The organism is Dysgonomonas sp. PH5-45 (assembly GCF_029893235.1).
Taxonomy (GTDB): domain Bacteria; phylum Bacteroidota; class Bacteroidia; order Bacteroidales; family Dysgonomonadaceae; genus UBA1309.
The window spans coordinates 1-47,392 of sequence record NZ_JARXWE010000024.1; the positions used below are offsets into that span (position 1 = coordinate 1).

The 47,392-nt window shown below is 40.7% G+C and carries 36 protein-coding genes, 2 pseudogenes and 1 riboswitch; of the genes and pseudogenes, 5 read left to right on the top strand and 33 right to left on the bottom strand.

Translation table 11 applies throughout. The features are described 5' to 3' along the window. The 3 genes and pseudogenes from M2132_RS12125 to M2132_RS09090 form a co-directional block, all read right to left on the bottom strand. Positions 1 to 94: pseudogene (locus M2132_RS12125) on the bottom strand (transposase); the annotation flags it as partial. A 272-nt stretch (positions 95 to 366) separates the two neighbouring features. Then, positions 367 to 1,656, bottom strand: coding sequence for a phosphopyruvate hydratase (gene eno, locus M2132_RS09085; RefSeq protein WP_280673047.1), 1,290 nt, complete (start codon positions 1,654 to 1,656; stop codon positions 367 to 369). 325 nt (positions 1,657 to 1,981) lie between these two features. After that, on the bottom strand, positions 1,982 to 3,355 hold the full coding sequence (locus M2132_RS09090; protein ID WP_280673048.1) for an MFS transporter: 1,374 nt from the start codon (positions 3,353 to 3,355) through the stop codon (positions 1,982 to 1,984). Positions 3,356 to 3,621: 266 nt separating this feature from the next. Between M2132_RS09090 and M2132_RS09095 the strand changes: the two genes are divergently transcribed. After that, the gene (locus M2132_RS09095; protein WP_280673049.1) at positions 3,622 to 4,620 is read left to right on the top strand and encodes a class II fructose-bisphosphate aldolase; all 999 of its coding nucleotides are present in this window, start codon (positions 3,622 to 3,624) and stop codon (positions 4,618 to 4,620) included. 97 nt (positions 4,621 to 4,717) lie between these two features. On the opposite strand, the gene carB is transcribed toward M2132_RS09095, so the two are convergent. The 5 genes from carB to M2132_RS09120 all read right to left on the bottom strand — a co-directional run bounded on the left by carB (position 4,718) and on the right by M2132_RS09120 (position 12,745). Then, positions 4,718 to 7,939 (bottom strand): carbamoyl-phosphate synthase (glutamine-hydrolyzing) large subunit, encoded by a 3,222-nt coding sequence (carB, locus tag M2132_RS09100; protein ID WP_280673050.1) that lies wholly within the window; start codon positions 7,937 to 7,939, stop codon positions 4,718 to 4,720. Between the two features lie 12 nt (positions 7,940 to 7,951). Then, positions 7,952 to 9,022, bottom strand: a complete 1,071-nt coding sequence (gene carA / locus M2132_RS09105; RefSeq protein WP_280673051.1) for a glutamine-hydrolyzing carbamoyl-phosphate synthase small subunit — start codon at positions 9,020 to 9,022, stop codon at positions 7,952 to 7,954. A gap of 288 nt (positions 9,023 to 9,310) precedes the next feature. Beyond that, positions 9,311 to 10,648 (bottom strand): NADP-specific glutamate dehydrogenase, encoded by a 1,338-nt coding sequence (gene gdhA / locus M2132_RS09110; RefSeq protein WP_280673052.1) that lies wholly within the window; start codon positions 10,646 to 10,648, stop codon positions 9,311 to 9,313. A gap of 436 nt (positions 10,649 to 11,084) precedes the next feature. Continuing rightward, a complete protein-coding gene (locus tag M2132_RS09115; RefSeq protein WP_280673053.1) occupies positions 11,085 to 11,675 on the bottom strand; it encodes an LEA type 2 family protein in 591 nt (196 codons plus the stop codon). 26 nt (positions 11,676 to 11,701) lie between these two features. After that, positions 11,702 to 12,745 (bottom strand): DUF2027 domain-containing protein, encoded by a 1,044-nt coding sequence (locus M2132_RS09120; RefSeq protein WP_280673054.1) that lies wholly within the window; start codon positions 12,743 to 12,745, stop codon positions 11,702 to 11,704. A gap of 71 nt (positions 12,746 to 12,816) precedes the next feature. On the opposite strand from M2132_RS09120, the gene M2132_RS09125 reads away from it, so the two are divergent. Next, entirely contained in the window at positions 12,817 to 14,043 is a 1,227-nt protein-coding gene (locus M2132_RS09125) for an S-adenosylmethionine:tRNA ribosyltransferase-isomerase (RefSeq protein WP_280673055.1), read from the top strand. Between the two features lie 104 nt (positions 14,044 to 14,147). On the opposite strand, the gene M2132_RS09130 is transcribed toward M2132_RS09125, so the two are convergent. The 12 genes from M2132_RS09130 to M2132_RS09185 all read right to left on the bottom strand — a co-directional run bounded on the left by M2132_RS09130 (position 14,148) and on the right by M2132_RS09185 (position 27,097). Then, a complete protein-coding gene (locus M2132_RS09130) occupies positions 14,148 to 16,232 on the bottom strand; it encodes a dipeptidyl-peptidase 3 family protein (protein WP_280673056.1) in 2,085 nt (694 codons plus the stop codon). A gap of 140 nt (positions 16,233 to 16,372) precedes the next feature. Further along, positions 16,373 to 17,491, bottom strand: a complete 1,119-nt coding sequence (locus M2132_RS09135; RefSeq protein WP_280673057.1) for a universal stress protein — start codon at positions 17,489 to 17,491, stop codon at positions 16,373 to 16,375. 7 nt (positions 17,492 to 17,498) lie between these two features. Beyond that, positions 17,499 to 17,756 (bottom strand): DNA-binding protein, encoded by a 258-nt coding sequence (locus tag M2132_RS09140; RefSeq protein WP_280673058.1) that lies wholly within the window; start codon positions 17,754 to 17,756, stop codon positions 17,499 to 17,501. Between the two features lie 80 nt (positions 17,757 to 17,836). Then, on the bottom strand, positions 17,837 to 18,532 hold the full coding sequence (locus M2132_RS09145; protein WP_280673059.1) for a phosphatase PAP2 family protein: 696 nt from the start codon (positions 18,530 to 18,532) through the stop codon (positions 17,837 to 17,839). Positions 18,533 to 18,544: 12 nt separating this feature from the next. Beyond that, positions 18,545 to 19,306, bottom strand: coding sequence for an SH3 domain-containing protein (locus M2132_RS09150; protein WP_280673060.1), 762 nt, complete (start codon positions 19,304 to 19,306; stop codon positions 18,545 to 18,547). A gap of 25 nt (positions 19,307 to 19,331) precedes the next feature. Continuing rightward, positions 19,332 to 21,191: a BatD family protein gene (locus M2132_RS09155; protein ID WP_280673061.1), complete on the bottom strand. Its 1,860-nt coding sequence runs from the start codon at positions 21,189 to 21,191 to the stop codon at positions 19,332 to 19,334. A gap of 44 nt (positions 21,192 to 21,235) precedes the next feature. Beyond that, positions 21,236 to 21,973 carry a tetratricopeptide repeat protein gene (locus M2132_RS09160; protein WP_280673062.1) on the bottom strand — a complete coding sequence of 246 codons (738 nt, stop codon included), beginning with the start codon at positions 21,971 to 21,973 and terminating at the stop codon, positions 21,236 to 21,238. 11 nt (positions 21,974 to 21,984) lie between these two features. Continuing rightward, positions 21,985 to 23,007, bottom strand: a complete 1,023-nt coding sequence (locus M2132_RS09165) for a VWA domain-containing protein (RefSeq protein WP_280673063.1) — start codon at positions 23,005 to 23,007, stop codon at positions 21,985 to 21,987. 22 nt (positions 23,008 to 23,029) lie between these two features. After that, positions 23,030 to 24,010, bottom strand: coding sequence for a VWA domain-containing protein (locus tag M2132_RS09170; RefSeq protein ID WP_280673064.1), 981 nt, complete (start codon positions 24,008 to 24,010; stop codon positions 23,030 to 23,032). Between the two features lie 13 nt (positions 24,011 to 24,023). Then, on the bottom strand, positions 24,024 to 25,115 hold the full coding sequence (locus M2132_RS09175) for a hypothetical protein (protein ID WP_280673065.1): 1,092 nt from the start codon (positions 25,113 to 25,115) through the stop codon (positions 24,024 to 24,026). Between the two features lie 55 nt (positions 25,116 to 25,170). After that, a complete protein-coding gene (locus tag M2132_RS09180) occupies positions 25,171 to 26,040 on the bottom strand; it encodes a DUF58 domain-containing protein (RefSeq protein WP_280673066.1) in 870 nt (289 codons plus the stop codon). A 64-nt stretch (positions 26,041 to 26,104) separates the two neighbouring features. Further along, on the bottom strand, positions 26,105 to 27,097 hold the full coding sequence (locus M2132_RS09185; RefSeq protein ID WP_280673067.1) for a MoxR family ATPase: 993 nt from the start codon (positions 27,095 to 27,097) through the stop codon (positions 26,105 to 26,107). A gap of 343 nt (positions 27,098 to 27,440) precedes the next feature. Between M2132_RS09185 and M2132_RS09190 the strand changes: the two genes are divergently transcribed. Beyond that, positions 27,441 to 28,703 carry a phosphoglycerate kinase gene (locus tag M2132_RS09190; protein WP_280673068.1) on the top strand — a complete coding sequence of 421 codons (1,263 nt, stop codon included), beginning with the start codon at positions 27,441 to 27,443 and terminating at the stop codon, positions 28,701 to 28,703. Positions 28,704 to 28,966: 263 nt separating this feature from the next. Here M2132_RS09190 and M2132_RS09195 read toward each other — a convergent pair whose 3' ends face one another. Beyond that, positions 28,967 to 31,516, bottom strand: coding sequence for an adenosylcobalamin-dependent ribonucleoside-diphosphate reductase (locus tag M2132_RS09195; RefSeq protein WP_280673069.1), 2,550 nt, complete (start codon positions 31,514 to 31,516; stop codon positions 28,967 to 28,969). A 381-nt stretch (positions 31,517 to 31,897) separates the two neighbouring features. On the opposite strand from M2132_RS09195, the gene M2132_RS09200 reads away from it, so the two are divergent. Continuing rightward, a complete protein-coding gene (locus M2132_RS09200) occupies positions 31,898 to 33,379 on the top strand; it encodes a hypothetical protein (protein WP_280673070.1) in 1,482 nt (493 codons plus the stop codon). A gap of 114 nt (positions 33,380 to 33,493) precedes the next feature. After that, positions 33,494 to 34,225, top strand: coding sequence for a hypothetical protein (locus M2132_RS09205; protein WP_280673071.1), 732 nt, complete (start codon positions 33,494 to 33,496; stop codon positions 34,223 to 34,225). A gap of 95 nt (positions 34,226 to 34,320) precedes the next feature. Here M2132_RS09205 and M2132_RS09210 read toward each other — a convergent pair whose 3' ends face one another. From M2132_RS09210 to M2132_RS09265, 12 genes and pseudogenes are all read right to left on the bottom strand, one after another. Beyond that, a complete protein-coding gene (locus M2132_RS09210) occupies positions 34,321 to 35,457 on the bottom strand; it encodes an ABC transporter substrate-binding protein (RefSeq protein WP_280673072.1) in 1,137 nt (378 codons plus the stop codon). Between the two features lie 48 nt (positions 35,458 to 35,505). Beyond that, positions 35,506 to 36,606 (bottom strand): YncE family protein, encoded by a 1,101-nt coding sequence (locus tag M2132_RS09215; RefSeq protein WP_280673073.1) that lies wholly within the window; start codon positions 36,604 to 36,606, stop codon positions 35,506 to 35,508. A 6-nt stretch (positions 36,607 to 36,612) separates the two neighbouring features. Further along, entirely contained in the window at positions 36,613 to 38,610 is a 1,998-nt protein-coding gene (locus tag M2132_RS09220; RefSeq protein ID WP_280673074.1) for a TonB-dependent siderophore receptor, read from the bottom strand. A gap of 143 nt (positions 38,611 to 38,753) precedes the next feature. Continuing rightward, positions 38,754 to 38,966: riboswitch (cobalamin riboswitch) on the bottom strand. A 78-nt stretch (positions 38,967 to 39,044) separates the two neighbouring features. Beyond that, positions 39,045 to 40,514, bottom strand: a complete 1,470-nt coding sequence (gene rodA, locus M2132_RS09225; protein ID WP_280673075.1) for a rod shape-determining protein RodA — start codon at positions 40,512 to 40,514, stop codon at positions 39,045 to 39,047. Continuing rightward, positions 40,507 to 42,384 (bottom strand): penicillin-binding protein 2, encoded by a 1,878-nt coding sequence (mrdA, locus tag M2132_RS09230; protein ID WP_280673076.1) that lies wholly within the window; start codon positions 42,382 to 42,384, stop codon positions 40,507 to 40,509. The genes rodA and mrdA overlap by 8 nt, the downstream gene beginning before the upstream one ends. Beyond that, positions 42,381 to 42,890 (bottom strand): rod shape-determining protein MreD, encoded by a 510-nt coding sequence (gene mreD, locus M2132_RS09235; protein WP_280673077.1) that lies wholly within the window; start codon positions 42,888 to 42,890, stop codon positions 42,381 to 42,383. The genes mrdA and mreD overlap by 4 nt, the downstream gene beginning before the upstream one ends. Beyond that, the gene (gene mreC, locus M2132_RS09240) at positions 42,890 to 43,747 is read right to left on the bottom strand and encodes a rod shape-determining protein MreC (protein WP_280673078.1); all 858 of its coding nucleotides are present in this window, start codon (positions 43,745 to 43,747) and stop codon (positions 42,890 to 42,892) included. Before mreC ends, mreD begins: the two co-directional genes overlap by 1 nt. A gap of 36 nt (positions 43,748 to 43,783) precedes the next feature. Then, positions 43,784 to 44,812, bottom strand: a complete 1,029-nt coding sequence (locus M2132_RS09245) for a rod shape-determining protein (protein ID WP_280673079.1) — start codon at positions 44,810 to 44,812, stop codon at positions 43,784 to 43,786. A 48-nt stretch (positions 44,813 to 44,860) separates the two neighbouring features. Beyond that, positions 44,861 to 46,384 carry a bifunctional phosphoribosylaminoimidazolecarboxamide formyltransferase/IMP cyclohydrolase gene (gene purH / locus M2132_RS09250; RefSeq protein WP_280673080.1) on the bottom strand — a complete coding sequence of 508 codons (1,524 nt, stop codon included), beginning with the start codon at positions 46,382 to 46,384 and terminating at the stop codon, positions 44,861 to 44,863. A gap of 177 nt (positions 46,385 to 46,561) precedes the next feature. Next, a pseudogene (locus M2132_RS09255) lies at positions 46,562 to 46,717 on the bottom strand (IS982 family transposase); the annotation flags it as partial. Further along, on the bottom strand, positions 46,714 to 46,842 hold the full coding sequence (locus tag M2132_RS09260) for a hypothetical protein (RefSeq protein WP_280673081.1): 129 nt from the start codon (positions 46,840 to 46,842) through the stop codon (positions 46,714 to 46,716). The gene M2132_RS09260 and the pseudogene M2132_RS09255, both read right to left, overlap by 4 nt. 19 nt (positions 46,843 to 46,861) lie before the next feature. Continuing rightward, a complete protein-coding gene (locus tag M2132_RS09265; protein WP_280673082.1) occupies positions 46,862 to 47,203 on the bottom strand; it encodes a hypothetical protein in 342 nt (113 codons plus the stop codon). Between the last annotated feature and the right edge of the window lie 189 nt (positions 47,204 to 47,392).

Below are 47,392 nucleotides of genomic sequence, written 5' to 3' on the forward strand. Positions count from 1 at the left end.
TGGCTGTTATTTCTTTGGCAACTTTACCTTCTCTATTTCTGCCGGCACAAGTAATGATAGGCATAGAATCAACTAATGATATATCAAAATCGCAACTATTTCATATAGAATTAGTTGCGATTAATTATGCTATTCCGGAATTTCCCGAAAGCCATTGAAGCGGGAGATGCTGTAACCTTCAGTATATTTTGCTATATAATCTAAAGCATCTCCTTGGTTACTCCTTTACGTTTGAGTTCCTTACATAGACCCGGAAGCATCGCTTCCAGATCCAATTGTCGCTGGCTCTTCTCCGGATGAGCAGCAACAAGGCCATCTCATCATTGTGAGACAGCCTCCTTTATATGCTATACGCGTTCAGATTTCTTATTTAATCCTTTGTACTCTTTTATAACCATAAACAGCTTTATTGCCAAGTTCTTCTTCTATACGAAGCAATTGGTTGTATTTAGCCATACGATCTGAACGGCTCAGTGAACCCGTTTTAATTTGTCCTGAGTTGGTTGCTACGGCAATATCGGCTATGGTAGCGTCCTCTGTTTCGCCCGAACGGTGAGATGTTACAGAAGTATAACCCGCACGGTGAGCCATTTCAATGGCATCAAGAGTTTCGGTCAAAGAACCTATTTGATTTACTTTGATAAGAATTGAGTTTGCACAACCCATTTCTATACCTTTTTGCAAAAACTCAACATTGGTAACAAACAAGTCATCGCCAACAAGCTGAATTTTATCACCAAGCTTATCGGTAAGTTGTTTCCAACCATCCCAATCGTTTTCGGCCATACCGTCTTCGATAGAATCGATAGGATATTTGGCAACCAAAGCAGCAAGGAATTCTACCTGCTCGGCAGATGAGCGTTTTGCGCCATTAGCACCTTCAAATTTGCTGTAATCGTAAACTCCGTCTTTATAGAATTCCGACGCAGCGCAGTCTAACCCGATTGTTACTTCCGTTCCCGGTTTGTAACCCGCAGCCTCAATAGCCTTGATGATAGATTCAAGTGCGTCTTCCGTACCGTTCAATGCAGGGGCAAAACCACCTTCGTCGCCCACAGCCGTACTAAGGCCACGATCGTGAAGAACTTTTTTCAAAGCATGGAATATTTCGGCTCCATAGCGCAAACCCTCTCTGAAAGAAGGAGCACCAACCGGACGAATCATAAATTCCTGAAATGCAATAGGAGCATCCGAGTGCGAGCCTCCGTTAATGATATTCATCATCGGAACAGGAAGCGTATATGTGTTTGTTCCGCCAATATAGCGATATAACGGAATATCAAGAGCATTAGCAGCAGCTTTGGCAACAGCCAGCGATACACCTAAGATGGCATTAGCTCCCAACTTCGATTTTGTTGGCGTACCATCAAGAGCAATCATTTGTAGGTCGATACCTCTCTGATCAAGAGCCGACTCGCCGATAAGCGCAGGAGCAATCACTGTGTTTACATTTTCAACAGCTTTCAGAACTCCCTTACCCAAATATCTTTTTTTATCTCCATCACGAAGTTCAAGGGCTTCGTGCTCACCTGTAGAAGCTCCCGAAGGAACGGCAGCACGACCAAATGCGCCACATTCCAGCATCACATCAACTTCTATTGTTGGATTACCTCTCGAATCCAAGATTTCACGCGCAAAAATACGTTCAATTCTCATAACTGATTTTCGATTTTATATATTAAATTCTTGAAACTAATATCTTTATTCTCAAAGCAACACAAATGTACTTATTATTTTCCTTTTTCCTTCAGAATTTAATGCTAAAGAACATAAAAAAGCCATCTTTTTTATCCGGAAGCAAAAAACGCTTATTTATCCTTGCAGTGATCGCATATTTATGCTATTTACGCTTAACAAAAACTCCGCTTTAAACAGTGGTGCTCCAAAAAAACATCTGCAAGCAATTTCTTTGTAAAACAAGAACAGGGTTAACCGATATTCTCCGATTAACCCTGCACTCCGATTTATTAAATTATATCTTTTATTTTTCAATATTGGCTTTCTGCAAACCATAGCCTTTTTTCTTGTCTTCGCGTTTTAATAGCAATGCTATAAACAAAGCCAAAACACCAAAGCCTGCAAAAATAATCATAGGCAAGGTATAATCGTATGTAGTTCTTCCATCTTCAGCTACTCCTGTTTTACAGTAAGCATCTAACACCCAACCTATAAGCAACGGAACTCCCATCAATCCCCAGTTTTGTACCCAGAATATAAGGGCATAAGCTGTTCCTAATTTGTTTTCGGGAATAATTTTTGGTACAGAAGGCCACATGGCCGAAGGCACTAATGAGAATGCAATACCTAATATAACTGTAACTAATGCCGCAAACCACCATGTATTAAGAATCGGGAGAGCAAATAATACATGTACTCCAATAAGCATAATAGCACCTATTATCATCAAATTAGCTCCTTTGCCCACGCGATCATAAAGATTACCAAAGAAAGGAGTCAGAAAAATTGTACCAAGAGGTAATATAGAAGGTATAGCCCCTGCAACATTAGGATCTACACCGTATTTATTAATTACTAAATCTGTTGCATATTTTAAGAAAGGAAAAACTGCCGAATAGAACAATACGCACAACAAGGCTATCAACCAGAATCCTTTGTTGCTTATTATATACAGAATATCTTTCACACGGAAAGGTTCTTCCGGCTCCATATCTTCGTCTTTCACCGAAGCATCTAACTTGCGATCTTTCATACAAAACACCAACCATGAAAATAACCCTATACACAGTAATGCTAAACCAAATAAAATAGGAGTAGAGATATTTTTAAAATAATCTGCTAAAGGAAGTGTTCCAACCATAGCTAAGCCTGTACCAAGACGTGCAACAGCCATTTCCAAACCCATAGCCAATGCCAATTCTTTACCTTTAAACCAACGTACAATAGCTTTCGACACGGTTATACCGGCTGTTTCTATACCCACGCCAAAAATGGCGAACCCTAAACCTGCTGCAAGCACTTGCATCTTAATCTCTGTACCAAAAAAGTTAAATGTCCCTTGAAAGACATCAGGATTAGATACGGCATAAAACTTAAAAGTACAGCCAATAACCATCAATATACAAGAGCCTAACCCTGTGAGGCGAACTCCCAATTTATCCAAGATTATTCCGCTGAAAATCAGCATACAAAAGAAAACATTGAACCAAGCATACGAACTGGTAAAAATTCCAAATTCTGTACTTGTCCATTTCAGTTGTGATTCTAACAATGGTTTTAGCGGAGCCATAACATCTGTCATGAAATATCCGCAGAACATAGTGAACGCAATAAGCGCTAAGACGGTAAAACGAGCACTTTTAGAGTCGCTCAGTTTTTGTTGTAGTGCATTTGTCATAAAATTATTTTATTCAATCATCAGTTCTCAGCAATTTGGCCAATTACCAATTTTTATTTTTTGTTGAACAAAAGTAGCAAAAAAAGAGTAAAATCGGTTAACCGATTCGCTATATTATTAAGCATACAGACAAAAGTTGTTTGTTCTACAACCGGGAAAGTATATTTTCGGCAGGAGGTAAAACTTTATTCGGCTTTATTTTGTTAACTTTGTGAAATTTGAGAAATACAACTTATTTTTAATCATCGTAATAAAAAAAATTGACAATGGTAAGTTATAAAGAACTGGGTCTTGTAAACACAAGGGATATGTTTGCTAAGGCTATTAAAGGAGGTTATGCCATCCCTGCGTTCAACTTTAACAACATGGAACAGTTGCAGGCTATCATACAAGCTGCTGCCGAAACAAAATCGCCTGTAATACTACAAGTATCGAAAGGTGCACGCCAGTATGCAAGCCCAATACTTTTACGCTACATGGCCGAAGGCGCTGTTGCTTATGCCAAAGATCTTGGATGGGAACATCCGCAAATTGTTCTTCACCTTGACCATGGCGACTCTTTCGAAACCTGCAAATCGTGTATCGATTCAGGATTCTCATCTGTCATGATAGATGGTTCGCACCTTTCGTACGACGAAAACGTTGCCCTTACAAAAAAAGTGGTAGACTATGCTCACCAATTTGATGTAACCGTGGAAGGCGAACTTGGCGTATTGGCCGGCGTTGAAGATGAAGTCAGCGCAGAACACCATACATATACAAAACCCGAAGAAGTTGTTGACTTTGCCACAAAAACAGGTTGCGACTCTTTGGCTATCTCTATCGGCACTTCGCACGGAGCTAATAAATTTACACCCGAACAATGTACCAAAGATGCAAACGGAGTGCTTGTGCCTCCCCCATTGCGTTTCGATATACTTGAAGGAGTAGAGAAAGAACTTCCCGGATTTCCTATCGTTCTTCATGGAGCCTCGTCTGTTCCACAAGAAGAAGTGGCCACAATCAATAAATATGGCGGTGCGCTCAAAAACGCTATCGGTATTCCCGAAGAGCAACTTCGCAAGGCTGCGAAATCGGCTGTTTGCAAAATCAATATCGACTCCGACAGTCGTTTGGCTATGACAGCTGCCGTACGCGAGGTGTTTGCCACTAAACCTGCCGAGTTCGACCCACGTAAATATCTTGGTCCTGCCCGCGACAATATGATAAAACTCTACAAGCACAAAATTGAAGAAGTGCTTGGTAGCGCAGGAAAAGCTCTATAAACAATAGCATCTATTAAGAAATACTATAAGCAAAAAACAGAGGATAGTTCTCACAAACTATCCTCTGTTTTTTTATCTCCGTAAACTTTACGGCTCGTTACTCATATTCGTTCCAAGCCTTGATTTCAACTTCATCAATATCGGTTTTACAGAAAGCCTGAATGAAAGCCGATGCCAAACGCGAGTTTGTAAGCAAAGGAATATTGAAGTCTATCGCTGCACGGCGAATCTTATATCCATTGTTCAACTCGCTCGAAGTAAAGTTTTTCGGAATGTTCACAATCAAATCAATCTCTTTGTTGTGTATCATATCCAAAGCACTTGGCGTTTGCCCTTCGTTAGGCCAATAAACCCGAGTTGAAGGAACTCCGTTTTCCTTTAGGAAATTGTGCGAACCACTTGTTGCATACAAATCATACCCTTTTTGGTGCAGCATACGGGCAGCTTCCAGAAGTTCTACTTTCGATTTTGCAGGTCCTGTCGAGAACAGTACCGATTTTTCGGGTATGCGACAACCTACCGACAGCATCGATTTAAGCAAAGCATCGTAGAAGGTATCGCCTATACAACCCACTTCACCTGTCGAAGCCATATCTACGCCAAGTACAGGGTCGGCCTTTTGCAAGCGCGAGAAAGAGAATTGAGAAGCTTTGATACCCACATAATCGAAATCGAATTCATTTTTATTGGGTTTTTCAACATTTTTGCCCAGCATAACCTGTGTTGCCAAGTCGATGAAGTTTATCTTCAATACTTTCGACACAAAGGGGAAAGAGCGCGATGCCCTAAGGTTACATTCTATCACCTTTATATCGTTGTTCTTAGCCAAAAACTGAATGTTGAAAGGCCCCGAAATCTGCAATTCGTTGGCAATCTTACGGGCAATTTTCTTGACACGGCGTACGGTTTCGATATATAACCGTTGTGCCGGAAACTGTATTGTTGCATCCCCCGAGTGTACCCCTGCAAACTCAACATGTTCCGAAATCGCATACATCACAATTTCGCCCTTGTTTGCAACGGCATCTATTTCTATTTCTTTTGCATTTTCTACAAATTCGGTTACAACCACAGGATGCTTTTTCGACACTTCGGCAGCCAGTTGCAGGAAGTTTTCCAACTCCTCATCATTCGAACAAACATTCATAGCCGCACCCGATAGCACATACGAAGGACGTATCAGAACAGGATAACCCACTTCGCCTACAAAATCCTTTATATCCAAGAGCGATGTAAGTTCCTTCCATCGTGGTTGGTCTACCCCTATCCTATCCATCATACTCGAAAACTTATGACGGTCTTCGGCATTGTCTATGCTTTGAGCTGTTGTACCCAATATATTTACACCCGCTTCGTCTAACCTGACGGCCAAGTTATTGGGTATCTGTCCACCTACCGAAAGTATTACACCATGTGGATTTTCGAGTTCGAGGATGTCCATTACACGTTCGTATGTCAGTTCGTCGAAATACAAACGGTCGCACATATCATAGTCGGTCGAAACCGTTTCGGGATTATAATTAATCATCACCGAACGGTAACCTTCCTTACGAATGGTTTGCAAGGCGTTAACCGAACACCAGTCGAACTCCACAGACGAACCTATGCGGTAAGCACCCGAACCAAGAACCACAACCGAACGATGGTCGCCCAGATAGTTAACATCGTTGGCCGATCCGTTGTACGTTAGGTACAGATAATTGGTCTGAGCCGGATATTCGGCAGCAAGCGTATCTATTTGCTTCACAACGGGAACTATTCCGCTATTTTTTCTTATAGTGCGTATTTCCTGTGCTTTAACCTCAACAAGTGTAGGTTCTTTGCATACCAATTTTGCTACCTGAAAGTCGGAAAAACCTTTTTGTTTAGCCTCCCGAAGCAATTCGGTAGGTAGTAAACGTATATCGTCATAGCGTTTAAGATTTTCCGAACAACGATGAATATATCCCAATTTTTGCAAGAACCAGCGATCTATCTTGGTCAAGGCGTGTATTCGCTCTATGTCGTAACCTTCGTCAAAAGCTTGCGAGATACAGAAAATACGTTTGTCGGTAGGATTGCTCAATGCCGAATCCAAGTCTTCTACATTCAAGGCTTTATTGGCAGTGAAACCATGCACACCTATATTAAGCATACGCAGCCCTTTCTGGATAGCTTCTTCAAAAGTACGGCCGATGGCCATAATCTCTCCAACGGATTTCATGCTCGATCCTATTTCTTTCGACACACCGTGGAATTTACCCAAATCCCAGCGAGGTATTTTAACCACAATATAATCGAGAGCCGGCTCAAAGAAGGCGCTGGTCGATTTCGTAACCGAGTTTTTCAACTCGAACAAACCATACCCCAACCCCAACTTAGCTGCCACAAATGCAAGCGGATAGCCAGTTGCTTTCGATGCCAAAGCCGACGAGCGACTCAAACGGGCGTTAACCTCAATCACCCGGTAATCTTCCGATTCGGGGTCAAAAGCATATTGCACATTACATTCGCCTACAATACCGATATGGCGAACAATGCGGATAGCTATTTCGCGCAGTTTGTGATATTCGGAATTTGTAAGTGTTTGCGATGGAGCAACAACGATACTCTCGCCGGTATGAATACCCAGAGGGTCGAAGTTTTCCATGTTACAAACTGTCATACAATTATCGTATTTGTCACGGACAACTTCGTATTCTATTTCCTTCCAACCTTTCAGCGAACGCTCAATCAGAAGTTGTGACGAATAAGACAAAGCTTTGTCGGCAAGGGTGCGAAGCTCGGCTTCGTTATTACAGAACCCTGAACCCAAACCTCCTAATGCGTAAGCCGCGCGTACAATGATAGGATAGCCCAATTCATCGGCTGCTTTAACCGCATCTTCGATAGAGCTTACAGCTGTACTCTTGATGGTTTTAACGTCAATCTCGTCAAGTTTTCTGACAAAAAGCTCACGGTCTTCGGTATCCATGATAGCCTGAACAGGAGTACCCAAAACTCGGAGGTTATATTTTTCCAATATACCCGATTCGTATAGCTGTACACCGCAATTCAAAGCTGTTTGCCCTCCAAAAGCAAGAAGAATACCCTGTGGTTTTTCTTTTTGGATTACTTTCTCCACAAAATAAGGAGTGATGGGCAGGAAATATATCTTATCGGCCGACCCTTCGGATGTCTGCACCGTTGCAATATTAGGATTGATAAGTATGGTTTCGATACCTTCTTCCTTCAAGGCTTTCAACGCCTGTGAGCCTGAATAGTCAAACTCGCCTGCCTCGCCTATCTTCAACGCACCCGAACCAAGTACCAGTACCTTTTTTATATCATTATTGTTCATGCGATTTTTCTTTTACAGTTTTTCAATAAATAAATCGAAGAAAAAATTGGTATCCGTTGGCCCACTGGCTGCTTCCGGATGGAATTGAGCCGAAAAGAACGGCTTTGTTTTATGCTTGATACCTTCGTTTGTTCCATCATTAAGATTCACAAAGAGTGATTCCCATTCTTCACCCAACGATGCGTCAGACACAGCAAAACCATGATTTTGAGATGTAATGAAACATTTTTCTGTACCTACCATCCTTACAGGCTGATTATGACTGCGGTGCCCGTATTTCAGTTTGTAAGTTGAAGCCCCTCCTGCCTTTGCCAACAGTTGGTTACCCATACAAATACCACAGATAGGCTTATCCTTTTGCATTGCTTTACGCAGGTTTTCGACCGTAATATCGCAAAAATCGGGGTTGCCAGGCCCATTAGAGATAAACAATCCGTCGTATTCTATCTGGTTGAAGTCATAATCCCAAGGAACACGAATCAACGTTATATCCCGCTTAAGCAAACAGCGGAGTATATTGTGTTTAACCCCACAGTCGACCAAAACTACGGTCTTACTGCCATTCCCGTATTTTATAACTTCCTTGCAGCTTGCAATACCTACCTGATTAACAAGATTGGGGTCTATAAAGCCTATTTCGTTTTCGTCTTCAAAAACGATTTTACCTTTCAGCGAGCCTTTTTCGCGAAGCAGCTTTGTCAGTTCGCGGGTATCAATTCCGTAGATACCGGGAACATCGTTCTCCTTCAGCCAAGCACCCAGACTTTTTTGAGCATTCCAGTGCGAATAGTCGTGCGAATAGTCTGATATTATCAATCCGTTAACCTGTATCTTCTCCGATTCGTAAAAATCAGAAATCCCATCGGTAAAAGAATCGTCGGGAACGCCATAATTGCCCACTAAAGGAAAAGTAACTGTAAGGATTTGCCCCAGATAGGAAGGGTCTGTCAGGCTCTCGGGGTAACCCACCATTGCGGTGTTGAACACTACCTCGCCTGCAGCCGGCTTTTCGGCTCCAAAAGATCTTCCTTCAAAGATAGTCCCATCATCAAGTATTAACCGAACAGGTCTGTCTGTCTGCATTTTATGATAGAATTATGTTGGTAAATAAATAAAATACTTCTTTTCAGCAGAGGTCAAAAAAAAGGAACAAAAATGACAAGCATCTTGTTCCTTCCTTTTGTGTATATGAATTTTATTATCATCTGCTGCTTCAAATATTCTGTGAATATCTGAAGTACAAAAGTAAGTATAATTCTTTTAATATTAAAAAGAATATTGCCCTTTAAGAAATAATAGTTTTCAACAATAAGCAAAACAACCTGCTCTTTTTCAAGAACAGGTTGCTTATATATTTACTAATGATAGTTATTAAACTACACCTTGAGCCAGCATAGCGTTAGCAACTTTCATGAAACCTGCAACGTTAGCACCTTTCACGTAGTTGATATAACCATTGCTTTCTTTACCGTATTTAATACATTGTTGATGGATGCTTGTCATGATTTGGTGAAGCTTAGCGTCAACCTCTTCGGCAGTCCATTGCAAGTGCATTGCGTTTTGAGTCATTTCAAGACCCGATGTAGCAACACCACCAGCATTTACAGCTTTACCTGGAGCAAACAATATTTGTTTTTCGATGAACAAGTCAACAGCTTCGGCTGTACAACCCATGTTAGAAATTTCACCAACACAAGTAACTCCGTTATCGATAAGCATTTGAGCATCTTTTTCGTTCAATTCGTTTTGAATTGCACAAGGAAGAGCGATATCCACTTTTTGTTCCCATGGACGTTTGCCGGCAAAGAACTTAGCGTTAGGATATTTTTCAGCATAAGGAGCAACGATGTCTTTACCTGAGTTACGCAACTCTAGCATATAAGCTATTTTATCGCTATCCATTCCATCTACGTCATATACATAACCGTCAGGACCAGAAATTGTAACAACTTTAGCACCAAGTTCGGTAGCTTTCAAGGCAGCACCCCATGCAACGTTTCCGAAACCAGAAATAGCAACGGTTTTTCCTTTAATATCGATGCCTTTTTCTTCAAGCATTTGGTGTACAAAATAAAGACCACCAAAACCTGTAGCTTCAGGACGAATCAATGAGCCACCATAATCAAGGCCTTTACCTGTAAATGTTCCTGTGTTTTGACGAGCAAGTTTTCTGTACATACCATACATGTAACCTACTTCGCGAGCACCAACACCTATATCGCCTGCTGGAACGTCTCTATCAGGACCTAAATCACGATACAATTCAACCATGAACGATTGACAGAAACGCATAATTTCGCCATCTGATTTTCCTCTATAGTCGAAATCGGCACCTCCTTTACCTCCACCCATAGGAAGAGTTGTAAGAGCATTTTTGAATGTTTGTTCAAATCCTAAGAATTTAAGAATTGAAAGGTTTACCGATGGATGGAAACGTATACCTCCCTTATATGGGCCAATTGCGTTATTAAACTGAACACGGTAACCAAGGTTTACTTGTACTGTTCCGTTGTCGTCAACCCAGGGCACCTTAAATGTAAAGATACGATCTGGCTCAACTAAGCGCTCAATAATACTGGCTTTTTCAAATTCAGGATGTTGATTATACACATCTTCAATAGAGTGTAAAACTTCCTTAACTGCTTGTAGAAATTCTGGTTCACCCGGATGTTTAGCCTCCAGCGATGACAAAATGTTATCTATTTTCATAAAAAAGAATAATTAGGTTCTTTAATTAAACTCCGCAAATATAGAATTAAGAAATAAGATAATCAATTTATCAGCCCACGATTTTCACCTTAAAACATCTGCTTTTCAACACCTAAAGTATTTCTTACAATTTATTGTTTTATACTTTTGTAAAATAAAAAATCCAAAATGATGATTAAAGGATTATTTTAATAAAACAACTATTTATTTAAGATTGAAAAAACGTTTTTATCCGTCAATAAGTAAGATTCTGAAATATTCTTAAAACCCTATTTACGGAGACGAAAGCCTCATTAGCTCGCCGTTCAAAAACGAAAAACCTTCCAGCCAGAGAATGTCTGCCAGAAGGTTTTTATATGTATTAACAGTCATAGCTTGTCGCTTTTTCCGAACCCGCTGGGCAAGGTAAGCGCAGAACCTCTGTTGTGCTACAACCTTATTTTTTGTTACCGCCAAAAGAAAAACTCACCGGAATATAATTGGGCGAAGCGATAGTTTGCCCACCAATATTGAATGATGGTTTCAGTTCTACCGTTACGTTCGATTTTTCGCTACCTATACCAACAAAGTTTTTAACGATATTCACCACCGAGCTTTGTGTGTTGTCTTTTATCAAACTGGCCACATCAACACCTATCGTCAAAGGCATTGTTGATGTATTTCCGGCAGGGATGTTCATATTCTGATTCATCACTCCATTTGTGAGGTTAACCCCGTCAATCTTGATATTATATTGCAAGTTATTAAGCATAGCCGCCGATTGATTCGGATTTTTCACATTCATGTTTATCGTGAAGTTCAAAGGAATGGAGCTGCTTTTCCCTGCAAGAACACTTGTCAACTTCAGCGCATTGGCTGCCGTAACACCATTCGACAGATTTATCCCCGACAGTGTAAGGCCAGAGATTGATTTGTAAGAATACTCGCACTGAGTCATGTTATAGGCACCCATAAGGTCGTTTCCGATAGTGCCGCAAGAAGTCATCACGGCTACAAATAATAAAAATGTAATAATTCTTTGTTTCATAAAGTTCGTTTCGCTTATTTTTAATTTCACTTGAAAGTAATCATTGTTGCTCCAAAGCCATATTCTTTGAAGGAAGCATCCTGATAGTAAACATTTTTATAACGGTCTTTCAGGTCTTTCATTATGGCACTTTTCAGAACGCCATCGCCTTTGCCATGTATAAAAACGATTTTCTGCCCTTTATTATTTTTATTTTCATCCATATAACGGCGGAAAGTTTCGATCTGATAATCGAGTATATCTTTAGCTGATAAGCCCGCCGTGCTATCCAACAATTCATTGATGTGCAAATCGACCTCAATAACAGGCAAATGCTTTGTGCTTTTCTTGGCAGGTTGTTTAGTTCTCTGTTCCGAGCGATCTTTCTCTCTCATGGCCTGTTCCAGTTCTTGTGGCGAAACAACCAGTTCGCGTTCAGGGAGATCTCTGCGCATAACATAATAGATGATAGCATCATCGTCGAAAAAGTCATTTTCCCTAAAACTATGCAGTTTGTAGAATTTCACCGTATCAATGCGCATATCGACCGAACATGGATTTTTCAAATCGAAAGGTTTATCTTTCTTATAAGACACAAATTGCAGGCAAATACGTTCGCGGTCGTTCAAATCGGCCTTACCGAACTCTTCTATAAATATTTTTGTATTTGGTTCTATTTCGCCTGTTGCTTGCGCAACCCACCCATCGGCGGTACGATACATATAGGTATATGCCAAAAAATAATTGCTGTCATTCACCAGATAGCATTCGTATCCGGTACTATTCAGCGATTTTATATCAATAGGCAAAAAAGCCAAACAAACGGTTATTCTATCACCGCCCTTCGTTTCTTTCACCTCTACTTTTTCCTCCACTACCTTCTCTGCGGTTAGTTGCACAACCTGTGCCGCCGGCTTAACCGATTGGCGCACCTGAGCCTCGTTGGCAGGCTGTATAACAACGCATTCGCATATCAGCACAGGGGTATCAAAGCCATCATCTTCAACAATAGCAATATCTTTACCCTGAAAACCCTTCACGATGCCTCCACCCGTAGCATTCAAAAAACGCACCTTATCACCAATCTTCATAATAAACCAATATCATTTCTTAATATTAGCGCAAAGTTGAGTAATTTTGTCGGATAATAAAAATCAAAAAAATGAAAAATACAGACCCCAAAAATATCCGCATCAACGAATTCGATTACAACCTACCCGACGAACGTATAGCCAAATATCCGTTAAACGAACGCGATTCTTCAAAACTGTTGGTTTACAATGGCGGGCAGATTACCGATAGCCGGTTCGCTTCGTTGGCCGATTTTTTGCCTGCAAACAGCCTGATGGTTTTCAACAACACGAAAGTTATTCAGGCTCGTCTGTTTTTCAGGAAAGAAACAGGGGCACAGATCGAAATATTTTGCCTCGACCCCTACCAGCCACACGATTATGTGCTGAATTTTCAGCAAACGCACCGATGCTCATGGCTTTGCCTTGTGGGTAATCTGAAAAAATGGAAAGAGGGAACTCTGCACAAAACAATCGAAACAGGCGGAGAAACCATTACCATAAAAGCATACAGAAAAGAATCTCTGGGCGACTCTCACATCATTGAATTTGAATGGAATAACCCGCAATATACTTTTTCTGATTTGTTAGAAATTGCGGGTGAACTACCCATCCCCCCCTATCTGAACCGGAAAACAGAAGAAAAGGATAAGGAGACCTATCAAACGCTTTACTCAAAAGTGAGAGGTTCGGTAGCCGCCCCCACCGCAGGACTGCACTTCACCGAAAAAACATTTGCTTCGCTCGCCAAAAAAGGCATCGAACAGACGGAAGTGACCCTGCACGTTGGAGCAGGAACATTCAAACCCGTAAAAACAGAAATAATCAGCAATCACGAAATGCATACCGAATTTATCTCTGTGCATAAAAGCACTATCGAAAAACTGCTTCACCACCAAGGAAAGGTAGTAGCTGTGGGGACAACATCGGTACGTACACTCGAAAGCCTTTATTATATAGGAGCCCTGCTCGAAACCGATATGGATGCCCGATTAGAAGTGAAACAATGGCAACCCTACTCCACTCCGGCAAAAGACAACGAAATAAGTAAACAGAAAGCTCTGAATAATATCCTTAACTATCTGGAACAACACAACGTAGACAGCCTACTGGCCGACACTCAGATTATGATTGTACCCGGTTACCAATACAAGATTGTAGATGCAATAGTAACCAACTTCCATCAGCCTAAAAGCACCCTGTTGCTGTTAGTATCTGCCTTTATTGGTGATGGTTGGAAAGAAATGTATCTGCACGCATTGGCCGGCAATTACCGTTTTTTGAGCTATGGAGACAGTTCGCTGTTGTTGAAATCCTGACCAAAGGATTTTCTTATTCGTTGGATTTCCCCTCTAAACAACAAACGAGGCTGAACCTTGACGGAACAGCCTCGTTTTGCTTTTATGAAGTTTTGTCAAACTTATTAATCGTTGTATGTAGGCAAGCTTGAGAACTCTTTCGAGTAGCGCATCATCTGTTCTACATATCCTTCTTTGTAAGTTACTTTAATGTCGGTGATTTTGCCGTCTTTATCTTTCACCAATTCGTAAACAGGGTTCACAAATCCTTTGTATGGTTTAAGATTTAGTTTTTTGTAACGGTCAAGAACTTCTTTAAGAAGCTTCTGGTCTACTTTCACGGCATAGGCATTAACAATGTTGTTTGCGGCTTTATAATCGCCTTCCGATTTGATTCTCTGTATTTCGGCAAGGAGTTCTCCGAATAGGCCACGAAGTTTTTCGTAGTCATTAATCACAACATAAGTTTTACCATCACGAACTTTAAGTTCAACTACATCGGTAGCAGTACCACCTGCAAGTTGGCCTTTTCCTTTTTCTAATACCCAACGAGCTATTAGCTGACGGTTACGCATGTGCGCTTCTTCAATATTTTTGCCTGGTTCTATGCGTGTAAGCTGAGTCATCAACCCATTCATCATAAACTTATAATATTCGGCCTTATAAGCATCTTTGTTAGGGATAATGCCAAGTTCCACCAATTTCGCATCGGCTATGTAATACAGTCCGAACAAATCGGCACGGGTTTCTTCTATTGTAGAACCGTGTTCTTTCATTGCATCAGAGCTTATTCCCGGAAGTAATTGCCCCGAACCATGTCCCAAGATTTCGTGAAGGTCGGTATGCAGGTTATTAGTGATGAAACCATACTCGCGCAAAGAATTAAGTTCAACGTCCGACCATACAAACTCCTCGTTAAAGCCAGAATGTTGAGCTGCTTTATCGTAAGCTTCCATAAGGTTTTCTATCGTAACCGATTTCGAACCATGTTCTTTCCTTATCCAGTCGGCATTTGGCAAGTTAATACCGATAGGAGTGGCTGGGTAGCAGTCGCCACCAAGCTGTGCCGCTGTAATAACTTTGGCGCTAACACCTTTCACTTCTTTTTTCTTGAAGCGAGTGTCAACCGGTGAATGGTCTTCAAACCACTGTGCGTTAGAACTGATAAGCTCTGTACGTTTTGTGGCTTTCATGTTTTTGAAGTTAACGATAGACTCCCAGCTGGCTTTCATACCCAGAGGGTCGCCATAGGTTTCGGTAAATCCATTTACAAAATCTACACGCGAATCGGTATCGGTAGCCCATGCGATGGCATAATTGTCGAACATTTTTAAATCGCCCGATTGATAGAACGAAATAAGTTTGTTGATAACATCTTTCTGTTTATCGTTTTCGGCAACGGCTTTAGCTTTTTCCAACCAGCCTATAATACGTTCAATAGCAGAAGAGTAAAGTCCGCCTACTTTCCAAACTTTCTCAACCAACTGTCCGTCTTCTTTAACCAATCGACTGTTGAGTCCGTAAGAAACAGGTGTCTGGTCGTTAGGAACACGCATTTTTGTGTAGAAAGCCTCGGCTTCTTTTTGCGTAACACCTTCGCCATAATAGTTGTTGGCCGATGTAAGGATAATGTCAACGCCTGCTGCTTGGTTCACTTTCTTGGCCATAACATTAGGGTCGAACATTACGGGTGTAAGCATAGCTATAAACTCATCGACAGTTTGTCCGTCTTTTACAGGAACTTTTTCTGCAGGAAGAGCTTTTACCTGTTCAGCAAAGAATTCTTCCGAAAATTTGGGTAAGAATTTTTCTTCGCCATAATGGTGGTGTATACCGTTCGAGAACCACACACGTTTCAGATAAACTTCAAACTCTTTGTAGTCGTTGCTTTCTTTATCGCCCTTGTAGTTTTCGTATATAGCTTCCAACGTACGGCGGATAGCCAAATTGTAGCGTCCGTTTTGGTCAAAAAGGATATCACGGCCTTCTATTGCGGCTTGCGATAGGTAATAAATCATTTCTTTTTGCTGCAAAGTCAACGAATCGAAATCCGAAACCTGATAGCGCAAAATTTCGAGGTCGGCAAAAGCATCCACTTCATACACAAAGTCAGAGTCTTCGTTGGCTGCTTGCTCGGTTTTACTTCCACCGCTACAAGCCGCAAACATCATAGACAATCCTGTCATAGCTATTAATGCTGTTTTTTTCATGTTTATACTATTTTGGTTTATAGAAATTATTTCAAAAAAATAAGAATCCAAAGATACAAAATACTAACTGTAATAAAAAAAACAAATCTATCCGAATTTTAATTTTCCGGATAGATTTGTCTTTCCTTTTCTTGTTTCAGTTAGCCCCGCAGCACAAAGAGAGGGGTATCTGTGTGGAACAACATTTTTCGCGACATACTGGGATTGAACATCCGCGCAAATATATTCCGCTTGGCCGTTGTTAAGGCCAGTATATCAATTTTGGCATCCTTAACAAAAGCGTCTATGCCGCTCAGCATATCCCCTTCTATAACCTTGTAATCGGTTTTCAGATTAGGGTACTGTTTTGTAAAATAGGCTCTGATACCTGCCAGTTTTATTTCGTCCCACTTATCCTCTTTGTCGGCAATATGGGTAAAATGAACTGTGACTTCATGCCCGGTAAGGAATTTCATCATCGAGTCGAACGAGATAAGGTCGCGCTGGCTATAATTAGTCAGAAAAGCAACATTCTTTACTTGCTGCATGCTGTGGAAATGAGTGTTTTCCGGCACAGTAAATACCGGGATACGAGTCATTTCTATAACTTCGGCCGTAACGCTGCCTATCAAATCGGCGTCTTTCTGATTCTTTCCTCTGGTGCCCATCACTATCATTGCAGGCTTATACTCTTTCGAGAAAGTAACAATTTCTTCTTCCGGCAAACCCTCCCTCAACACATAAGAGTAATTGACAGGGGGAAACTCTCCACTGGCAATTTTCTCGTCAATGATACCGCACAACCTTTGTATATCAGCCTTAACTTTTTCTATAATATTCTGGAATGTTTCGCCTTCCTTGCCCTGATATGCAAAAGCTTCGGCCATTGGTAGTGCCGTAGGATAGTATGGATTAAAATATACGTGAAGTATTTTTACTTTAGCGTTGATTTCCTTAGCCAGGTTAAATGCAATGCGACAGGCTTTTAATGAATAGTCCGAAAAATCGATAGGGACAAGAATCCGCTTACGTCCATCGTCCGTTCGGTATGTTTCGGGCTCGGCATAACTAAAAAGATGCCGATTCTCTACAACGTTCAGAGCTTTGGGTAAATCTGTTTCCTGAATTCTGATACGAACACCGGGCGATACTCCGGGATGGTTAAGGTCTACATCGTCTATCGAAACCTTTATACCCTCTGCCTCGAGTACAGACTTCAGTATCTGTGCTTTCTCGTTGGTATGTATAGCAAGTGTTACCAATTTTTCGTCGTTATTCATTGTTCTGTCAATTTTCTTTGTTTTTTTCGATTATGTCCATGGCCATATTATAGATAGTCAAGTCATCGAGGGTTACGTAACCACCATCAGGACCAGCTTCTATATGCACTCCACAATAGTTACCTTTGTCGTAACTGTGGCCTCCGAAATAGTTCCAAACTGTTTCTACCGAAAGATTCAATTCTTCCGCAATCTTGTGGATGCTTCCGTCAGGTAAACTATCTTTTATCTGACGCAATTCTGAAAATGTTATGGTCTTTGGCATGATTCTAAAATTTTTAAGGTTAATAGATAAAATGCGTTCTTGCCTTAAAGTTAATAAATCATTTTAAAAAAACTATCATTTCAGTAAGAAACTGCAATCAGAGAAATAGAAATAATTGTTAATACAATAGTTAATAGGGAATATATGATAATATATGCTCTTATCTTTGAATAGATTGGTTTTTTCAGGTCTGTTTTATCTATCTTTAGTATTTTTTGTCGCGACAGCAGATAAAGGTAATATACGCCAAAGGCCAAAGCTATTCCTAATATAATGCCGCCTATTATATCGGTTATGAAATGTACGCCCAGATATATGCGCGAATAGCATGTTATCAGAGCCCATGCGTATAAACTCACACTCAAAGCCTTATTCCTGAACAGCAGACTTAAAAAAGTGGCTACACCAAATCCGTTTGTGGCATGGGCAGAGATAAAACCATAACGACCGCCTCTGTATCCGTCAACAATGGTAACAAAGCTTTTAAAATCGGGATGGTGTGTAGGGCGGAATCGTGAAAAAAAAGGTTTTATCACCCCCGATGATATCTGGTCGCACAGAAGAATTAACAGAGTAATGAATATAATGGTAAAAACAGCTTCTTTCCACTTTACTTTATATATCAACGTGAAGAACAGTGTTATGCTGAGGGGTATCCAAATAAGTTTACCACTATATAGGGTCATAAAGATATCCCAAAAGTCGTTATGAGCGCTATTGAGCCATAAAAACAGTTCTCGTTCCAGAGGGAGCAGGTCTTCTGTACTGATTTGCATGCTCTCTGTTATTTAAATTATTTCGAGCTTATCGGCTTCGACCCAACCTACATCTCCGCTTATAATTTCTATTTCCACCCAATTTCCGTCTTTTTTCAGTATCTCTACCTTAGAGCCGGCATGGAGCGTAAAGACCTCCTTGTCGCCCGCATTAGGTGCGCTGTATGCAGAAACAGCCCCAGCCATGATGATTGCCGTATTGCGGTTCTCTATATTATATTTGTGACGGAAAGCAAAAAGATTGCAGAAAACAAAAAGGACAATTATTACTATACCCGTATAGAAGACGGTTTGCTTAACTATAACCCGCTTGTCGAACAAAAACAAAGACAAACAAAGCAAAAAGACTATAAACAACCCAATGGAGATGTTAGACCATGTGTTGGAACTTGCAAGGTTGCGTATGCCGTTATACCAATCGGATAAGAAAAAGTCGCCTTTGTCGGCAAATTTATCTTCTATCTTGGTTCGGGCAAATTCTATATTGGCTCTTGTATCCCTGTCGCCGGGATTAAGCAACAAAGCTCTTTCGTAATAAAGCATGGCTTTGGCTATGTTGTTGCTACGGAAATACGCATTACCGAGGTTATAGTATAGCTGGGGCGACTCCAGCCCGTCTTTCTTTTGCTTTGCAGCCTCGGCTTCGAGCATGGATATGGCTTTACCATATTCTTTTGCAGCGTAAGCCTTATTTACCTGTTCGTTGAGAGACTGTGCCGAACATAAAGCATTACTCAGCAAAACAATTACCAGAAATAATATACTGCGTTTCATTAATTGATTTCTTGAAGTTTATTGGTTAATGCTTGTTTAACTTTATTGTATTCTCCATTTTGGTGATAGTATCAATAGCTTCGTTGTAGAAATTATCCATCACCTTATATTCCTGATTGGGAGCATACCGGGCATATTCGCAAGTATCGAGAATAGAAATGAATGATGCTATCAGGTCATTGCCGGCTCCATATTTAGCCAATTCGACTTCGATATTCTCCCTATTGAGGTTCGATACGGGAATCACCAGTTTGTCACTCAAATACCCCCATACGGCACGTAAAATTTCTTCGTAGAATTTTTCTTTGTTGTTTGCCTTCAAAAAGGCATCGGCTTGTTGTAGCCTCCGTATGGCAACTTTATTTGCTTTTTTTGTTTTCATCCGCACTATGTCTGCATTTTCCCTTATCTGCTTACGATAATAGATAAAGAAAGAGGCAAACAGCAAGGTAGGGATTATATACCATAACCAATAGGCCAACGAACCGGCCATAAAATCGTTTGTACGGCTAAACCTATAAGTTCCGTCTTTTATATAACGGATATCTTTTGCCACCTTCACATCCGACTGGTTGTTGTAGCTTGTAGCAGCACCGGCACCACCCGTAGGGTCTTTTGCCACATTGAGGGTGTAGGCAGGTATTTCTAACTGTTTGTATGTTCCGCTACCGGGGTCGAAATAAGAAAATTGTGTTGCCGGTATCTCGTATTTTCCTTCGTGACGGGGAATGAAAAAGTACTCGATTTTCTTGCTTCCTGCCAATCCGCTATTGGTGGGGTTCACATCGTTGGTCACTTTGGGGTCGTAGGCCTCAAAATCGGAAGGGAGTTTTATATCTGGATTTTTTATCAGCTTCAGGTTACCCGCACCATTGATGTCGACAGTAAGAGTTACGCCATCATTAGCCTTGAGGTTTGTTGCCGATATCTGAGATTTCACATTGAAATTCCCTACAGCGTTAGCAAAATTGGCTGGCTTACCGTCGGGCAATGATTTCACATCGAGGATTACAGGATTTATTACAATATTTTTTTGCACAGATGTCATTAGGTTTTGCGGACCTAAAAATGTACGAACCTGCCTACCGGAACGTACTCTCAGTATAAAGCTCGCCTTACCTGCCGGAATAGTTATTTTACCTGATCGTTGGGGAAACAATAGATATTTCACCAGATCGGCAGAAAAATAGTTTTTCCCATTTATTCGTTCGATACGAGTTTGCAAAGCAGAGGGCATAGGAATATCTTCTCTGATAAACCCTTCAAATTCAGGAAATTCTATATCAACAAAACGTTCAATGTCTAACGATGAATACAGCTTGAAAGTTATAATAAAGGCCTCTTGTTCATATATCTTCACCTTCGATGGGATTGCTCTTACAAATATATCATTATCTTTAACGGCATCAGGTTGAGTTACCGGCTCACTGTAATACTCTTGAGAAGAAGATGCTTTTTTATCGGGAGGAAGAACCTTTACACGAGCGGTATTCGATTTATAGGCCTTTCCACCAGCCACAATCGTTGCTGCCGGAATTGTGAATGTTCCTTCTTTTTCGGCAATGAGAGTATAAGTGTATGTTTCGGTATATATTTGTTGCACGGTGCGCCCATTAAGACTCGACGAAGCCGACGAACGGGAAATACCCGGACCGTAAATCACATTAAAACCACTAATCTTATCCGAAACATTTATGCTTTGCCCTTGCGCATTGTTCAGTATATACGATATCTTAAACGGCTTGCCTTTCGATACATTCGCAGGAGCCGATAATTTGAGGGTTATATCGCCAGCGGCCAATATGCTACCTGTATAGGAAAACAGCATCAGTAATAAGAACAAGGAACGCAGCATTGTTTTTTGCATCTTTTCGTGTTGTTTCATACCATTTTTTCTGACAGATTGTTTCTTTACAAATTTCATTATCGTTACCAATCTTTATTTTGCCGGCGGTTATCGGCATTCTTCTTTTTCAATTCTTTAGCTTTAGCGTCGCGGACTCTTGCTTGAGTTTCTTTTTCCTGTTGCTCGAGCGATTCGAGAATCTGGTTCATATTGTCGGACGACATCTGACCCTCTTTCGGCGGATCGTTCTTATTGTCTTTGTTTTGATTTTCGTCCTGATTTTTATTATCGTTGTTCTGATCTTTGTTTTGGTCCTTATTGTCCTTGTTTTGGTCTTTATCTTTGTTGTCGTTGCCTTGACCGCCACCATCGCCGTCTTTTTTCTGGTCTTGAAGCATCTTCTGCACAACGGCCAGATTGTAACGGGCATCGTTGTCTTTCGGATTATTCCTTAATGCTTCCTTATAGGCAGTCATTGCTTTTTGCAAGTCTCTCTTTTTCAGAAAAGAATTACCGATGTTATGGCAAGCATCGCCCATTTTCACGGGGTTTTTGTTCTCCATATTCAGATAGCGCTGATATTCTTTAATGGCCTCGTCGTATTTATTTTGCTTATAATAGGTATTTGCTAAATTAAACACAGCCTCGCTTGCTTTGGGATTAGAAACAAGGGCGGCTTTATATTTACTTTCGGCCGCATGATATAGCTGATCTTTATATGCTTGGTTTCCTATACGGATAGAGTCTCTCGATGCTTTTTGAGCATAAGAACTTAATGTGCAAATAAGGAATATTGCTATCAGTATATTTAGTTTTTTCATTATTGCCATCATTATTTAAATAGTCTGACGTTTTTGAAAATACGGTTTTTCTTATCAAAGATACATACTTCAACAATCAGCAGGACAAGCATAGCCCAAGCAAATATGTAAAATTTTTCGTCATATTCGGAGTAAGTTGTACCATCAATTTTTTTCTTTTGCAATTTTTCGAGTTCGGCCTGCAAATCTTTAAAAGCCTTGTTTGTATTATCGGCATGGGTATAGAGGCCTTTTCCGGCTTGAGCTATTTCGTTGCACATCTGCTCATTGAGGCGCGAAAGCACATAATTGCCGTCATTGTCCCTTTTATTTTCGTCACTGTTTTCAGAGATAGGAACAGGAGCCCCTTGTGCAGAACCGATACCAACCACGTTTACCTGCACTCCCTTGTCTACGGCCTGAGCTGCCATTTCGGGGGCATTTCCCTCGTGGCTTTCGCCATCGGTTATGAGAACGATAGCTTTATCAATATCTTCATCGCCCGAAAAACATTTTATAGACAAATCTATCGCGCTGGCGATAGCTGTTCCCTGCACAGGTACTAACGATGGATTTATATTGTCGAGAAATATTTTCGCCGACTGCGTGTCGGTTGTCATGGGCATTTGCACATAGGCATCCCCGGCAAAAACAACAAGGGCTACCTTGTCGTCCTTGCGTTCGTTGATGATACGTGTCATTATCTGCTTGGCCTTGGCCAAACGGCTTGGATTGATGTCGCGTGCAAGCATTGAGTTCGATACATCGATGGCTATAACCATTTCGATGCCTTTCTTTTCTACTTTTTCGACCTTCGACCCAAACTGAGGGCGTGCCAAAACAACTATTCCCAAAGCAATGACGGCAAACGTTATCCAGAATTTAAGGTACGAACGTTTCAGCGACAGTTCGGGCATCAGTTGCTTCATTGTTTGCAGGTCGCCCAATTTTTGTACGTCTTTCCTTTTCTTCTGGTTTATGTATATAAATCCTCCTACCAATACGGGAAGTATCAGCAAAAGAAATAAATAGTATGGATTAGCGAATTGAAACATTTTTCTTCTTTAAATCTGTTTTTTATGGTATGTTCCGGAATGTTGTGCGCCGTAAAACCAACTCGCAAACAATAAGACCTAAAGCCAGAATTGCGAAAGGCATAAACAGTTCCTTACGGCGTGTAACCTGATTGACACTGATAAGATATTTTTCCATCTCATCAATTTTGTTGTATATATTTTTCAGACTGTTGTTGTCGGTCGCCCTAAAATATTCGCCGCCTGTTATGGAGGCTATTTCGGTAAGTGTTCGTTCGTCTATATCAACAGGTTCCATCTGCGTAAATTCCGATCCTACGGCGACAGGCATTGGTGCCATTCCGCGTGTTCCCACACCAATCGTATAGACACGTATATCGTAACCTTTAGCCAACTCGGCAGCGGTGAGGGGAGCAATCTGCCCACGGTTGTTAGAGCCATCGGTAAGCAATATTATGACTTTCGATTTCGATTTACTGTCTTTCAGCCTGTTTACTGAGTTTGCCAATCCTAAGCCGATAGCTGTTCCGTTTTCAATCATTCCGTATCTCACATCCCGTAACAGATTCAGCAAAACGCGGCGGTCGGTCGTTAAGGGACATTGAGTAAAACTTTCACCTCCAAAAACCACTAATCCTATTTTATCGTTCTCGCGGGCAGCTATAAATTCGGCAGCCACACTTTTGGCTGCTTCGAGGCGGTCGGGTTTGAAGTCGCGTGCAAGCATCGTTCCCGAAACGTCGAGTGCGATAACGATATCAATACCTTGCGATTTCGATTTTTCGTACGATGTTACCGACTGCGGACGTGCAATCACCAATATAACGAGAGCTATGGCAAGCGTTCGCAAGATGAATGGCAAATGCCTGAGGCTTACCCTCCACGAAGACGGCAACCGTGTAAACGCGCTGGTAGACGACAACTTAAAATTAGCTTGCGTATGCCTGAGTTTTACCACATACCACACAACAAGCGGTACGAGCAGTAAAAGTAAAAATAAACATTTGGGGTTTGCAAATTCCATTCCAAGCTATGTTTTATTGTTTAACCTGATTGTTTTCGTCACCTTCTGTTCTCTGTTCTTGAGGTGGTATCTGTTGTACAATGGCTACATTCGTATTCACTGCTTCGGTTGCAGGCACTTCCTCTTCTTTTTTTGTTTGATTCACGAAGAAGTAGGCGTTCATCAGGCTTAAATCGTTTTCATTGGGTAAAGGTTTATATTTAGCAAACTTAACAAGGTCGGCCAATTTCAATATCTGTTTAAGATTGTGATATACCGAATCGTCGTCCGAAATATTATTGATCGCCTCCAGCGTTTCGTCCGACGTTTGCTCTAAAGCTTTGATATAGTAACGTTTTTCTATATAGTTACGCAAAGTATCGGTAAGTTCTGTATAGAATTGCTTTTCGAGTCCCTGTTGGCATAATTTATTGGCTTTAATTTTGTCTAAAGCCTTTAGAGCAACTACATGTGGCGGCAAAACAACTTTTGGACGGAAATAATATCCCTTGTTTTTCTTACGCAAATACAAGAACAACAAAATGCCGCACAGCACAAGAAGCAGAAAAATACCTATACAGATAAATATAATCCACAAATAGTCTTGCCATACAAAGGGCGGCTTTTGCACGTCTTTTATATCGGCAAGCTGAAGGGCTTCAAAGTCGATAGAATCGGTTTGTTGCTCCTTCATCATATTAAGGTATGTCATCGTACTATCCGACAGTTCGGGCGAAGATACTTTCAGCCCTAAATTGCGTGAACGGATGGTGTCCGTTCCGTCAATTATATACATATAAGGAATGTTGTATAGTGCCGAATCGAACGAAGTGACAATATATCGTTGCCTTATCGACATTACATCGTGGTTGATTGTGGTATCGGGGTCGAGCTTAGCTAAAACCTCAATGCCTGTTATCAATGTGTCGGTATAATTATATTCGGGAGTAGCGATGGTCCGTCCTTTGGGTGCTTTAATTTCGAGCGTGATGACGGCCTGTTCGCCTATCAATATCTGTGCCGGATCGATAGTTGCACTTACCGATGCCTTTTGTGCCTGTATCGGCAGGGCACACAGCGATAGGATGCCAATTAAAAATAATACGATTTTCCTTTTTCTAAACATAATAATCATCTATCCTTATTTTAGGAACTGGATTAAATCATTTTTTGCAAAGAGTTTAACTCCTTTTCTTAAAAAGCAACATCAAAGACTTCACATAATCGTCGTTTGTGTTCATCATTACATTATCGACCTTACTCTTAGTAAATGCCTGCTGTGTATAGAAAAGCTCTTTCTCGAAGTGACGCTCGTAAGCACTTCGTGTTTTTTTCGAGGAAGTATCTATCCATACTTCTTTGTTGGTTTCCGCATCCAGAAGTTTCATCAAACCGATGGCCGGAAGGCGGGTTTCGAGCTTGTCGTAAACCTGCAAGGCCACAATATCGTGTTTGCGATTGGCTATGGTCATGGCTTCTTCAAATTTGGGCGAATCAAGAAAATCTGATATAATGAACGTAGTGCAGCGTTTCTTGATGGCATTGGTCAGATATTTGAGAGCCATACCGATATCGGTGCGGTTGTTTTCGGGCTTGAATGATAAGAGTTCCCTGATTATATATAATATATGCTTTTTTCCTTTTTTAGGGGGAATAAACTTTTCTATCTTGTCCGAGAAGAAGATAACCCCTATTTTGTCGTTATTCTGTATGGCCGAAAAAGCTAATGTGGCGGCAATTTCGGCAACCATATTCCGCTTAAATGCGCTGGTGCTGCCAAAATCTAAACTACCCGATACGTCAATCATCAGAACAACGGTGAGTTCGCGTTCTTCTTCAAAAACTTTCACATAAGGTTTGTTGTAACGTGCCGTAACGTTCCAGTCTATATCCCGGATATCGTCGCCGTACTGGTATTCACGAACTTCCGAAAAAGCCATACCACGCCCCTTAAATGCAGAATGGTACTGCCCGGCAAAGATATTTTGCGACAGCCCTTTTGTTTTTATTTCTATTTGACGTACTTTCTTTAATAATTCGGTTGTATCCATACTTAACTTTTTCCGAAGGCACGGATTTGTTGTCCTGATTGTGATAAAATAAACGTTACCTTAATTAAGGCACTTCTACTTTGTTCAATATTTCGCTGATGATTTCGTCCGATGTCGTGTTGTTGGCTTCAGCCTCGTAAGTCAATCCTATACGGTGGCGAAGCACATCGTGACAAACAGCCCGGATATCTTCAGGAATAACATACCCTCTGCGTTTGATGAAAGCATATGCCCGCGCAGCCAAAGCCATGCTGATAGATGCACGCGGAGAGACTCCGAAGCCAATCATGTTCCGTAGTTCGGGTAAGCCATTGTCGGCAGGGAAACGTGTTGCAAAAACAATATCGACAATATATTTTTCTATTTTTTCGTCAAGATACACATCACGAACCACTTTACGGGCTTCGAGAATCTCATCGGCCTTGAGAACAGGCGTGATTTCTTCGCGGTCGCCCATTATGTTTTGGCGTAAAATAAGTTGCTCTTCTTCCTTTTTAGGGTAGTTTATAACCACCTTCAGCATAAAGCGGTCTACCTGTGCTTCGGGCAAGGGATATGTCCCTTCTTGTTCAATAGGGTTTTGTGTAGCCATAACTAAAAACGGCTTAGGCAGTGCATATGTTTTTTCGCCAATGGTAACTTGTCGTTCCTGCATAGCTTCGAGCAAAGCACTTTGTACTTTGGCGGGAGCCCTGTTTATTTCGTCAGCAAGAACAAAGTTCGAGAAAACAGGCCCATGCTTAACGATAAATTCTTCATTTTTCTGGCTGTAAATCATCGTCCCGATAACATCGGCAGGGAGCAAGTCGGGCGTAAACTGTATGCGGTTATATTTTGCATCAATGAGCGATGCCAGTGTTTTTATGGCTAAGGTTTTTGCCAGCCCGGGAACACCTTCCAAAAGTATATGTCCATCGGACAAAAGACCTATCAATAATGATTCGACCAGATGTTTCTGCCCAACGATGACCTTGTCCATACCCATCGTAATCATATTCACAAAAGCACTTTTGTTCTCAATACGTTCGTTCAATTCTCTTAAATCAACTTGACTCATAAAGATAAGTTTAATTTTATATTGTTGCTGTTTTTATTGTTTTTGTGTTTTTAAAGCAGAACAAAAATACGAATTGTTAAACCCTATTGCACCATTTGGTGGTTAAAAATCTTTAAGCCATACAAAAAGCCATTGATATAAGCTTTATGGCAAATATATGATGTGTTTTTCTGTACTTTTCTGATAATTGAACAATACTCACTTTTACCACCGTTTTTTTCATTCGCATAATTTTGATTTATAAACTGATGCCGCACAGCTTAATTTTGTATATTTGCCTCAATTTGGAAACAGAGATGAAAATATAATATATTGTAAAAAATAATTTATTTCTTAAAACATCATGATTACAATTGACAAATTTAATTTTGCCGAAAAAAAGGCATTCGTAAGAGTTGACTTCAATGTGCCTCTGGATGCGGAATTCAATATTACGGACGATACCCGTATTCGTGCTGCGCTTCCTACACTAAAAAAAATACTATCGGATGGCGGCAGCCTTATCATAGGTTCTCACCTTGGCAGACCGAAAGGCGTTGATGAAAAATATTCACTGAAACACATTTTGGGTCATGTATCTAAATTGCTTGGTGTTGATGTTCAGTTTGCATCCGACTGTATGGGCGAAGAAGCTGCACTGAAAGCTGCTGCTTTACAACCGGGCGAAGCGCTTATGCTCGAGAACCTGCGTTTCTATGCCGAAGAAGAAGGAAAACCGCGTGGCTTGGCCGACGATGCTACCGAGGAAGTGAAAACTGCTGCAAAAAAAGAAATAAAAGAAAAACAAAAAGAATTTACAAAAACGCTGGCTTCTTATGCCAATGTATATGTGAATGACGCTTTCGGTACGGCTCACCGTGCTCATGCCTCTACGGCTCTTATTGCCGATTATTTCGATGCCGACCACAAAATGTTTGGCTATTTGATGCAGAAAGAAATTGACGCCGTAGAAAAAATAATGAAAGATACGGTTCGCCCTTTCACTGCAATAATAGGAGGATCGAAAGTATCGTCAAAGATAGATATCATCGAAAACCTTCTTACCAAAGTTGATAATCTGATTATTGGCGGAGGAATGGCCTATACGTTCGAGAAAGCAGCTGGAGGCAAGATAGGTAGCTCGCTTTGCGAAGACGACAAACTTGATGTAGCCAAAGATATCGTTATCAAAGCGAAAAGCAACGGAGTGAAGATAGTATTGGCAAGCGATGCACGCATAGCCGATGCTTTTAGCAACAATGCCAACATAAAAGTTGCGCCTGCCAACGATATACCTGACGGATGGTCGGGATTGGATATAGGCCCTGCCGGTGAAAAAGAATTATCGGAAGTGGTGAAAGCATCAAAAACCATTCTTTGGAACGGTCCGGTGGGTGTTTTCGAGTTCGAAAACTTTGCTCATGGCTCTAAAGCAGTTGCCGAAGCTATTGTTGAAGCCACTAAACATGGAGCGTTTTCGCTTGTTGGCGGAGGCGATTCAGTTGCCTGTGTAAATAAATTTGGTTTTGCCGATGATGTTTCTTATGTATCGACAGGTGGAGGAGCTTTGCTCGAATTTATAGAAGGAAAAGTATTGCCGGGCATCAAAGCTATCAGGGGATATTAATTAAAGAGAGACATCAGCTTTTCGGAGAGTTTCGTTAGCTGAACACATGTCTCATCCTAAAAAATCGTTAGGTCTGATTAGACAAAAATATTAATAATTCATGAGATAGTTGTCGGGCTAGCCCGACAACTATCTTTGTTTTCATAGGTTCTGGTTTCTACAAATTTTTTGGGAATATTCCGAAAAAAAGAAAAGCCTTGTTGAATTTCAACAAGGCAATTTCTCTACTAATTATTAACATAAAATCGAAGGTGATTTCATAATTATCCACACTTTGAAGCACCACAGTTTGTGCACTTTAAGCAACCTTCCTGATAAATCAGGGCTTCTTGTTCGCAAACGGGGCATTTTTGACCTTTCAGTTCCGAACCACTGGGCATGTACTTTTTCAGAGCACGTTCCACCCCGTTTTTCCATGTATTGATAGTTTCGCTATCCAATTCCAATCCCTGTACCAGCTTTATAACCTGATCGATAGGCATACCATAGCGTAACACGCCCGAAATAAGTTTTGCATAGTTCCAGAATTCCGGATTAAACTTGCTATTTAAGCCTTCGATCGTAGTTTTATAACCTCTCTTATTCTTAAACTGGAAGTCATAACTGCGCTCTCCGTCTTCGTTTACTCCCTTGATGATACGTCCATGACTCACATTCTTGGGTAGCAACAAGCCTTCTTCGTCGTCGGCTATACCTGTAAATATTTCGTAAGGTCGTCCATCCAACAAGCCAATAAAAGCAATCCATTTGTCTTTATTGTTCTGGAATTTAATTACATCGGCCTCCAATTCCTTAGGACGGGTCTGAACAATTACAGGACGCTCGTAGCAGTCGCAATCTTCGTCTTTTTTCTTTTTCTTATCGTCGGCCGAAACAAGAACTCCCGCGCGCGAACCATCTCGATAAACGGTACATCCCTTACAGCCGCTCTTCCAAGCCTCTATGTAAAGCGTGTTCACTAAATCTTCCGATACATCGGCCGGCAGATTTATGGTAACGCTTATAGAATGGTCTACCCATTTCTGGATACGTCCCTGCATGCGTACTTTTTGCAACCAATCCACGTCGTTCGACGTAGCCTTGAAGTAGGGCGAGGCTTCAACCATTTTATCAACCTCATCGCTTGTATATTTCTTAGCTGTGGGATATCCCTGCGCTTCCATCCAGGTAACGAACTTATGGTGAAAGACAATGTATTCTTCCCACGAATCACCATTTTCGTCAACAAAATCGACCTTTGTAACTTGGGCATCGTTCGGATTTACTTTGCGCCTACGTTTATATACGGGCATAAATACCGGCTCTATGCCTGACGACGATTGCGTCATAAGACTGGTAGTACCTGTCGGAGCAACAGTCAGACACGCTATGTTGCGGCGTCCATATTGTTTCATCATTGTGAACAATTCGGGGTCGGCGGCAATCAAACGATTTATAAACGGATTGTTTTTCTCACGTTCTATATCGAATACTTCAAAAGCTCCGCGTTCCTTTGCCAATTCCACCGAAGAACGGTAAGCCGCTAAAGCCAATGTGCGATGCACTTCCTCGGCAAAAGCCGTTGCTTCTTCCGTTCCATAGCGCAATCCCATCGCGGCAATCATATCGCCTTCGGCTGTGATTCCGACTCCTGTACGGCGGCCTTGAAGTGTTTTTTTCTTTATTTTTTCCCACAAATGCCTTTCCGTATGTTTCACTTCTTCCATTTCGGGATCGGCATCTATTTTTTCGAGTATCTTATCTATTTTTTCCGTTTCAAGGTCAATTATATCGTCCATTATCCGCTGTGCCAAACCCACATGCTTTTTGAAAAGGTCGAAGTCGAAATAAGCATCTTCCTTAAACGGATTAACTACATAAGAGTATAGATTTATAGCCAGCAAACGGCAACTATCGTACGGGCACAAGGGTATCTCTCCGCAAGGGTTTGTAGAAACGGTACGGAAGCCCAAATCGGCATAGCAATCGGGAACCGATTCGCGGATAATAGTATCCCAAAACAGCACTCCCGGTTCGGCCGATTTCCATGCGTTATGGACAATCTTACGCCACAAAGCATCGGCTTCTATATCCTTAACCGTTGTGGGGCTATCCGAATTGATAGGATATTGCTGACTGTATTTTGTTTTGTCTACAACGGCCTGCATAAACTCATCGTCAATCTTAACCGACACGTTTGCTCCCGTAACTTTGCCTTGTTCAAGCTTTGCATCTATAAAAGATTCCGCATCAGGGTGTTTTATTGATACACTTAGCATTAACGCTCCACGACGTCCGTCCTGAGCAACTTCGCGTGTTGAATTAGAGTAACGTTCCATAAACGGAACAAGTCCGGTTGAGGTTAAAGCCGAATTCTTGACTGGCGAACCCTTAGGGCGAATATGCGAAAGATCGTGCCCTACTCCACCACGGCGTTTCATCAGTTGAACCTGCTCTTCGTCAATATGTATAATAGCACCATACGAGTCGGCCGAGCCATCCATACCTATCACAAAGCAATTGGACAAAGATGCTACCTGAAAGTTATTGCCGATTCCCGTCATAGGGCTTCCTTGGGGAACAATGTATTTAAACTGGTTGAAGAGATCGTAAAGTTCTTGTTTCGACAGCGAATTTTCGTATTTATCTTCAATACGCCCTATTTCGTTAGCCAACCGCCAATGCATATCCTCAGGGGTTAGTTCATAGATATTACCCTGTGCATCTTTCAGCGCATATTTGTTAACCCAAACTTTAGCGGCCAATTCATCTCCATTAAAATACTTTAATGAGGCTCCATAAGCTTCATCAAAAGTGTAAATCTTTTGTTTCATATACCCTTTATTCTTTACCAAAAACTTATTTCATTATTATAAACAGGTCAAAACTTAAATTATACCCATATATTTTGCTGATGCAATGTTACATATTACAGCACGAACCACCAAATTATACAACAACATGTTTTCAACATTTTTAAAAGTTTTCCAAAATAAAATTTATTTACTTGAATATCAAAATAATATAAAATTCCATTATTGAAAAAGTTTTCCAAAACTATTATACAACAAATTTACAGATGTCTTTTTTTGATTTTCTGTGAAGACAAAACATACCAGATTATACACCCCGAATCGAAAAGAAGAAACAAGCCTATGCCCAAAAACCAGAATATATTTCTTACTTTTGCAACTGTATTTCACAACAGATTGAATATGAGTAATCTTATCGACACACAAAAAACAAACTATAACATCTTCCTATATTTTTCTTTTCTCGTAATATCGTTTATCTTTTTGGCTCTGCAAGCTTATGCCACCAGCCCGTTTTATGTAGGATATGGAGGCGATAGCGCCAATTATCTGGTGATGGGAAAAATGATTCTTGCCGGAAAAATTCCTTACATAGATTTTTTTGACCATAAAGGCCCTATGATGTTTTTCATAGAAGCGTTCGGGCAGATGTTTGTACCCGACCGCTTGGGTATATTCATAATGGAAGTCGTGAATCTATCCATTATTCAAGCTTTTATATTTTTCTCGGCTCGTCTATTCCTAAACAAGACTTATAGTTTTGCTGTGGTATTGTTTTCGTTACTGTTTTTTGCCTTTACGATGGAAGGAGGAAATCTGACGGAAGAGTACGCATTATTGTTTTCTTCTTTAGCCTTCTTTCTGACTCTGAAGTTTGCCCTGTCGGAGAACAATCGTGTCAAACCTTTTCATGTATTTCTGATTGGCGTGTGCGCCGCCTTTATGATGTGGATACGCCTTAATAATATGGGTGTGGCATGTGCCTGTACAATATTTATATTTATAGTAACCATAAAAAATAAGGATTGGAAGGGGCTTAAAAACCTATTTATTTATTTTATACTCGGGTTTGTGGCTGTTACGCTCCCTCTTATCATATATTTTCTGGTAAATGATGCGCTTGGCGAAATGTTATTTGCAGCCATCATCTACAATTTCACTTATGTGGGCATTAACGAATCGTTGTCTCCGTTCAGAGACTTACCGGCAGCATTCTTTTATATACTTAAAGCTTGGGTTCCTTTTTTAATCCTTGTCATAGGTACAATATTACATTACCGGGAAAAGAAAAACTACAAAGTAATTCTTCTTTCCGCTCTCCTGTTTGTTTTTGGATATATAACCACACATATTGGAGCCGCTTACTATCATTACATGACGCTCAATATACCCTGCTTTGCTTTAGGGTTGATATATATATTCAGAACGCTTAAAAACAAAAAAACACCAATCACGGTTTGTGTGCTTGCTGCCGTTATTTTATCAGGCTTTGCTGCTCATAAATATAAATCGCAAGGAGGTGGGGCAAAAACCGACTATTACAAAGAACAGGCAAAAGAACTTGTGGCTCTGATTCCCGAAAGCCAACGGGATTCAATATTTGCCTATCAAACCATGACCCGCTTCCATGCTACGGCAGGCGTTTTGCCCTATTATAAAAACTTTATGATGCAGGAATGGCAAGGCAAATACAACCCCGATATAATTACGGGGATAAACCAAATGATGGAAAACAACCCTCCCAAATGGGTGTTTACCCAGTTTAGGGATCAAAGTACTAACAAAGAATTCTGGAAGATTATCGACCAAAAGTTCTATCTTTACAAGAAAAATCATGTATTTGAATTATATAGGCTGAAAGATGCTGATAATGAGACTAAATAACAAGGTTCACCTTTTTTTGTGTTATACCGGCATTAAACCATTCACCATATAATGCGTTCTAATTAGTAGAAAAGAAAACTATTTATCGAGTTAAAATTAAAAACGAGCTATATTATGAAAAAGTTTATATATATCCTTTTGGTGGCATTTGCAGTTTCATCATGTATGGTTACTCAAACAGTCGACCCCAATAAACTTACAATGGGCATGAGTAAATCTGAGGTTGCTTACCGGATAGGTAATCCTGAGAGGGTTTTAGCAATAAATAGCACTCCCGAAGGCTATCAGGAAGTGTTACAGTACAGGTCGTACGATAATGAAGTATTTGCTCTTGAATTTTGGGACGATTACCTGACAGGCTATGAATTTCTGTACGACGATAATGCCTATATAGCCAGACCCATGCCATCGATAAGGCCGCCTATGGGTGCCCCCCTTATTGTTGGCGGACATTATCACAACAATTACCACAATAACGGACACAATGATAATTCCCACAATTCAAACTATAATAATGGAAGCAATAAAGAGCACGATTATTATAGCAGTGGTTCATCGTCAAACAGGCCGAACAATAACAACCAATCGGGAAACAGAAAACCCGACAGGAATAATAACAATAAAGATAAAAACAATAATTCCGGCTCAAACAATAGTGGCAGACAGCCATCCGGACGTCCTGCAAATACAGGAGGAAGAACATCTACATCTTCTGACACAAAGAGGAAAACAGAAGTGAATGATAACAAAAACAGAGGTAACTCAACAAGAACAAAAAGCGAATCATCCTCCAATTCTTCCAGAAAAGACAATTCGTCGAGTTCCAGAACCAACAGAACAAGATAAAAACACAAGCCAAGAAAGGTTTATACAAAAAAGCAATCCTAACTGATTAGATATAAATCGGTTGGGATTGTTGTTTTTATGTTATGAACATTACTTCACTCCTTTAATTTCTTGTAATACCGGAGTTGATATTCTGGAAATAAGTCGGGATGAAATATAGCCGCAAAATCGTTCAACACATAATCCGGATGAATAGGCAAATCTTCATAATAAGCCGCATAAGCCGTATTACAACCATAAACGTTTTTGTTCTTAAAAGAATGGAACTGTGTATAACCCTTATTCTCTTTGGCCAGTGAATTATAAGTCATATCCGACGATGGTGTGTTGTATTTTATCAGCCAGAACTCTGCTTTTTCGGCTCTGTCTAAAACCGCTTCGAACGTCAATGCCAATGCCCCTGTCGACTCATCGCCTTGCCAAGGATAAGATGCTCCGGCATCGTTAATGAAATTGGCTATAAAACTTTTCCCTCCGGCAATATACCAAACTCCGCTGAACATCACATCGAAAAAAACGGAAGGTTTCTTTTCGGCTTTAGCTACTTTTGCCTTTATAGCATTGTAGTTGTCTCGCGTTTGATTAAATATGGAGTCGGCCAAAGCTTCCTGCCCTACAAACAAGGAATAAAAGCGCAACCATTCGGCACGCCCCAAGGCTGTTGGTTCCATATAGTCGGGAGTCTGGATGATTGGCAGATTCAGTTTTTCGATCGCACCAAACGAACGCCCCTCGATAGGGTCGGCAAAAATTGCTTCCGGGTTCAAATCTATAATCTTCTCAACATCGGGCGAACTACCTAAGCCTAAATTCATAATAGATCCGCTTACTATACCTTCTTTTATAAAAGGAATTTTGATGTGTTCGGGCTCACAAACGCCTTTTATAATGCCTATCAGATTCAATTCGTCGAGCGTTGAACAATGCAAGGTTGAATAAGCAACAACATTGCTAACCGGTGTGCGTACAACAATCCCTTTGGGCAAATCGGGCGGGAGTTGTTTTTGTTTATCAACAAGAATATATTTTTGCAGAATCTTAGTTGTATCCCACGGATTACGAACCGTTACCTCTGTATAATCAGCTGTTTTAACAACACTGAATCCTTTGGCATAAGCCACTTCGTAAGCGGTAGTGACAATACCTTGGTTTTGCTTATGCGTATTTTTATCCCCTTTGCACGATGCGAGTAATAAAACGAGCAACAATAGTATATAATTCAAACACTTCATATTCAGTTTTTTAAGAAAGTAGATACAGAGGAACAGTGCTTCAAAAATTTATCGGGTCAAAAAACAAGCCCCCATCGGGTTAGGACCGCTTGTTGAGAATTTCTTCACAAACCCGCCGTTTGCATCAAAAACATACATGTTTCCGTTTACCGTATAGCTTGGCGATATACCGATATAAAAATATTTACTTACAGGGTCGATCGATAGGCTGCTGGCTTTACTCAAATCGACAGTATTATCGGCATCAACAAAACGTTCGTTTACCATTTGTTTGTTCTTTACATCGTAGTATGCAAACGAGGCTTTTGTTTGCCCATCAAGAGTATATTCGATAAAATACGTGTACAGTTTATTATTGCTAAATACCATTCCGGTTGCTTGCCCTATATTCTCTAATTGCTTGGTTGAAGGGTTATATTTTTGCAGTTGGTTAGGAATATCAGGCAAATAGTTACCCATCGAGATAATATAGATATTACCCGAATTGTCTTTGGTCAGACTCATAGGGTTGAGATGAACATCAATCGATTCGCTTACCTTACTGAAGTCCGACAGGTTGATAACATACAGGTTTTTACCACTGCCATCGAACGCATAATTTGAATTTGCTACATACAATTTATTATTCAATACAACCAATCCTTCGGGATAACGACCATCAAGCTTCACCTTGTCGAAAGCATAGTTAAGCGTATCTATCCTGCCCACATAGCCACCATAAAGGCTCACATAAACTTTACCATCGGCCGAAGTCAAAGAGCGGGGATTTAGCGGTTCATCGTTATCGTTTTTAGGTTGGATTCTCTCTTTAATACGACCTTGGCGATCCAGCACATAAATCATATTCGATTCTGTTACTGTCACAAAAATGTTTGAACCATATACAAGCATATCCTGTCCGCCATCGCCAAGCGCTTGTTGATTTGCTCTATAAAAGAAGTCCGATTCAACTTCTCCCGTGGCTGTGTTATAAAAATCTATTGAGGCATTATTTTCGCCCATTAGTCCGTTGTTCAGTATCAAAACACCGTCTGTTATGGTAGGTAAACCACCGCCACCACCATTATTATTATCGTCATCGCAGGAAACGCAAAAAGCCATTAACGCAACACAAAGAAGCGCTTTTGAGAATAAATCTTTAAATTTCATTTTTTTCTAAAATTTACATCCTACCGAAACGTTAACAGCACGTCCGGGCATCGGATAATAGTTAATAATCTGATATTGTTTGTTTAATATATTCGTAAACGCAAGTTGGAAGGTATATTCTACCCATTTTATATTCAATTGTTTATTTAAGGCGATAGTATGGTCTGCGTATCCCGCAACTTTTTTTGAGGCTATATTTTCGGGCGAATAGTAGCGCCGCCCCGAAAAAAGCCCGGTATATGTAACATTTACCCAAGGGTTTTCTAAGCCAAAAGAAACAGACCCCGAATGCTTTGGTGTATAAGGTATTTGGTTTTTATACCAACTATCTGTTTTTGAAGTTATATCCACAGCCTTCAGATAGCTATATGCTCCTGAAACAAGTAAAGACAAGTATTCCGTCAAAAACAAATTGGTTTTCAGAACAGCATCAATCCCCGTCATTCTTACTTTTCCTATATTGTCTGTGCGGATAAAAGATGTGGTAGGTATTATTGATATCTTATCCTTCATATGAGCGTAATAGGCATCAACAGAAATATTTACAGACTGCATTACGTCCGACAGCCTATCGGCCCATACAAGCCCCATATTCAATTGGCGGGCTTTTTCGGGTTTCAGAATTACCCCCGACCGTTTATAGTAAACTTCAGTTATAGTAGGTATCCTAAAAATATCTTTGTAAGCAAGCCTAAAGTTCAGCCTGTTTGCATCCAAAAGGGAATAAGTGACTCCGAAAGACGGAACTATACGTTTATATTCATACTGATTGCCTGTCACTTTTATATCGTCTTTGGCATAAGAACCAAGCAAAGTAGTTATAACAGTCAATCTGTTTGCTTGATACTTACCAGATAAAGCTGTTATGCTGGTTTGCCGGCTCGGGTTACGAAGATTGTCGTTCAGCACATTATCGTTTTTCAGCTTATTATAAACCAAATCTTCGCCCAACGAAAAAGAGAATGCTCCGTTTGGTCTATACATCAGCGTATTAGATAAGTAGTACTCGTTCTGAATGTATTTATCTGTACGTCCCAACTGGGTATGTGTATATTCGTAGCGGGCTTTGTTGTAATCGTACTTGGCATTTGCCTGATACGAAAACTTGTCGGAGAAGAAATTTTTGTATTGAACCTGGGTAAAGAAATTTTCATTCCACAATCTTTCGGTTGAATAATCGTTATACAAGGTTATATGACCGGGCAGTCCCCTTTCCGAATCGAAATAATATAGCTTTATATTTAGGCTCTGATTATCGCCCAATCGCCCATACAGATTAACTTCTGTACGGAGAATATCAACATCGCTGTTTTTTCGCTTAAATGTTCCGCTTTGCGTTCCATTATCAATCTTATATTTGTACCTGCCGTCGGCACGTTGCCAATTAGCATCGGCCGAAAGAGTGAATCTGGAGTTTAACTTATAGGCAAAATTGACCGCCGGATTAAACAATCCCCACGATCCGGTTTTAACCTGCGCGCTTCCTTTATACCTTCTATCCCCGAATACAGGACTTTGCGTTTTGATGTTCAATACTCCGGCGGAAGCCTGATTCCGGGCCGACTGGAATATATCGTCCTGAACACCTATTATCATCGTTATAGTGGAAACATTATCGAGCGAGAAGCGTCCTATATCAACCACCCCTGTTTGGGCATCGCTCACGCTAACACCATCGTAAACAACGGCTGTGTGCTGGGCATTGAATCCTCGGATGGAAACCGTTTTCATACCTCCTATCCCTCCGTAGTCTTTCACCGTAACGCCCGAAAACCGCCGTACGGCATCAGATAGCGACGCTATGCCCGTTGCCTGTATCTCTTTGCTTGTCAGTAGTTGCAACGGAGAAGTGACTGTGATACCCGTCATAGCATTACGTGTAGAGATTATCTTCACCTCGTCTATACTTCCTTTTATACGAACAGAATCTTCACTCTGGGCATAGACAGCAACAGAGAACATGTTTAATAGAACAAAAAAGAAAAGCAGTTTTTTTAAATTCATCCTTCTTCCCGAAAAGGGTTTATACTGAAACAAATGTTCGTTTACAAAAGAGATGAAGATTTTTTTTGAGGCAAAAAATATAAGTCTTTTATACACAAGGTAGACCTATGGTCGGTAATTGCCAGCTTTATACCCTCGAAAGCCTTCATCGTTAATCGTTTGGCAGGTCTTCTGACTTACTTCATCTCCGGAACGCCCTTCCCATTCCTTTTTTTGAGGGAACAGTGGTTTTGAGTATTGTCCGTAGTTTTGGCGAAGCTTACAGCAGCGGGTCTGTTCAGGATTTGCACCTGATTCCCTTTTCATCGCTATTTTCATGGACAGAAAATAGTGACACCAAAATCGATGCAAATATAACTATTCTATTTGTCAAAAAACAAATAAAATATTAAGGAAATAATTTTGAGAGAGTTAAAATTCCGTTCGCGTTAAATTTATCGGCGTTTTCTGGTCATATCTACCCGCAAAAAGATGAACAAGAGAATCGTAAATCCTAAAAGAGAAGAACCTCCATAACTGAAAAACGGAAGCGGAATACCAATAACAGGCGTCAAGCCTATAACCATTCCTACATTGATGGTGAGGTGAAATAAGAATATGGAAGCCACACTGTAGCCATATACCCGCCCAAAGGCATCGCGCTGCCTTTCGGCCAGATAAAACAGCCGCAATATAAGAAACAGATAAAGCAGCAGAACCACGGCCGACCCAACAAAACCTTTTTCTTCGCCTACCGTACAGAAAATAAAATCGGTGTCTTGCTCGGGCACATATTTCAGCTTGGTTTGCGTTCCGTTCAGGAAGCCTTTTCCCGTAAACCCACCGGATCCGATTGCTATTTTCGACTGATTCACATTATAACCGGCTCCCATAAGGTCGTCTTCCATACCCAGCGAAACCTTAATACGCATCTGCTGGTGCGGTTGCATCACATCGTTAAACACGTAATTTATAGACCCCACAAACAGTAAACTACTTATAGCAAAAACACCTACAAACAGATAACTTTTGTTCCATGTACGTATCCCCATAACAATAGCATATACCAGTAGCGCGGCAAATGCTATTATGGCAATCATGCCCCAATCCAACGGTATAAACAGCGAAATAAGATACGACAAACCGAATATAGCGGCAGCACCTAAAAGAATATTCCTTGCCGAGGCATAATCCTTTTTGTAGGCTATTACCAAACAGGCCGATATAAGGATAATCAGTATGATGGAAATAAATTCGCCCTGCGTTATCATCCCAACCTCGACGTCCGAAAACTTGAGACCTATAACAAAGAAAATAACAGCACACAATCCGGCTATAAGCACCATACCCGGTAAACCCTCCCTGTACAATACCAAAATAAAAGCAACGTACACTAAAGCCGAACCTGTTTCCTTCTGAAGCAGAATCAGCACCAAAGGTAAGAGAATCATACCCGAAAGTACAGCCAGGTTTTTGGGCGTCATCAGCTTAAAATTATAACTGCTCATAAAGTGAGCAATAGCCAAAGCAACGCCGAATTTAGCGAATTCGGCAGGCTGCAAACGGATAGAATCTGTTATTACAAGCCACGAGCGCGAGCCTTTTATATCTTTTGCCACAAAAATGGTGACTATCAGCAGCAATATACATATAGCATACACAAAATAGGCAAAAACATCGTAAAGGTTACTATCCAGCTTCAGCAACACAAAAGCAAGTACCGACGATATTCCTATCCAAACGAGCTGCATCCCTGCCCTACCCGACAAATCGAAGATACTCAACACATGGTCGTACTGATAGCTGGCAGCATAAATGCTGAACCATCCACAAAAAACCATAACAAAATAAAGCGCAACAACGACCCAGTCTACACTTGCCTTTATCTTATCGTCGGGTCTTCTATATGTATAATTGCTAATCATTCCTGAAACCATTTTTATAGTTATCAAACGGCGATATAAGATGAGCATTAGCCATATTGACCTCTATATGCTTATCGCTGGGCGGAACTTCTTTTTTCAGGTATTTCTGTAACATCAACCTACCTATGGGCACAGCATACGTTGCGCCAAAACCGGCATTCTCGATGAAAACAAAGATGGCAACCTTAGGCTGATCCATAGGAGCAAAGCCCATAAAAATGGAGTGGTCTTTACCATGCGAGTTTTGGGCAGTACCTGTTTTTCCGCAAACAACAACATCCGGAATATTTGTTCCACGGCATGTTCCTCCGGTCACAGCCATTCGCATTCCGTTGGCTATATTCTGGTAGTAAGACCGTTCGATACCGGTAATACGTTTTTTTGTATATAATGTGTCTAAGGACGCGCCTTTTATATTTTTCACGATATGGGGTTTATAGTAATATCCCCTGTTTGCTATCGTTGCAGCCAGATTGGCCACTTGCAAAGGCGTTGCCAGCACCTCTCCCTGCCCAATGGCAATAGATATTACGTTTTGGGCATACCATTTTTCCGTCTTAAAGTTTTTCGAGTAGTATTTGCTGTTGGGAATAAATCCCCGGTTTTCTGATGGCAAATCCACCCCCAGTCTATAGCCAAAGCCCATATCTACCAGATGGTCTTTCCAAGTATCGAATGCTTCAAGAATGTTCAAATATTTTTTCCGGTTGTTAAGCATGGCGCTCAATCCGTAGCAAAAATACGAGTTACATGATGTTGCGATGGCCGGTTCGAGGGGTAAAGGCGAAGGGTGTCCGTGACAGGCAGGACGGCCACCACCGGCAGGATAACCATGATAACAGGGGTACGATGTAGAAGGTTGTATTATGTCCTCTTGTAAGAAAATCAGCCCTTGCGTTGTTTTAAATGTCGATCCCGGAGGATATGTTCCTTGTATTGCCCTGTTGAAAAGTGGTTTATGCGGATTATTAGCCAACAACTGAAAGTTACTGCCAAACTCACGCCCCAGTAACAGCGAAGGGTCGTAAGTGGGAGCCGAAACCATACATAAAATCTCGCCCGTTGAAGGCTCAATCATAACAATGCTACCTCGTTTCCCTTGCATCAGGTATTCGCCATACGCCTGCAAATCGATGTCTATACCTAAAGTAATGTCTTTGCCGGATACGGGCTTCACATCATGTTTGCCATTCTCATACCGGCCTTGTATGCGTCCGCGCGCATCACGGAGCAGTATTTCCACACCTTTTTCTCCACGTAAATTTATTTCGTGCGAACGTTCTACTCCCGATTTCCCTGCATAGTCGCCCCGCGAATAATAGCTATCTTCTTCCATAGCTGTTTTGCTGACTTCGGCCACATAGCCCAACACCTGTGCAGCATTTGGATAACTATATTGCCGCAAGGCTCTTTTCTGAATATCAAAACCGGGAAATTTATATAGCTTCTCCATAAAAAGCCCATATTCCGCAAGGGTAAGCTGCGTCATGAAGGTTTGCATCGTGTACGATGAATATCCGGGATTGAGACGCCGGTCTTTGATGTCGGCAAATTTTTTAAGCAGTTGCTCTTTTGTTATATTCAGTATATTGCAAAAGTCGAGTGTATCGAAGGGTTGCACTTCGCGCGGAATATATACAATATCGTATGTTGGTTGGTTAAATACCAACATTTTACCTTTGCGGTCGTAGATTGTGCCCCGTGCCGGATAGATTGTTTTTTTGAAAAAAGCGTTATCGTCGGCAAAGTTCTTATATTCGTTTTTTATTACTTGTAAATAGAACAGACGGGATATGAGTATCAGCACAATAAGGCATGTTACTCCACCAATCACATATTTACGTTTTTCATAAAAATTCTTGTTTTTCACACTATTTTCTTTTTAGACGAAAAACCTTCTATTGCTAATATCAATATACAAGTCAGGGCAGACGATAATACTATCCTCAATAAAACAATATCAATATTCTGATAAGAAAACGATTCTATCAGTAATAAAGCCACATGGTGCAGCAAAACCATAGTGACCATATATTTTGCAAAATCGAGATTGAGTAACGATAAGCTCGGAACAAACGAATCGTGATCTTCCCTTTGGAAAAACAAGTTCTGAATACTTTGTGCAAAGAAAGCCACAAAGGTTGTAGCGGCTGCATTCACACCGGGGGTATTACAAAACACATCGATAGTAAAACCCATTATAAAACCAAGCAAAGTTGCGTAATAGCGGTTTATACCTATCGGCAGTTTTATGATAAAATAGATATATAGAAACGGCGTAGCATACCCCAGAAAAGAAATCTGGTTCAGCACCAATACCTGAAGCAATACAAGTATAACAAACAGGAGCGATAATTTTAAAAAGTTACTGGCCATTATCTGTCGTTTGCGTTCATTGATTTTTCCAACTCAAGGCGTTCCTGCCCTTTCTTATTATCGAGTATAAATACATTCGACAGTGATGAAAAATCGGTAGCCAAACGAACCCGCAGCGAAATAAAATTATCGTCGCTTTCTTTGTACGCTTTTTCTATTTTACCGATAATCACACCTTCCGGAAAGAAACTCGAAAATCCGCTTGTTACGATAGTATCGCCTTTTTGCCATTTTTCGTGACGGGGAAATCCGTTTAAGTTGGCATAACGGTAATCGTTCCCCTCCCACACCAGCGTACCCGGATTGTTGGTTCCTTTTATTTTACAACTCAGCTTGTTTTTAGAGTTTAGTATAGGCTGTACGATAGAATAATTGGGCGATACCTTCACCACGATGCCAATCACCCCCAATGGAGATACAACCCCCATTTCGGGCTTTACGCCGTGATTAGAACCTTTGTTTACGGTTATTGTATTATCAATTTTATTAACACTGTTATTCTCTACATGCGCCACAATTACATCATAATCGTAACTCCGTAGAGAATCAGCTACAAAGGGGTTTATCTTTACCGAATCGGATTGCAGTGTTGTAATATATTTTTCCATAGCCCACACCTTCTTTTGCAATTCCGAATTCTGAGCCAACAATTCTTCGTTGTCGGTTTTCAGCCCAAAATAAGAACGTACTGTTCCGGAAATAGAATAAACCCTTCCAACAATTTCGTTAGAAGAGTTTAAATATATACTCCGTTGATATGAATTACCTTGGAAAATAAAGTAGAAGCAGATTATCTCAAGAAAAATAAAGAAAAACCATGCTCCGTTCTTTATTAGGAATGCAATCAGATTGCGCATAAATCATCGTCGATTTTTTGTCTGATAAAAAAAACGTTATCGCATAAGGAAACTAAACTTATCAATATTTTTCAGTGCTATCCCTGTACCTTTAGCAACAGCATGCAAGGGGTCTTCCGCCACATGGAAAGGAATACCGATGCGGTCGTAGAAACGCTTACTAAGGCCTCTCAACAATGCACCTCCGCCTGTCAGGTATATTCCGTTCTTAACAATATCGGCATAAAGCTCCGGCGGGGTTTGCTCCAAAGCGCTAAGGATAGCCGAATCCATCTTAGAGATAGATTTATCTAAACAGTGCGCTACCTCTTGGTAGCTCACAGGCACATCCATCGGCAAGGAAGTCATTCTGTTAGGTCCATGTACAATGAACTCTTCCGGTGCTTGCTCGGTTGGCAGTTCGGTAAGGGCAGAGCCGACAGCAATTTTAATTTTCTCGGCCGTGCGTTCACCTACCTTTATATTGTGCTGACGACCCATGTATTCCTGGATATCTTCCGTCAGGTCGTCGCCCGCAATTTTTATAGACTTATTGGATACAATTCCTCCCAGCGATATAACAGCAATCTCGGTTGTACCGCCACCTATATCAACAATCATGCTTCCTTCGGGGGCTTCAACATCAAGACCGATACCCAAAGCAGCAGCCATAGGCTCGTAAATCATATAAACATCACGCCCTCCGGCATGCTCGGCCGAGTCTCTGATGGCACGGGTTTCTACCTCGGTACTACCCGAAGGGATACAAATAACCATCCTCAAAGAAGGAGAGAACAACCGGCGTTTATTATTGTTTATCATCTTAATCATGCCCCTTATCATATGTTCGGCTGCCGTAAAGTCGGCAATCACGCCATCGCGTAAGGGTCTGATTGTACGTATATTTTCGTGAGTTTTGCCATGCATCTGACGAGCTTTTTCGCCAATAGCAATCAATTTATCGGAACGTCTTTCGAGCGCAACGATAGACGGTTCGTCCACCACAATCTTATCATTGCAAATGATGATAGTGTTGGCTGTACCTAAGTCCATCGCTATTTCTTGAGTGAAAGAGAATAAACCCATATTGTTCTTGATATTATTTTTGTATATGTATATTTTACTTCAGTATTGTTAATGCTTAAAGTGACGAACCCCTGTTGTCACCATCGAAATGTTGTGCTCGTTACAATAATCGACCGACAACTTGTCGTTTACAGACCCTCCGGGCTGAACAACAGCTGTAACTCCTGCCTTATCGGCAATTTCCACACAATCGGGGAACGGGAAAAACGCGTCCGATGCCATTACCGCACCTTGAAGGTCAAACTTGAATGAGTGAGCCTTCTCTATGGCCTGACGTAAAGCATCTACACGAGAAGTCTGCCCTGTTCCACCGGCACAGAGTTGTTTGTTCTTCACCAGAATTATGGCATTCGATTTTGTGTGCTTCACCAACTTATTTGCAAAGATAAGGTCGTCAGTTTCTCCCTTTTGCAGAGGCCGGTTTGTTACCAGTGTAAAGTCTGCCGCTGTTTGCGTACTCAAATCTTTGTCCTGAACAAGAACACCGTTAAGCAACGAGCGGAATTGCTTTGTTCCTTTTGGCGATTGTTTCTGAACAAGTATTATTCTGTTTTTCTTTTGTTGCAATACTTCAAGGGCGTCCTTGTCGTATGCCGGAGCAATTATTATTTCGAAAAATATATTATTGATTTCGGTTGCTGCGGCAATGTCAATCTTCTGGTTAGAAACAATAATACCGCCAAAAGCCGATACGGGGTCGCCCGCCAAAGCCGCAGCCCAAGCCTCGGCAACAGTACCGCGCGATGCTATTCCACAAGCATTGTTATGCTTCAAGATAGCAACCGTAGTTTCGTCAAATTCCGCAATGAGATTAATGGCCGCTTCAATATCCAACAGATTGTTGTAAGATATTTCACGTCCGTGAAGTTGGTCGAACATCTCATTGAAGTTGCCGAAAAATGCTCCACTTTGGTGAGGGTTCTCGCCATAACGCAAGGCTTTTTTGTCGTCAACAGCACAACGGAATGCCGATTGCTGGTCAGTATCGAAATAATTGAATATCGCCGAATCGTATCCCGATGAAACCGCGAACGCCTCTTTTGCAAACCATTTGCGATCGGCCAAATCAGACTCGCCATTTTTCTCCTTCAACAGTTTTGCCAAAGGTTGGTACTGATTTTTAGAAGCCACAATAATGACATCGTTAAAGTTCTTGGCAGCCGCTCTGATAAGCGAAATACCGCCTATATCAATCTTTTCGATAATATCTTCGTCGGACGCACCCGAAGCAACCGTATCTTCGAAAGGATACAGGTCTACAATAACAAGGTCTATTTCGGGGATTTCATACGTTTTTATCTGTTCGTTATCTTCCGCCAATTCCCTGCGGCACAATATACCTCCAAATACTTTGGGATGAAGGGTTTTTACCCTGCCGCCCAAAATAGAAGGATAGCCGGTTAAATCTTCCACAGCATCGCACTCAAAACCTAAAGATTCTATAAAACTCCTTGTCCCGCCTGTCGATACGAAACGGACTCCAAGACTATTTAAGTTTTTTAAAATTTCATCCAATCCATCTTTATGATAAACTGATACTAACGCTGTTTTGATTCTTTTTTGTGACGACATACTTTAATTTTATTCTTAACTTTTTCAAGTTGACAAAGATATAAAATCTAATCTTTATTCCGTATGCCGAATCCTAAAAGATTTTACTAAAAACCTATAACCCGTAGTGTATTTAGGCAATCCATACTTTTAAATTGTTAATATTATTGTTATTCAATTTGTTAATAAGTTGTATAATTGGTCACAGAGTTGAGGAAACAGTGTTTCAATGCGTTTTTTGGATTTACGGAAGATAAAAATTTGTGACTTATAGTCTTTCTGATTTTTGCGCATTGGAATTTCAAATCTGATTTGATTTGAAGAGAATAAACCTCTTTGATAATCAATACTTAAATAGGGCTCGCACTGTAAGGCACATTCCATGAATATTGAGCCGACAGTTTCCTACCACCGTGGGTATATTCGTAGTATATCACCTCTACGGCCAGATCGTTATTGGCATCTATGCGCCGTGGCATGTCATTTTTAATAGGCCACTTAATGCTTAATCTCCCTTCTCATTGGATTTTTATAATCTTTCCATAAACATAGTCCAACTAAACTAGGTGTTGTATATAAAATATACGAAAATTTACGGAAAGAGATAAAAGTACCATTATAGTTAATTCCCGCATTAATATCCCCAGGTAAATATTTTTCAGATTCAATTTTTTCTCTATACCAGGATGTATCTATTTGTTTCAAAACTAAAGGGTATGATTGCTCCACTTCAATAGTCTTTTTACATAGAGAATCGGATGTAAAATCATCTTTTGATAAAATAATGTATGCTACCCCCAAACGCTCAGCCTCTATTATATAAACAGAGTCATAACCCATTCATTATATAATTCTTTAAATTCATTTTTGGATGCATTCCCTCTTTGATTTCCTTTATAATACCTATGATACCATCTTTGAAAATCTGTTGGATATCAGGGCAACCGCATCAAAATTTCATCATAATTTGTAGAAATGTTATCTTCGTCTCATGAATACATTAATCTCTCCCTATTTTGCTGAAGTTAC

Coding starts and splice junctions, on each gene's coding strand:
- carA (WP_280673051.1), bottom strand. CDS start 9,022: ATGCAGACAGACAGACCTGTTCGGTTAATACTTGATGATGGGACTATC.
- M2132_RS09195 (WP_280673069.1), bottom strand. CDS start 31,516: ATGAAACAAAAGATTTACACTTTTGATGAAGCTTATGGAGCCTCATTA.
- M2132_RS09145 (WP_280673059.1), bottom strand. CDS start 18,532: ATGCAAATCAGTACAGAAGACCTGCTCCCTCTGGAACGAGAACTGTTT.
- M2132_RS09205 (WP_280673071.1), top strand. CDS start 33,494: ATGAAAAAGTTTATATATATCCTTTTGGTGGCATTTGCAGTTTCATCA.
- M2132_RS09200 (WP_280673070.1), top strand. CDS start 31,898: ATGAGTAATCTTATCGACACACAAAAAACAAACTATAACATCTTCCTA.
- M2132_RS09150 (WP_280673060.1), bottom strand. CDS start 19,306: ATGAAACGCAGTATATTATTTCTGGTAATTGTTTTGCTGAGTAATGCT.
- carB (WP_280673050.1), bottom strand. CDS start 7,939: ATGAACAATAATGATATAAAAAAGGTACTGGTACTTGGTTCGGGTGCG.
- M2132_RS09135 (WP_280673057.1), bottom strand. CDS start 17,491: ATGAATAACGACGAAAAATTGGTAACACTTGCTATACATACCAACGAG.
- M2132_RS09160 (WP_280673062.1), bottom strand. CDS start 21,973: ATGAAAAAACTAAATATACTGATAGCAATATTCCTTATTTGCACATTA.
- M2132_RS09210 (WP_280673072.1), bottom strand. CDS start 35,457: ATGAAGTGTTTGAATTATATACTATTGTTGCTCGTTTTATTACTCGCA.
- M2132_RS09265 (WP_280673082.1), bottom strand. CDS start 47,203: ATGGGTTATGACTCTGTTTATATAATAGAGGCTGAGCGTTTGGGGGTA.
- M2132_RS09170 (WP_280673064.1), bottom strand. CDS start 24,010: ATGGAATTTGCAAACCCCAAATGTTTATTTTTACTTTTACTGCTCGTA.
- M2132_RS09185 (WP_280673067.1), bottom strand. CDS start 27,097: ATGAGTCAAGTTGATTTAAGAGAATTGAACGAACGTATTGAGAACAAA.
- M2132_RS09120 (WP_280673054.1), bottom strand. CDS start 12,745: ATGAAGATTGGTGATAAGGTGCGTTTTTTGAATGCTACGGGTGGAGGC.
- M2132_RS09190 (WP_280673068.1), top strand. CDS start 27,441: ATGATTACAATTGACAAATTTAATTTTGCCGAAAAAAAGGCATTCGTA.
- M2132_RS09115 (WP_280673053.1), bottom strand. CDS start 11,675: ATGAAACAAAGAATTATTACATTTTTATTATTTGTAGCCGTGATGACT.
- M2132_RS09220 (WP_280673074.1), bottom strand. CDS start 38,610: ATGAATTTAAAAAAACTGCTTTTCTTTTTTGTTCTATTAAACATGTTC.
- M2132_RS09180 (WP_280673066.1), bottom strand. CDS start 26,040: ATGGATACAACCGAATTATTAAAGAAAGTACGTCAAATAGAAATAAAA.
- purH (WP_280673080.1), bottom strand. CDS start 46,384: ATGTCGTCACAAAAAAGAATCAAAACAGCGTTAGTATCAGTTTATCAT.
- M2132_RS09215 (WP_280673073.1), bottom strand. CDS start 36,606: ATGAAATTTAAAGATTTATTCTCAAAAGCGCTTCTTTGTGTTGCGTTA.
- M2132_RS09140 (WP_280673058.1), bottom strand. CDS start 17,756: ATGCCAAAGACCATAACATTTTCAGAATTGCGTCAGATAAAAGATAGT.
- gdhA (WP_280673052.1), bottom strand. CDS start 10,648: ATGAAAATAGATAACATTTTGTCATCGCTGGAGGCTAAACATCCGGGT.
- M2132_RS09090 (WP_280673048.1), bottom strand. CDS start 3,355: ATGACAAATGCACTACAACAAAAACTGAGCGACTCTAAAAGTGCTCGT.
- eno (WP_280673047.1), bottom strand. CDS start 1,656: ATGAGAATTGAACGTATTTTTGCGCGTGAAATCTTGGATTCGAGAGGT.
- M2132_RS09175 (WP_280673065.1), bottom strand. CDS start 25,115: ATGTTTAGAAAAAGGAAAATCGTATTATTTTTAATTGGCATCCTATCG.
- rodA (WP_280673075.1), bottom strand. CDS start 40,514: ATGATTAGCAATTATACATATAGAAGACCCGACGATAAGATAAAGGCA.
- M2132_RS09155 (WP_280673061.1), bottom strand. CDS start 21,191: ATGAAACAACACGAAAAGATGCAAAAAACAATGCTGCGTTCCTTGTTC.
- M2132_RS09165 (WP_280673063.1), bottom strand. CDS start 23,007: ATGTTTCAATTCGCTAATCCATACTATTTATTTCTTTTGCTGATACTT.
- mreD (WP_280673077.1), bottom strand. CDS start 42,890: ATGGCCAGTAACTTTTTAAAATTATCGCTCCTGTTTGTTATACTTGTA.
- mreC (WP_280673078.1), bottom strand. CDS start 43,747: ATGCGCAATCTGATTGCATTCCTAATAAAGAACGGAGCATGGTTTTTC.
- M2132_RS09245 (WP_280673079.1), bottom strand. CDS start 44,812: ATGGGTTTATTCTCTTTCACTCAAGAAATAGCGATGGACTTAGGTACA.
- M2132_RS09095 (WP_280673049.1), top strand. CDS start 3,622: ATGGTAAGTTATAAAGAACTGGGTCTTGTAAACACAAGGGATATGTTT.
- M2132_RS09125 (WP_280673055.1), top strand. CDS start 12,817: ATGAAAAATACAGACCCCAAAAATATCCGCATCAACGAATTCGATTAC.
- M2132_RS09260 (WP_280673081.1), bottom strand. CDS start 46,842: ATGCCACGGCGCATAGATGCCAATAACGATCTGGCCGTAGAGGTGATA.
- M2132_RS09130 (WP_280673056.1), bottom strand. CDS start 16,232: ATGAAAAAAACAGCATTAATAGCTATGACAGGATTGTCTATGATGTTT.